Source organism: Bdellovibrio bacteriovorus (assembly GCF_002208115.1).
Lineage (GTDB): Bacteria > Bdellovibrionota > Bdellovibrionia > Bdellovibrionales > Bdellovibrionaceae > Bdellovibrio > Bdellovibrio bacteriovorus_C.
Genome location: NZ_CP020946.1, coordinates 2,176,573 through 2,233,886 on the forward strand (window position 1 = coordinate 2,176,573; position 57,314 = coordinate 2,233,886).

A 57,314-nucleotide genomic window follows, 5' to 3' on the forward strand; every position below is an offset into this window, starting at 1 on the left:
GTCTCATGGAAGGCAATCGATCGAACATCATTTTTTATGCTATCTGCTTCTTTATTGCATACCTTACTTCATCCAAAGTTCACTACTTAAAAATTTCCTTGGCAGTCACCGCATTTATCGTCCTGTTTTCGATTTCAAATCCTATTTTCCGCCTAAATATGTCATTGAGCTGGGAAGCATTTGTCATTGGACTAAAATATTTCGGTGTGTACGCGTTTGGTACAATTCTATCATTTCCGCACTACTGGTCCTACGACATCAGCCAATACTGGGGTGCCTTCGATATTATCGTTAGTAAATTTCTAGGACCTAATGCACATTTACTTGGAGCAAAGGAATTCTTCATTATCGACTACGTAAAAATATTCGAAAATCTAGATACTAATGTCTACTCAGGTTATGCCGTATTAGACAATTACCTTGGGGCAGGAGCCCTTCTCTACCTCTTTATAAAAGCCATGTTTTTTGGTGTATTTTATAGACTAAAGGATCTTCATAGCTTCTTTGGGGCAAGCTACATCATTCTATTATCAGGGTTAGCCCTGACAATTTACCACGACTTTTTTATTACTTCTCTCTATTTGATCTTTAACTTAGGTTTGTTCTGGATACTGAGTGCAGTTTGCAAAAAAGCTGCGCTTGCATTCCACTGCTTTTATAATTGGCTCGCTCGAATTTGATCTAATAGATAGCCAGACTGAAATACTAAATCACGTTCTCGAATATACTCTTTAGAGGCACCTTTATTTTGCCTGCTGTACTCTTCCAAAAAGACCTCAATAAGTCTCGCCGCCTCGTCAACAGAGGCATCATGTCTAATGTTCAAACAGCGATCTGCACTTAGACTTCTCAACAAAGGCGTGCTTCCTAAGTCCGCCATGATGTTGATAATAGGCTTACCTGTCGCCACATACTCCACTACTTTACTAGGAGTCATAACACAATTAGTGTTCTCGACGTTCACAAGGATATCTGCCAGTTTCACGGCACTAATCGCCCCCTCTCTCGACAAAGGCCCATGATACTTGCTTATGTCTCCATCCACCTCAAAGTGAAAACCATTCGGGGGGCCATAAACATTAAACTCATAAGGAATTTTATTCATCTTTCCCAGTTTTGCGAAAATAGCGAGCATACGGTCTGGCTCACGAATGCCTTTATGAAAATTACCAACGTAAACGACATTAATTTTCTTTCTAGATTCTTTAGCTGAAGATGCCGAATTGAAAAGTTCAAAATTTACTAAGTGAGGTAGGATCTTTTATCCTCCATAAACCCATCACAATGGATAAATGCTGTAGCCGACTATCTTGACCAATTCGATTTATCAGTTGGAAGGGCAAAGTATACAAATTTGAAGTCCAAATAAGTTCGCCGCACCAATGCCATCAATCCAAATCCACCAATTATTTTTAACATCAAACGATTTTTCCGTGACAATACCAAACTCAAATAAACGGGGTTCACTCCAAGAATTTGCACACAGAAGAATATTGCAACAGACCGTTAAAATGCTGCGATGATTCTCACAAAGTCTTAGGATCATTCGGTGGGGATAGGGCAAAATACGTCGAGACTCAAAAATCCCTCTTCCAGATAAAGGGGTGAATTCACCGGTAGATAATATTAATTGGGACCAATAAAGAAACAACGTCACCTCAAGTAACAAAGATATCCCACCACCCCTTGTCTACTCAAATAGGCGATTAGAATAGATCTCTTCAGGAAAAAACTTTCTTATGAAGTCCGGGTCAACCAGCTCCTCCGGTTCGTAGCGACACACATCCACCAGATAGTTATAAAATGTATTTTGAATCCCAATTCTCTCAGACAAAACACCAGGCAGGCAGAAAATCGGACGCTCTTCATTGGCCTTAGCAATAGCCTCAGCCACGCCATCTACTTTCAGACCATACCCCTTCACATACATCGGCACCTTGCCATACACAATCTGCTGTGAGGGATTCAGAGTCGAAAACAGAAAGGACTGGTTTCTTGGCCCGGTCGTGCTGAAATAGTCCTCGGTAAACTCATGTCGGCGATAAAATGACAGTGTCATCGCAGGCTTATGATCACCGAAAATCACAAACATCACAGGACGTTTGCTTTTCTTCGCCAACTCTGCGGCCGCAGACTGGAACTCTAAAAACTGTTTTACAGTTTTATCAAGTTTTTCTTTATAAACCGCCTCGCCACCGTCACCATCTGTGTCAGCATAGGGTCCGTGGGTATAAACAGTGATAAGAAAAGCAAAAGTCTTTTTTCCAGCTTCAAGATTTTCTTGGTACTTTGCAAGGGCCAAATCAAAAAGCACTTTATCTTCTGGATATTTGCCTTTTTCTGGCAGGTTCATATCCTCTGCAAAGAAAGATCTTTGAAATCCGAATTTCGGGTGAACGATATCACGCTTCCAAAAGAAGCCGTCATTGGTATGGGCTGACCAAGTGTCATAGCCATTTTCAGCAAATATTCGAGGAACCGCCATGGCCTCCTTGGAATACCGCTCAGCAAAGTACTGAAAATCAATGCCCTTATAGCGGCGGCTTGGCAAGCCCGTCAAAACCTCGAACTCGGCCTCGGCCGTCATCCCACCATACACCGGAGAAATCACCGTCGAATGGGCAAAGCCCTCTTTTTCAAGGTCTGCAATCGGGGTCACAAAGCTGTCATTACTGCTGGTGTAACAAGATTCACAAAGCACCAGGAACACATCGGGTTCTTCCTTCGGTCTTTTTACATCCACCAAAGACTTTACATCGTCATATGGAAGCTTGCCTTTGGTCGGGATCTGGCCCGTTGGTAAAGTCAGGAAAATATGATTCAAAATGCCATTTTCTTTGACGTTGGTAGTGAAACTCCAATCCACATAGTTCACCCGGGTCACCTTAAACAAGGTACCCACCAAACTGTCTTGAGTTTCAGTTGGCTGCCGCTCCTGCACAAAAGATGTCGCAACAACAAAAAACACCGGCAAGAACAAGAGTTGCTTCTTCGAGAAGGACAACCCCCTCCATAGAGTTACCAGAATTCCGATCACAATCGCTGGCAGAACATAGTCTGCATAACTTTTTAGGAACAACGCCTGCTTCCATGCAAAGATGTCTGAAGCCTCAAACGGAGAGTTCGTCAATGCCATCTTCATTAGATGGATTCGCAGAAAAAAACATTCGACGAAAAACACCAACAAGGCTGCAGAGAAAGGCCTTAAAAACAACAAACAAGAGAAATACAGCAACCAGGGCATCAAAAGTTTGCCGGGCAAGCTGATCTTAAAAACAGCAACTTGCAACGATATACTTAGAAGACTTAGGAGCAACAAACCCCATAAGACTAGATTTCTATTTGGCACTTTCAAACGCATCAGCTGGATATCCTACATAAATTTCGTCCCCCCACACCAGCATTAACGCGTGTGAGCGCAAAAACTCAGTGACAGATTAGCGTTCAAAAAATAAAGTTCTTCAATGTCCATCAATACATCCAAGTTTACTTCCACCTTGATTTTAGCTTTTTTTCCTCTGTCGCTTGCCATCAATCTTGTGAACTTTTTCTGGATGGATACTGTCTTTATTTTGAGCACTATCGGAGCATTGTTTTGGGCAAAAAGGAGCCACTCGGACCTCAAAGAGGTTTTCGGTTTAAAAAGTAAGACTTTGCTTGTACTACTTCTTATTTACTTCTTTTCTGGAATTACTGGATATGTCCTGCATAGCCCCATGCAGACCAACGAGTGGGTTAAAATCTCAAACCTACGCTGGATCTGGGGATTATTTGCATGCTACTCCATCGGGCACATTCTTGCTGCACAAGGCAAAAAAATGCTTGATCACCGGCACTTTATAGCATTGCTGACAGTCCTACTTGCGATAGTTTTCAACCATCTGAATGTGACGTCGGGAGCTTTCTTCAGCCCAGCGGTCAGACTTCAGGGATTTTATAGCAATCCCGCCTTTTTTGCCATGGCCGCAGTGGTACTTTGGGCATCCTTGATACCTTACTTAATTTACAACCATTCCAAAGCATCGGGACTTGGGGCGACAGCTCTTCTCACCTGCCTTACTGTCATTCTTATCGCGACCTACACAAGATCATCGTGGATTGCCATGGTTGCCGTTTTAATTTTTACTTTATTCTACACCAAAAACAAAAAGGCAATTTTGGTAGCTGGTTTAACACTGGCAGCAGCCACAACAGCAGTACTATTTAATCTGTTCCAAATGAAGGATAGGATTTTACAAACCCTTGATTTTTCCGGTGTCTCTCAGGGAGCTCGCATCGAGATCTGGAACGCCACATGGCACATCTTCCTGGATCACCCTGTCTTTGGCGTTGGCTTTGAGTATGCTGTAAAACTTTACAAAGACTATTACATCAAGTTAGGTCAATCTACGGTCTACATCCCTGGCCACGCTCACAACCAATTCTTGGACGTTTTATCCGGATCTGGGATTGTCGGCTTGATCGGATACCTGGGTGTATTTGGGGCGGGCTTTGTCTTCTTCCACAAAAAATTCAAATCCGCGACAGACATCCTATCAAAACAGCTTTCCTTAGGCTCCTTACTTTGCATCGTCGCCTTGTTCGGCTGCTCCTTTACAGAAACCCCGATCATCCAACAGGAAACCCGCAATTACGTGCTTATAGTGCTGGGCTTTTCCTATGGATACCTGTCTCGCGGCGCGGGCACTAGTCAAACAACCGATCCCCGTAAATCTCATCTGTAAAGTAATTCTTTAAGACGTCCGGATCGACCAACTCTTCCGGATCTTTGCGGCAGGTGTCCACCAGATAGGTGAAATATGCCGTGTGGACACCCAGTTGCTCAAACATAAGGCCCGGCAGACAAAACAAAGGCCGATTGCTGTTGGCTTTAGTAATTTCCGCCGCCACCGCTGAATCATCCATCCCATAGCTTTTCACGTACAATGGCACCTTGCCGAACACGATCTGTTGCGCTGGATTCAAGGTCGAAAACTGAAAAGACTCGTTTTTAGCACCTTTAGAGCTAAAAAAGTCTTCATTGAATTCATGACGTTTATAGAAAGAGATCGTCATGGCGGGTTTGTGATCCCCAAATATCACGAACATCACCGGGCGGTTATTCTCCCGAGCTAATCTTACCGCTTCGTTCTTAAATTCCAAGTACTGACGTACGGTGATTGCAAGCCTTTGCTTGTAGTCGGCCTCACCACCATCACCGTCAGTTTCTGTATAGGGACCGTGTGTGTAAAGGGACAGAAGGAATGCAAAAGTCTTCTTCCCCGCCTTCAGGTTTTCTTTATATTCTGAAAGTGCCAGATCAAAAAGAATCTTGTCTTCGGGATAAGTGCCTTTTTTCCCTTCCAGATTCATCGAATCAGAGAAAAAAGTCCTTTTAAATCCAAATTTCGGGTGGACGATTTCCCTTTTCCAGAAAAAACCCGGCAGAGGGTGTGACGAAAAAGTGTCGTAACCACTGTCTGCAAAAATACGAGGAATCGCATCGGGCTTTTCGGAGTACCTTTCTGCAAAGTACATATAGTCGATCCCCTTGTAACGACGACTTGGAAGGCCGGTCAGGACCTCAAACTCCGCCTCGGCCGTCATCCCCCCATATACTGGCGAAATGACTGTCGCATGTGCAAAACCGTCCTTTTCGAGATCCATAATCGGCGTCTCAAAGCTGTCGTTGCTGCTGGTATAGCAGGATTCGCACAACACTAAAAACACGTCGGGCTGATTCTTTGCTTTCTTAGGATCGATCATCGTCTTAAGATTGTCGTAGGGAAGCTTCCCCTTGGCCGGCACCTGCCCCGTCGACATGGTTAAAAAAATATGATTCAGAATTCCGTTTTCTTTGACGTTGGTGGCAAAGTTCCAATCCACATAAACCACACGGGCAAGCTTAAATAAGGAACTGACCGGATTTGCCTTAGCCTCAGTGGGATGGCGCTCCTGCACAAAGGACATCGCAACCATGAAAAAGACCGGTAAGAATAGCAATTGCTTTTTATTAAAAGACAGTCCTTTCCAAAGGGAAATCAGGATCCCTATAATGATCGCTGGGACCACATAGTCAACGTAGCTTTTTAAAAAGAAGGCCTGCTTCCAAGCAAAAAGATCTGATGCCTCAAACGGCGAATTCGTTAAGGCTAACTTCATCAGATGAATACGCGCCCCAAGACATTCAAGTAGGAAAACGAAAAATGCAGCTGGATAGGGCCTTAAAAAGACCAAGACCGAGAAATACAGCAGCCAGGGCATCAAGAGTTTAACAATCAGAAGATACTTAAAGGCAAATACCTGCAGAAGTACGCTAAGCACACTTAGCAGCAACAAACCCCATAGCACCTGATTTTTTTCCGGCCATCTGATTCGCATCGTTGAACCTTACAACAAAAGCAATTTAGAGTACTTGGCCTGGTATTCTTGCACGTACCTTGGCAGGCGCTCCACCCCAACCGGTTTAAATTTCATCGGGCGATTGAAGATGTCCTTCCCGGATCGCACCTGGGTTTCTACCCACTGGGGGTTGAACATATCTTCGGTCATGTATTCTGTATGACTGTAGGCGCGCATTTTTTTAAGAATCATCTCGGTTCCACCCATGAACGAGAAATGCCATCCCCCGTCCATCACCATGGTGTGTTCGCTGTCTTTTTTACTGCGATAGGTGCGCATGTTGTTACAGCCGTATTTCTTGAAATAGGAATAGTTCGCCATCACCGTTCCATGCCAAGGGATATAGTCCTTGTACATTTCGTTGGGCTCGGTGTGCTCATACGCCAAGTTGTTCAGGTAATAGTAGTAAAGCTCCTGATAAAAGGTCTTAATCCCCGGCTTATGCAGGTATTCGGTGACCTTTTCCGGAGTCGGGATTTCGTCCACGTCAGAGAAGATGATCACATCCTCAGGAGCACAATTCACCAGTGCTTTCGCCAGGGCGTTACGTTGATAGTCTTCACGGTCCCAGTTGCTGAAGGGTCTTAGCTTCTTCCAATTCACTTTCGGGAAGTCTTCGACCACCACATGAATGATCTTGGATTCAAACTGGGCGTAGCGTTGCTTGTTTTCGATATAAAAAAGCGGCTTGTCAGTCCCGCGGAAGGTCTTTTTGGATTCGATAATAACAAATTTATCGACGACCTTATCCAGTACGTTCAGGCGAATATCCAACAGATCCAGCTCATCATAAAACACAAAGCAATCGTATACCATGGGCCCAAAATACCGAATATGCTGGCAAAAATGTACCAGTAAGTCTTCAAAGGGTTTGCGTCAATTCATAAGACACAGCCTGTCGAAATGGATGTACAGCCCCAAGCCCTCGTAGTATGAAAAAACCATGAGCTTCCTGTTTTCATCCCTGGGCTTCCTTCTTCGCATCACCGTCATTGGCGCAGTCTTTCGCGCCATTGTGGCCATTTACCTGCAAATCTGGGATTTGATGGACTTTGCCTCCATCAAAAACACCTTTCCGGCCTTCCTGCACGGCTGGCACTTTGATCTGGCGATTGGTTCCGTTGTTTACCTTTTGCTGTACTGGATGATTCTTCTGTTTAAGCTTTCGCCGAAAGCCGCCAAACGCTGGAACTTCCTGTTTCTGTGGTTCTACATCGTCATGATCGTCACCGACTCTCTGTACGCCAAAGAGACCGGACGTCATTTGTCTTACGAAATTTACTCGCTCTTCACGATCGAAGGATCGATGCTGAGTCTTTTTGGTCGTTACTGGATCGCAGTGCTCGTCTCCTTGGCGGCGGCGGCCAGCTTGAATCTTTGGGTGTCCCCCAACTATAAAACCACGTCGGGCCCCGCGGGTCGCATCTTTGCCATGCTGGTGGCAGCCGTGATGGCGGTCATGGGATTCCGAGGCTTTGAAGGCATCCCACAGGACCCATCTTGGGCTTATCGCGCAGGCGGAGGCCCCCAAGGGGCCTTCTTGGCCCTGAACGGAGCCTATGGAATCTTCTGGGCCGCGGTGGGTGAAAAGAAATCCAGTAAAGAAAACATCGCCCTCCCCAAAGACATCAACACCGAGAAAGTTTTTGCCGCATGGAAAGCCCAGCGTGGCATCCATACACCCATCGGCGGCTTTGATGGCAACATCGTGATTGTCTTTCTGGAAAGTTGGTGGGGGTCCGAGGTCGACCGTATTCAAGACGGCGTTGAGATCCTGCCGTTCTTCAACAAACTTCGCCGCGAGTCCCTGCACACAGATCTGTTCCTGGCCGGCGGTCATCGCACCACCGAAGGGATTTTCTCAAGCATGTGCAGCCTTCCCAACCCACTGGGAAAAAGCATCATGTACTCGGAAATTGAAAACAAAGACTTTGTCTGCCTTCCCCGTTTGCTCAGCGAAAAAGGCTATAGCTCGGCCTTCTTCCAAGGATCTGATCAATACACCAGCGGCACGGGATTGTTGGTGCTAAAGACCGGCTTCCAAAGCTCGTATGGAAAACGCGACATTCCTGATTACGAGAAGCTTGAGCAAAACGCCTGGGGTGTTTACGACACGGATTTGTATAAATTTGCACTGGATAAAATGAACGGCCTGCGTGAGCCGTTCCTGGTGGGAATCAACACCAACACCACCCATGACAACTTGTTCCCGGCCAGAGCCGATCGCCAGAAGTATAAAACCATCCGCCAGTGGGCTGATACGGAACTTCAAGATTTCCATAAGCTGCTAGCCAGTCGCAAGTGGGAAAAAGACTGGCTGCTGGTCTTGGTTGCTGATCACACCACTTATGGTGGATCCAGCATCTTCGATCACTATGCGATTCCGTTCCTGATGAAACACTACACCAAAGACGGCAAAGAAAGCCGCGTGCTACCGAACAAACTTTTACCGGGAGCTTTCTCTCAGCCCGACATCGCGGCCACCTTGGCTGACATCACAGGCGTGAAAGCTCCGACGTTTTTGGGTCGCTCCTTGGCTCGCCCCGAATCATTCAGCCCGGGCGCCAGCATTTTCCATCTGGGTCAGTCGGCTTGGTTTGATGGTGATTGGGCCGTGGTCTTTAACATCCGCAAACCGGGTGAAGAAAGATGCTTTAAGTGGAAAGAGGACATGAGCTTCACCAAAGAATCCCCATGTCCCACCCAAGGAAAAAAAATGCACGAAGAAGGCTTAAGCTATATCAAAGAGTCGCAGGAGCTTTTGTTTAAGTGACAATCCGCATGTTATCAAAGAGTCCTGGATGCCAGTGGCTTGGGGACTCTTTTGATCATCGGATTTCGACGTTTTCTTTCCAACGTACTGCAATTCTCTGCCGTAGACAGCAAAATCCAAAGGTCGTTCCATGCACAAATGTGCTCGGCAATCTGAAAGACAGAATCATTCTTCAGATTACGAAATAACAGGATGCCATCCTCATGAGTCAAATTTGAAAGAACCTTTGGCATATCTTCAGAATCAAACATCACAGGCACCCGGTCCCAGTACCAAGCCACATACGAACTGGTCATTTCACCGCGAACCCGGTCTTCTTCCGTCGCTTCAAAATAAATATTCTTTATCGGAGTCCGCTTCACATCGTCAGAAAGAGCGAAAATTCCAGCACTCCCCACATTGTGAACCGTGACGGGCAAAAAGCTGACCAAGAAGAAATAGGCCACCCCAACATAGAAAAGCCCGCGACTCCAGTTTAATGTGTTCAATTTGACTCTTTGAGAAATCAGAAAAGCGGCCCCCAGAGCGATCCAAGGGAAAATAGGCACCAAATACTGCCGATTGTGGCGATGACTGAAACCATACACCGCAAAGTGGATAATAAATTCAAGGGCCACTGCACAGGCGAGCAACCGATGGTTTCGTTTCCACATCAACACCAGTCCGGGAATAAAGAGAAGAGCCACCAAATGAGCATGCGTCAATGCATCCCTAATATACCAAATAGCCCCCACCGGATCAGTCGCCGCCTCCTGAATATCGTTATGAACTACGAACTGGCGATACCAGTACGACTTCCAGAAAAGAAATCCTTGTGAGGAATAGTGACCCCAGGTAAACAGCCCCAGCGGAGCCAAGAAACCAATCAACGCGAGGCTCACCGCTCTGAGTTTCCAGCCACTTCTCATCAGGAAAAAAATCGCCACCGGAAATATCCCGACAGCGGCAGCTCCTTTAACAAGCACTGCCAAGCTTAGAAAGAATCCTGTCGCCAAACTATCCAGGGCCGAGCCATCAGGAACAACCCTGCTGGAAAAGTAAAACGCCACCAGCATAAAGGAAACCATCGGCATATCGAGCCAACCGCTGGACATAAAGTTCATATAAACATTAATAGACAAAAGACACAGCGTCGCCACCAAGGCCGTATTTTCATCAACCAAACGGCGAATAGCCGAGAAGAAAGCCAGCACCCCTACAATTCCCAAAATGGATGCTGAGAAATGTATTCCTTGGGCAGTCGCACCGAGCAACTTGATAGAAATCGCATTAAGCCAGAGGCCCAAATAAGGATGCTCTACAAAGGGATCAAAGATACCAGGGGCCAGCTTGGGGCGAAACCAATCCCCGCTCTCTAACAGTCCACGCGCTATTGCGCCATAGGTGGCCGTGTCTAATCCAACCCCAGGTTCCCAGCTGTTAGCAAAGACAAAAAAAACAAAAGAAAGTCCAATCCAAAGGACACTAGTCCCACGCATGTTGTCGCCTCATTGTAATGTAAACAAACATTACATCATCACAATAAAACAAACAACTGTTGGTTTTTTAAAAGAATTGCGAGCTTTAGCTCACCACTATGCCTGGACCTCCACCCAGCTCTTACTTGCCGATCCCTGCATTTCCAACAAGCACCGGCTTCAGCATTAACATCATCGCCTTGCACGTCGCGTGAGATCCATCATCCCAGAAAGAAGGTCCGGCATCATCCCCGGGCACTCCGTCCCAGTAAGACTGCACGTGAACCTTGTCGGACTCGAGGCCCTTGATCATCTCTAGCCAATTTTGGTGAGACTTCGCCGCTTCCGGGTGGTCTTTCGCGTGTCTGCGAACGAATTCAGGATGGAACGGCGGAACCAGAACCAGGACTTCCACACCCTGTTCAGCCGTGGCTTTGATCTGCTTTTTGAATAAATCGACAAATTTGGCATTCAGTGGCGCCTTCATCGGACCACCGAAAGTGGAATAGCTGACGTCGATTTCTTTGGCTAAAACATCCGGAGTGGTTTTTCCGGCATAGTCAGCCGCCGCGCACTTTTGATAATCAATGCCACTGCCGCTGCCTTTGGGCGCAAACATGCCGTCAGCTTTTTTCTGATTCAACTGATGAATAGCCGCTTCCAACGTGTTGTGACTGATCAGACTTTGCAGGTGCTCTAGATAGTACTTCATCCCATCAAGGCCTTCGACGTCTGCCAAAAGCTTTTCACGCAACACTGGCGTCTGACGAACCTTCACGTCCGTCACTTCCCCCGCAAGTTCGAAATAGTCGGCAATCCAGATGACTTTTTTCAAAGGCAGCTTTTGATCCAAAGCGGTTCTTAACAGCGACACTTTCAAAAGAAGGCCTGCGCCGCCCTTGGAAAGATTGATCGTTTTTAGCCCGGTGACTTCTTCCACCCACAAAGCGGAAGTCGTTTCACCACGGGAAGACCCCAAAATCACAACTTCAGCATTGGGATTAGCCCCCACAATCTGGGCCGCCTGATAATAGACGTTCTGGCTTTGTCTGTTGGTATCAATAACGTCACAGCGATAATAACACATCGGATCCACAGCAAAGTTAAACCCCGCCACCAGCCCCATAAGTCCGATGATGAAAGCCGCAAGAAAAAGAATCATTTTCAAAGTATTGCTTTTCATACGCCCCACCTAGAATTGGAAGTAAAGGAATGGAGATTCCTCACCCATGTACATCAGACACACTACAAACATCAGGGCCATCAAAGCCGCTCGCCACAATGTGGGCTTAAATTCGCGCTCCCAGGTGTTCTTGGCCAGGAAGGCCACCAAGATCCCGACACCCAAAGCTGCAAAGAAACGGTCCTTGTGTTTCAGCGGAATCAACGTGATGTCCCAGTTGATGTCGCCATTTAACATAAACACCTTCTGCAACCAGAACAGCGCCTGATCAACTGAATGCGCGCGGAAGAACACCCAACCCACACAGACCAGGAAGAACGTGAAAGTCCATTTGACGTACTTGTTACCAACACCCTTCCAACCACGGTCCTTAAACAGTCTTTCAATCGCCAAGATCCCGCCGTGGAAACAACCCCAGACCAGATATGTCCAGTTCGCCCCGTGCCACAGGCCCCCGATCGCCATGGTCAAAAACAGATTGCGGTAGGTTTTCAAAACCCCGGCGCGATTTCCCCCCAGGGAGATATAAAGGTAATCCTTTAACCACGAAGACAGCGTGATGTGCCAACGTTGCCAGAACTCTGTGATCGACAACGACTTGTACGGAGAATTAAAGTTCTGCGGGAACTGAATGTTCATCATCAGTCCCAACCCCACGGCCATGTCGGAATAACCGCTGAAATCGAAATACAACTGCATGGTGTAGCCGATCATGGCAATCCAAGCCTCAGCCGTAGAAGCCCCGGCCATATTCATCACCAGCGGATCCACCACCGCCGCGATACGATCAGCAATCATCATCTTTTTCGCCAGACCGAACACGAAGAAATAACAACCCTTCCAGAAGTTCTCTGGATTGAAGAAGTAGGTTTTGGAATCTTCCAGCTGGGGAACGATATAGTTATGGCGAACCAGTGGACCAGAGATCTGGTGCGGAAACAAAGTCACATAACCCGCAAACTCCAAAAGGTGCGCATGCGCATTGGAGGTCCTGCGGTAAACGTCAATCACGTAAGATAAGGACTGGAACGTGTAAAAGGAAATACCGATGGGCAGTACGAGATTTAAAATCGGCAGCGGCGGAGCAAGCCCCGTCACCTGCAGGGCTCCGTTCAAAGAGTCGGCAAAGAAGTTGTAATATTTAAAGAATCCAAGAATGCCGAGATTGGCGATCACCGAAATCAGCAGGAAGGTCTTTCGGCGAGCCTGTGAGGTCGTCATTGAAATGGCTTTTGCTAAATAGAAATCCAGCACCACCGTGAACAACAGCAGGAACACATACACCGTGCTCCAGTAACAATAGAAAAACACACTTGAAAGGAACAAGAACCACAGTTGCAGGTTCTTTTTCGTGATCCAGTAATAGCCCAGCAAAGTGAACGGCAGGAACAGGAATAAAAAGGCGTAGGAATTAAATAGCATGGGCAAACACTACCCAAAAAATGACTCAGAAAAAAGGTTCTGCTGCTGTTTTTGGGTCACAGTGCGTCTAAGTCACTCTCCCCCAAAGAAACAGGCAATTTCAGATCCGAACCTGGGACTCGGTCGCCTTCAGAAGCAGGTATTGCGCAATTTATTAACTCCCGCTTCTTGCTCTCAAACCCCATATTGACAATTTCACCAGAATACGGTATTTTACCGTACTGAAAGGTTCTATGGAAAGTCGAACACAGGTTCGAATATCCAGATTCGCAGAGAAACAGTTAAAAAGAATCCCTTCACACATTAAAGAGGCCCTACGTTATTGGGCAGAATCCATCGAGCTGATCGGTTTGAGTCAGACAAGAAAGCTCCCTGGCTACCATGACGAGCCTCTAAAGGGAGACCGCAAGGGACAACGATCCATACGACTAAATCGTTCTTATAGAGCAATCTACGTCGAAACAGTCAAAGAGATTGAAATCATCGTCATTGAGGTGAACAAGCATGAGTTCTAAGAGCCTGACAAAGATTTTAGAGAAAGAACTGGGCCCGATGTCCTTTGGTGGCTTCCTGCGCGCGGCAAGGACCGCCAAGTCCCTTTCCCAAAAAGAAATGGCGGAGCTGTTAGATATCTCCAAAAGCACTCTCTGCGACATCGAAAAGGGCCGGCAAAATGTAAGCATTGATCTTGCCGCAAAGATTGCAAGGAGATGCGGCTTGTCCGAAGTATTGGCTGTCGAACGTGCCATTCACGATTATTTGCGAAAAGCCGGACTAAAAATGACTGTCCAGATTCGGAAGTCCTCTTAAAAATCGGCGCGCCAGTTTTGACGCGCCATGAGCCCTAAAAAGAACCAGGAACCTTTTACTTAAGACCCAACAAGAAGTCGAAGTCCTCTTTGGTCAGGGCGCCACCGGCGCCGGTCAGGTCCGTGCTGGCTTCCGCTTCCGAGAACAGGCTTTGGAACTTGCGGTTTTTGCGCTCTTTCAACAGCTCCATCTTTTCTTCCAGGGATTCATGCATGATATAGCGGAAGACCTGAACGGCCTTACGCTGCCCCAAACGGTGCGCACGGTCTGTGGCCTGATTTTCCACTGACGGATTCCACCATGGCTCCAAGTGGAAGACATAGCTGGCCTTGGTCAAATTCAAACCCACCCCGCCCGTTTTCAGAGTCATCACCAGAACGGCTCCGCCCTTGGTTTCGTTGAAGTCCTTTAGGATCTTCTGACGTTGTTTGGTCGGAATCGCCCCGTGCAGGACAAAGACCGGGATGCCGACTGCTTTCAGAAGCTTTTCGGTGCGCTCCAGAGTCTGCAGGAACTGAGTAAAGACCAGCGCACTTTCACCGGACTCGATGATCTCTTGCAAAGAGTCCATCAGGGCCTCAAGCTTCGGCGGAGTCTTTTCGTACTTCACTTCCGGCAAGGCCCCCGGATCAGAACAAGCCTGACGAAGGCGCAGAAGCGCGGTTAACATCTGCAACTGGGACTGAGCCTCCCCCGCCTCGCGGATGGTGTCTTGAATGCGCTGATTATACGCAATCGCAATGTCGCGATAGATCTGCTTTTGCTTGTCTTCAAAGGCGATGCTGACCTTGGTTTCCTGTTTTTCAGGAAGTTGATCCAGGATTTCTTTTTTAGTTCTGCGCATGATCAAAGGCTTGGTTTTAAGCTTCAGATCCTCGACGTCTTCAAGTAACACCACTTCAGTGTTCACGAAGTGACGGCGGAAATCATCGTACTTACCAAGACATCCCGGCACCACCAGATCCAACAACGAATAGAACTCACCAAAGTGATTTTCCATCGGCGTACCGGTCAGACACATTTTAAATCGGGCGTTTAACATACGCGCCGAGCTGGTTCTTTTCGCCGTAATGTTTTTCAAATTCTGGGCCTCGTCAAAGATCAGCACATTCCAGTTGTACTGACTTAGGAACTCGTCGTTTTCCATCAAAAGACCATAGGTCGTAACCACCACCAACGGTTCTTTGGCCTCAAGCCTTTTGCCGATGCGATCATGGTCTTTACTGGTAAAGATCTCAAATGGCAGCTCTGGAGTGAACTTTGCCACTTCGCTTTCCCAGTTGTACACCAGACTTGAAGGCACGACGACCAACACCTGCCCCAGTTGCTCGCGCGTGCGAAGCAGATCCAGGAAGGACAGCGCTTGCAGAGTTTTCCCCAGACCCATGTCATCCGCCAGCAGTGCGCCCATGCGCAGAGTGAAGAGATCCAGCAACCACTGCACGCCTTCGTGCTGATAAGTCTTTAGCTCCGCTTTCACAGAACCCGGCAGCTTCACCAAATCCGTGCGTGATCCCAAACCATCATAGAATGCACAGATGCGCTTCCATTCATCATCCCCGCGGAAGGCATAACCTGACGCCCGCAAGGCCAGCAATTCAAGCGCTTGATGCTTTGGCAGTTGATAGTACTTGTCAGTCCAGGCTTTTTTCGACGAATCTTTTTTACCCGCCTGAAGCTTTTGCCAGAAACCTTCCAAACGGCGCAGTGAAGGGATTTCCTTGCGCGGCACCAGGAAGAACTTTCCGTCGTATTCAACCACGCCACCGCTTCCCATGCTTTTTAACTGGGTGGCATCGATTTCTTTGCCTTGCAGGAAGAAACGAGGATTCAATTCAAACCAGTTCAGCATGCCTTCATCAAGTTTGCTGACGATCTGGAAGTCGACAACGAATTCGTTCTGCCCCAGCTCTTGCAACAACTGACCACGCACGTAAAGGCGAATGCCATGATCTACCAGGGGCTGCAACAACCCCAAAGACTGCGTCGGCGTAACGTCTTCTTTGCCCCATGACGGCATAAAGAAATGACCTTGCTCCAACATTGGATCTTCTTCGATCTTTCCATCCCAGGTCTTGGTCAGAAGACCGGTGCGGGCCCGCTTAAAGGCACTGCCTTGAGTGGAAAGAGCCATGTATTTTAGAATTTCATAAAGAACGCGGAACTCCCGTTCAACAGATCCCGAGAACAGGTATTCACCCTTGGAACTGTAAATGGCTTCACGCTCACCCACCGATTTCAGGACCTTGGCGACATAGTCGGCAAAGATACCTAAAACGCCTTTAGAACACAGTTCATCCAACGGCTGAGTCTTGGTAAGACTAGTTCCGTCACCAGTCACTAAAAGGCTGTGGACCCGGGTGTGCAACGCCGGGAAGATATTCGCCGGATCACAAGTCGTTCCGTCAGTCAGTTGACCTTCAAAGTGATAAGTCAGGGCTTCCAAAGTCAGATACTGCAAGACGCCCAGATGCTTTAGGATCTTCAAATCCCATTCGCGCTTTTTAAAACTGCTGGAGGCCAGAGTTTTAACCTCCGTTTGCAGCAAAAAGCCCAGGCCCTCTTGCAAAGTGCGCATGATCAACACAACCGGAGTGCTGAAGCCCCTTTTGCTGACGGATTCTTTTTCGTTTAGCGTGAAGACTTTTTCCGGAACAAAGCCCGCATCGTCCTGATGGTGCAGATTCAGGACACTCGCAATCGCCCCCATGTCATGACTGCCACCTTGAACCCGCACCGGAAGTGAGCGACCGCGCAGGAACTTCATAAAGGCCGCGGTTTCGCCTTTACCTTCCACATGCAGGTGCGAAAACGTCCTTGGACGGTCCACCTTCAACTGGCGGGAATAAAACTGATCTAGAGCTTCGCTTTCTTTCTTCCACGCAAAAGCGACCACCGCTCCGCTTGAAAAATCCACGGCGAAGTTATCAAAGAAAATGTATTTTTGACGGTCTTTTTGCGCCGTCAGCAGTGCCGAGGTCTTTACTTCCTCAGAACCGCTGAATTCAACCTTCCATTCAAAGGCGTATTCGGCTTCAACGCTGATATTGGAAACCTGGAAGGCCTTGCCAAGATCCTTTTGATCCTGCAAATAAAACTTCAGGTCCCCTTTGTTCACCCGACGCGTGATACGAGAAAGAAGCTCCTGCATGACGGATTCAATATCCAAAAGATCCCGGCTAAAGAAGCGATGTGGATCGCTTGGCAACAGCGGCCAGTAAACCTCAAAGGTCTCTTTGCGCGCCGGGCCTGGCAATAGATCGCGGGGCACAACAGAACGATAAGCATGACGAAGAATATCTCGGCTGCTGATCTGCACACCGTCACTGAAATTATATCTTAAGAGCCCGGCCAACTGATCCTGATGGCGCACATCCGCCCAATAAACGGTTTCTTTTTGCAAAGAGCCGCGGAAGGCCTGGGGAAGACCCCATACCGCCCCCGTGCTGGCATCATCCCCTTCAGGAACGCGGGTCAGCTCATAGACCTTATTCCAATCTGGCAGATATTCTTCCAAGGCACGATCGTCGTCCAAAGACAGGGTTTCAGAAACCAGACTGATGGATTCAAGTTTTAAGTTGTCAGGCAGGCCTTTGCCATCCCCTTCACCGCGACGGGCTTTTTGGGTTTCCGTCAGATCCCAGAAATCCTCACAGAAGTTACTGACTTGAAAACTGTGATTGCGCAGGAATCCGCGATCCACCGACAGGGCCCACCAAATCAGAATCAACGACGCCCACTCATGAACACAGATGTCTTCTTTGTCCTTGCGGCTTTCAGCACACTGGGCACAGTGGAATGTCAGATCCCCGCCCTCGCCGTCTTCTTCGACCTGCACATAGGATTTGCGCAAAGAGGATTCTTCCGCATAAACGAACTGAATTTCCAGTCCGCCGTCTTCCTTCTTTTGGATGTTGTGACCATCCAGGGACATTTTTTTAAGAATGCGAAATGCATTTTCAGCAACAGGCATTTGCTCCAGGGTCGCAAGATCCTTGGGGCTGACTAAATGAGAAATTTTTTGAAGACTTAATCCGGAAAAGGCCATCCCTACAAGGTAGCAGAAGTCCTTGAAGAATAAAATTCTTTATACCAGTGAATTGTTTCTTTCAGAGCATCTGTGAGATTTCTTTGAACTTTCCAGTTCAGATCGCTCTGAGCGAGCTTTGAATCCAAATTCGCATGAACTGACAAAGAGGACTTCGACCCCTCGCCCAAATTCACCCGGGCATTTTCTCCCCAAGCCACAGCCAAAGCTTGCGCAACTTCGCCGACTGTGCTAGTATCTTTCGCCGCAAAATTATAGGTGGGCGCCAGCTTCGGCCCGCGCTCATACAAGGCTTCGGCAAGACACATCAACCCCGCCACCTGATCCTGCACATGAATCCACGGACGCACGGACTGCGGGTTCTTTAAATCAAAACTGTTCCCCGCAACGAAGGCCTGCACGGCCTGCGGAACCAACGCGTGCTCGGTAAAATCCCCACCGCCGATAGCAGAACCCATGCGGGCTGTGGCAACGGCGATTTTATGTTTGTTGTATTTTTCAGGAGCAAAAAAACTCTGACGATAAGAAAGCGCAATCATCTCGGCGCACAACTTGGCTGTCGGCAAAATCGCGGACGGGGCCACGGCGTCTGTTTCAGCCAGATCCTCTCCGGAACTTTTCCGTGCATAGACCTTATCTGAACTGACCACCACCAACGAGCGAACCGACGCTGTTTCCCGCATCAGCTCCATCAGGGTGGCTGTCCCTAATGCCGCTTTGGCAAAAGTTTCCAAAGGTCTTTTGCCAAGATCTGAAATCAGACCGCTTTCACCTAAATGCAGAACCACGTCGGCTTGCGCAAACTGCAAAGCTTCGCGCAAAGCGGACTCATCCCGCAGGTCCCCGTAGGTCATCGAGATTTTCTGTCCAAGATTTTTCAGGTCAAAAAGATTGGGAGAAGTGCTGGCTGGCTCACCAAAGCCAAACACCTGAGACCCGGAATCCAGCAGCGTTTGCACCAACCACGCCCCCAGAAAACCCGTGGGGCAGGTGATGAAAACTCTTTTGCCGTTCCAAAAATGAGTCACGGCTTAAGCGCCGCCAAGAAGGTTTTGCTCAACACCCTGACCGCGATGATCCGGATGCACCCAGTGCGCCAGAACCTTGCCTTCATAGTTCCAGTAAAAGCCCACAGGATCGGTTTCAAAGATCGCCACACGCAGTTGGCCGTTCTTTTCAGTCGCTTTCATTTTCAAAAGGGTCTGAGCCAGGGATTCAGGGCTGATTTTCCCGCTGGATGCTGATGGCGTGCAGTGAGCCTCATAAAGGCGGGCCAGCAAAGAAAGCTCAACAAGGTTGAACATGCTTTCACGAATAAAGTACTTATCAGTCTGAAGTGATGTCATCCCAATAGCCTAACTATAGTGACGCTTACAGGCTAACGAAAATAATACATCTGACGCACAGCCCACACTAACGTCGCTTTCGACCCCACGAAAGGTCTGGTTTGATTTTTTTTGAAACGCAATCTCTAAGATAGAGATTTATCAAAGTCTGATATGGTATCTCAGTGTCTCCGGACAAGCCCTGGAAATAGACAATAACATCATCATCAAGACGAATTGTCGTACGTGTTTTGAGCTTTTTAGCGTAAGGATTCTTTTCGGCTTGGGAAAAATCATAGTTCTTTTTCATAAAAGCTCACCTTGCAAAATACTGATTGGCTTCTGTTTTAGTAGCCCGTCTAGCTGATATGATCCGGATCATATTCTGATCTTCCCAATAAAGATGAACCACGATCAGGACTGCACCTTTTAAACTTCGCCCCAAAAGAACAAATCGCTCTTCTCCGACGGAATGAATATCGTCTCTGATTAACAAAGCTCTTTCATCATGAAAAACGCTTGATGCCTCATCAAAGGAAACTCCGTGCTTTTTCTTATTGGAGTCGGCTTTCTTTTGGCTCCAGACAAACTCTATACTCATAGTACAACAGACTCCGTATTTTGTACATATCCATTATGTACAAATATTAACTGTCTGTTTTTACTGCAATAAACGAACGAACCACCCGAGGCGCAACACCTTAGGGATGGCTCTTTAAGTTGTCGAAATTCGGATTAATGTCGCTTGGATTCGCTAGCCGCGATAAGCTTTCCCTGCTTTGAACTTGGTTCTGAGACCCTTCCCTCCATGAAGCGGGCCAACACCTCAGTAAACATCAAGCTAATATGATTTGGGGCTTCGCCTAAAGTGGGAACATCAGCCACATAGAAGCGGTTCTTGGATTGGACAATGTAAGGCACGATTTCCCGAGTGACCGAATTGCGGGATTCAGCCAGCATCGAGAACTTGCTCATATCCGAAGGCAATAGCTCCACTTGTTCAGCCAGGGTTTTGCCGGTCTTTTTAAAGAAGCCACCCTCGTACAGGACTTCATCAAAAAAGCCTGTGAATTCCTGCCTTGCCATGCGCAGGAATCTTAGGCCCATCTCGTTTTCAAGACGCGGCCCCATCTGCCAGATGTTATAACCAAACCACGCGACACTCCCCTTGGAGTTCATAAAGTCTTCAACAAACACCCGGGGAACGCGGTGGTCAAAATGAGTTCCTACATAAATATTTTTATCGCAGCGATGAACCTCGCCAGACTGATAATCAGCAATGCGTGAAGAATGAATGGCATAGCCGATGTACGGAGCCAAAAGCCCGCGCAACTGTTGGGCAAAGGCTTTCCCTGAGGCCAATTGGTCCCGGGATTCTGAATCAAAATAAATCTGCACACAGTTCATGGGTGCCGTCTGCGACAGTCCGCGAAAGGCCGCGATGCCAAGACTGCCGAAAATCACCAGCCCCAAAAGAACCATGGAGCGAAACCATGCGCCTTTTTGAAGTCTCATTCTTCACCTACTTGAAAGGGATAACCAAGGCTATCGAGGTCTTTTAAAAAACTCGAGTTAAGATGATGTAAGATCGTGAAGAAGCATTTACTTCGAACCCCTGACTAAATAGCTGTTGTCCGTGAGCAAAGAGACTTCTATGCTGTGAGATATGACAAAGCTATTGATTACAGTATTAGCAGTTATCAGCTCCTCCATCTCCGTTTCAGCCTTTGAATTGTCCCAAGGACTGACTCCGCCGGGCCGCCAGCGTCCGACGTTCAACTATATTGGATTTTTTTATGACAAAGCCGAGTTCCCGCAAGAAAGCGCTAACATGCGCTATCAACTGGTGGACTTAAGCTCCCCGGTTTACAAAACTGAAACCCAGGCAGTGAGCTTGAGTTTTTCCGGCAGCCAGATGACCGTGGACCCGGCTCAGAACGGTCATTCCGAACTTTACGACATTGATTTTGGTGTCAGCTACACAGAAGTGCTGGGTGAAAAGCGCATGTGGTCCGTTATGCTGAACTATGGCTCTGCCAGCGACAAGCCCTTCTATGACCCGACAGTTTCCACCTTGGGTATCACCGCTTTTTATTCCTACCCGAGCGATGAAAAAAGCAGCTGGCTGTTGCTGGCGAACTATTCCAACAACCGCCCGATCCTGAATAACATCCCGCTGCCGGGCTTTGCGTGGTTCTATTATCCGTCACGTGAACTGCAGATGGTTTTAGGGGCTCCGTTTGCCTCGATCAACTGGCAGTTTGCTGACAAGTTCGGCCTGACTTTCTTCACCCTGGTTCCGTGGGTGGTCAAAAGCACCGTGTACTATAAGCTGAATGACTTTGCGCAAGTGTATGCCGGAATGGACTTCAGTCAGGTGACTTACCTGCCTTATGGCCGCGAAAACCGCGACGACCGTTTGTTCTATGATGAAAAGAAATTCCTGATGGGCATCAAGTCGCCGCTTTCAAAATCTGTCTTTGCCGACTTTGAAGTGGGTCACGCCTTTGACCGAAGATTCTTCATGGCCGAAAACTACGAAATCAACCCAGGTAACCAAGTCGACATCGGCAACGCCTACTACGCCAAAATGGCCCTGAAAGTCGCTTTCCAATAAAAGAAAACGGCGCACTTTCGATGCGCCGTAGCCAGAAAAAACAACCAGGCACCTTTTAACGGTTTTACCCGAAGCGGCCTGTGATGTAGTTTTCGGTGCGCTGATCTTTGGGGTTGGTGAAGATTTGATCGCTGGCGCCGAATTCGATCAGGTCGCCCAGATACATGAACGCCGTGAAGTCAGACACGCGGGCTGCCTGGTGCAGGCTGTGCGTGACGATCGCGATGGTGACGTCTTTACGAAGTTCCTGAATCAGTTCTTCGATGTGACGAGTGGAGATCGGATCCAATGCAGAAGTGGGTTCATCGAGCAGCAGGATTTCTGGTTCCGTCGCCAAAGCACGCGCGATGCACAGACGCTGCTGCTGCCCGCCGGAAAGTGCGGTTGCTGAAGAATGCAAACGGTCTTTGACTTCATTCCACAGGCTGGCTTGCTGCAGGGACTTTTCAACTTGTTCTTCGATGAAGCTTTTCTTTTTCACCCCGCGCACCGTCAGACCGTACGCGACGTTGTCATAGATGCTTTTTGGGAAGGGATTCGGTTTTTGGAAAACCATCCCGATACGCATGCGCACTTCCATCGGGTCGATTTCTTTACCCAGAATGTTGCTTTGATTTGGATAAAGCAGAATTTCGCCCTGGTACTGGGCATTGGCGTAAAGGTCATGCATGCGGTTGAAACAACGCAAAAGCGTGGTCTTACCGCAACCGGATGGACCGATCAAAGCGGTGACACGATTTTCATAGATCGGCAGCGTGATGCCGTTCAGAACCTTTTTATCACCGTAAGAAAAAACCAGATTTTTAACTTCAGCGCGCAAATTCAACTGCATAAATTACCACTTCATCTTTTTACGGAAACGGGAGCGCAGGTAAATCGCCCCACCGTTCATAATCAAAGTCATCACAAGCAACACCACACCGGTGGCCGCCGCGTTCACGTGGAACTCCGGCTGAGGTCGTGACAACCAGTTAAACATCTGAATCGGCATCACGGTGAATGGATCCATGAGCCAGTTAAAGTTCAAGTAAGGGAACTGCCCGTCAATCGGCGGAGTCGGCAAAAACGCAATAAACGTCAACGCCCCGATCGTGATCAGCGGAGCCGTTTCACCGATCGCGCGAGAAAGTGAAATGATCACGCCCGTCAGGATGCCGCCGGAAGAATAAGGCAGAATATGATAGCGGATGGTCTGCCACTTGCTGGCCCCCATGGCGTAGCTCGCTTCGCGGATTGTGTTTGGGATCGCACGGATGGCTTCCCGTGTGGTCACGATGATGATGGGTAAAACCAAAAGACCCAAAGTCAGACCGGCCGTCAGAATGCTCTGACCCAGTTTCAGCTTGTAAACAAAAAGACCCAGCGCCATCAAACCGTAAGTGATTGATGGAATCCCCGCCAGATTAATGATGTTCAATTCAATGATCTGTGACACCCAGTTTTTCTTGGAGTATTCTTCAAGGTAAACCCCGGCGGCCACCCCTAAAGGAATCGCACAAAATGCGGTGGTCACCATGATCAGGAAAGACCCCACCCACGCCGACAAAATCCCCGCTTTTTCAGCAAAGCGCGACGGGAAGTTCACAAAAAATTCAGCATTGATGCGCGGGATCCCGGTCATACCCAGATCCACAATCAAAGCCAGCAAAGTCACCAGCGCAAAAAGCAGTGATAACAGCCCCATCATGGCAAAAGCAAAATCCCACATCTGACGGCGCTTGATATTCGCCAAAAGTTCCTGACGTGAATCCATTTACTCTTTCTCCTGGAACTTTTTACGCAGCCACAGGCCCACGATATTGAAACACAAGGTCAGAACCAAAAGACTCAACCCCGCCACGTAAATACTCTGATACCCGATCGAACCGTGAGGCAAATCACCCAGGCTGACCTGAACGATAAAGGCCGTGATGGTCGCCGCGGGTTCCGTAGGATTGATGGTCAGGTTTGGTTGCATGCCGGCCGCAATCGCCACAACCATGGTTTCACCCAAAGCACGGGAAATACCCAGGATGTAAGCAGAGGTAATCCCGGAGAAAGCCGCCGGAATCACCACGCGGAAGGCCGTCTGCATGCGCGACGCCCCCACAGCAAAGGACGCCTCGCGCAGGTGATTAGGCACTGAGCGCATGGCATCTTCACTAAGACTGGACACATAAGGAACGATCATCACCCCGATCACAATCCCCGCACTCAGGACATTAAAGCCACCAAGATTAGGAATGATTTTTTGCAAAAGAGGCGTCACAAATAACAAAGCAAAATAGCCGTACACGACGGTTGGTACAGCGGCGAGAAGCTCTAGGACGGGTTTTAAAATTTCGCGCGCCGACGGACGAACGTATTCACTTAAGAACGCTGCCGCAACCGTCCCCAGTGGAATCGCTACCGACAAAGCAATAACGGTGGAAAGCAAAGTTCCACTGAGCAGAGGCAAAATACCATAGCGGGCATTTTCAAAAAGCGGAGTCCACTGCGTGTCGGTTAAAAAGTCTTTCAAGGATACATGCGCAAAGAACGGCATGCTTTCCGTCACCAGAATACCGACAATGCCGATAGTGACCAGAACTGAGGAAGCCGCTGCCAGAAACAGAACCGTTTCAATGGCGCGTTCCCTTAAACGACGCATCCGCCGGACCGGGTGGTCGGCGGATGTGAATTCAGAAAGTTTTCTAAGTTGGCTTTTACTCACAAGGCTAAACTACAACGAACCTTCACGTTTCATCAACTCTTCAATTTTCAAACCCACTTCAGAGTGGCCGCCAAACACGGTGCCAAGCTTGTTCTTTTTGATGTGTTCTTTAACCAGGTCATAAGCTTTGGCTGGAAGTGGAACGTACTTCACCTGTGGAACGATTTCGAAAGACTTGCTGATATAGAAGTTCACGAAATCTTTTACTTCCGCTTTCGCCATGGATTTTTCGCTGACATAGATAAAGATCGGACGAGACAGAGGGAAGTAAGAACCGTTCTCAACGGTTTCACGACCTGGAAGCACCGCTTCGTTTTTCTTAGGGGCTTTGTCGCCGCCAATGATAGCTACGACTTTCAGCTTACCTTTGTTTTCTTCATAGTACGCCAATGGCACATAACCCAAAGCGTAAAGATCGTTGGAAACACCCGTCACCAGTGTGTTGTCATCTTCAGAAGCCGTATAATCACCACGGGAAGACTTGGACTTACCCACAACCGCTTCAGTGAAGTAGTCAAAGGTACCAGAGTCAGAACCTGCACCATAAAGTTTCAGCTTTTCTTTTGGCCAAGCTGGATTGACGTCAGCCCAGGTGCTGATTTTACCTTGAGCGCTTGGTTCCCACATTTTCTTAAGGTCTGCCACAGTGACGGACTTCAACCATGTGTTTTTAGGATTTACCACCACAGCAGTAGCGTCATAAGCAACTGGAAGCTCTAGGAACTTGATCCCCGCTTTACGGCAAGCTTCGATTTCAGAGGCCTGAATAGGACGGGAGGCATTTTGAACGTCCGTTTCACCACGGCAGAATTTTTTGAAGCCGCCACCTGTTCCGGAGATACCCACGGTCACACGAACTTTGCCACGCTGGGATGTCTGGAATTCTTCTGCCATCGCCTCAGTGATCGGGAACACAGTGGAAGAACCATCAATCTTGATAACTGGAGCCTGAGCGTGCGCAAAAGCCGCGCCCATAACAACGGACAAAGACACTACAAAGTTGGTCAACATAAAATCTCCCTATGGATTTATGAGCCAAACTCTAGCACTATGATATTGCGCTGTATTGTTAAGGTTTTATTATGATTTTAGCCGTTTCGCGTTACCAAAACCTAGGATAGACTAAATAAATCTATGATTACAGATCTTCTGAAAGACCAAAGTACTCTGCTCGAAAAGATCAATAAAACGATCCCCAACAGCGTCTATATTTTCGACCTGAACGAGGTCAATATGGTGTGGTTCAACGACCGGGTAAAAGATCTGTACGGCTATACACTGGCAGAACTTCGTGCTCTGGGCGCGGAATATTATGCCAGGTCCATGCACCCGGATGATATTCCCGTTTTAAACGCTGCGATCGAAAAGTCCCGCACCCTGAAAGAGGGCGAGGTTATTTCCATCGAGTACCGTTTTAAGGATCACAACGGCCAATACCATTGGATCAATGACCGCATCACCCCCTTTTCCCGTGATGAAAACGGCAATGTCGCCACTATTTTAGGCATTGCCACCGACGTGGATGACCGCAAGAGCTATGAAGAGACATTAAAAAAGACCATCGAAAAAATGAATCTGTCCCTGTCTGCCGCCAACATGGGAACCTGGGAATGGGACATCGAAAAAAACCGTCTGCAATGGGACACGAAAATGTACGAAATGCATGACGTGCCGGTGCTGCCGGGGCTGAACCCCATGGACGAAATCTGGAAACGTGCCATTCGCGAGGACATGGAAAACGTCAATCGCCGCATCCAAGAGGCCGTTGAAAACCGCCAGGATTTCTATGTCACTTACCGGGTGACCCATTCAAACCAGCAAATCCATCACATCAAGTGTTATGGCAAATTCATGACCAACACCGGAAGCCCGCGCATGTACGGCGTGGCCTGGGATTCCACCGAAGAATTCCAGACCGAACGGGAAATGGCCGAAGCCAAGGCCAAGCTTATCTCTTCCACCAAGATGGCGGCCCTGGGCGAAATGTCGGGTGGTATCGCGCATGAAATCAACAATCCCCTGACAGTTATTCAGGCCCGCGCGTTTCAATTGCAGCAAATGGTCGACGCCGGCAAAATGGACCCGACAAAAATCAAACAGGCCGCAGAAAGCATCAGCCGCACCGCCGACAAGATTGCCCGTATCATCAAATCCCTGCGCTCTTTTGCCCGGGAAGGAACTTACGATCCGTTTGAAGTGGTGCCTGTAAAACAAATCATCGAAGAAACTTTGGAATTCTGCCGCACGCGGTTTTACAACCACGGTGTGGAAGTCGAAGTCGGTGAAATTGATCCGGAACTTGAAGTCGAATGCCGCCTGATTCAGATCGAACAGGTTCTGCTGAATCTTTTGAACAACTCTTTTGATGCGATCAGTGATTTGCAGGAAAAATGGATTCGCATCAAAGTTGTCGAGCTTGTCGACAGCATTGAAATCCACGTGATTGATTCCGGCGATGGCATTCCGGAAAAGGTTGCCGAACAGATCATGCTGCCATTCTTTACCACCAAGGAAGTCGGCAAAGGCACTGGTTTGGGTCTAAGTATTTCTGCAGGGATTATGAAAAGCCATAAAGGCGAACTGCTGCTGGACTCTCAGGCGGCGAACACAACATTTGTGGTGCGTCTGCCGCGCTGGCAGGAAGACGAAGCGCTGAGCTATTGACAGCGGGAGCACACACCGAAGAAATCCAGGCGGTGGGCCACTTGTTTGTACCCCATCGCCTCAACCATCTTGATGTGCTGATCCAGATCACAAATATGCAAAGGCTCCACCCGCTGACAATGGCGGCAGATCACATGGTGATGATGGTGGCCGGATTCCAAGGTCAGTTCAAAACGCGCCACCCCATCACCGAATTCCAAACGGGAAACCAGGCCGGCTTCTTCAAACTTTTTCAAGATGCGATAGATGGTCACCAGGTCCATGCCGTCGGATTTATCGTCGATCTTTTTAAAGATCTCGTCGGCGGAAATAGGTTCTGGATGATGCAGAAGGATCCCCAGCAATTGACTGCGCTGCTGGGTCAGTTTCATCCCGGCTTTGCGCACTCTCTCGTTCAGAGAGTCGATATCAATGTTTTTACGATCGTGGCTGCACTTTGTCATACCCTAGGAGATACACCAAATGCCGCCCAAAATCCACTTTCCGGGCAGGAAAATTCACTTTCTACGGTCTTCCAGGGCATTGAGGCCGTAATAGGTATAGCTCAAAGCCGATATAATGGGGACGAAGAAGAAAGCCAGCGGAATATATGAGAGGAGTCCTAATAAAAGCCCCATCAGATACAGGGACCCGGATTCTTCAGATTCAATGCTTTTACGCTCTTCTTTGGAGGCATAATCCTGAAGGACATCGTACAAAAAGACCTTTTTATTCAGCCAGGCCGTCAGAACCAGCGGCACCACCAGCTGACAGCCCGGAATCAGCCACAGTGGCAAAGTCACCATAAAGCCTACCACAAACAGGATCGTGGCCTTGAGTGTATTCCAGACACTTCCCACCACCGTCCCGCCCCGGCGTTTTTCAAGATTGCGGAAATCCTGATCCCCAACCCACTTCAGCACGATCGGCATCACAAACACCGACACAATCAACACCGAAATCACATAGGCCAAAGGAATGAAGATCATCACCAAAAACAGCATTGCCAGCCACAGCGACAAGTCCGTCAAACCCGTGACCTGCTGCACCCACTGAAAGCCCCACAGATTGCCAATGAGGCCGGCAACCCCCGCGGTCCATGCGCTCCAGTAAACAATGAACAGCACCAGCAGCACAAAAACCGTGGCCACCGGAGGTCCCAAAATCAAAAGAAACATCCGCAGTCGCAAGAGTGATTCAAAGGCCTGTTTCAGAGCGCGAAAAATGTTTTTCATATTCTGATTTTTTCTCTTTCCGATGCCACTGGCAAGTGCTTCAATAGAGCCACTATGCGAAAAACCATTCATCTCTTCCGTCATGGGCTTACCGACTGGAACTCGCAGCTTCGCCTGCAGGGACACACAGATATTCCTCTTAATGAAGAGGGCCGCCAGCAGGCCTTGAGTCTGCAACTGTTCTTCCGCGACAACCCGGTGGAATTCTTTGTCAGCAGTGACCTGACCCGCGCCCAACAAACAGCGCATATCGCCAATCATCATCTGGCAAAACCAATGCTGCTTCAGCCCGGCTTCCGTGAAGTCAATATGGGTAAAATCGAAGGCATGACCCGTGAAGCCGTAGCCCAGGAGTACGGGCCCCAGGCCTGGGAAAAATGGGTGTCTGTGGATCGCGAGCATTTTGATTTTGCATTCCCGGATGCAGAAAACACCTGGGCGACGGTAGAGCGTTTTTCCGCGGCGCTCAGCGCTTTGTGTGAACAGCACGATTTTGACAGCATCGGCCTTTGCACACATGGACTGGCGATGCGCCGGTTCCTGCATTCATTGCGACCGGACATCACCGAAAGCCTGCCCACTCCGAACTGCGTGGTTTACACAATCGAGTGGGATTCAGAAAGCAAAGAGTTCTACTTTAATTCATAGCGGGTCAGATCCAGGTAACCGAAATTCACCGGATCTGATTTTCTCATCGCGGCGTGCATTTCATCATAGAAAGACCAGAACCTGGCATTGCTGCGGCGAAGACCATAGCGAGTGACCAGGTTTTGATAGTCCTCTGCGGACTTCATGGCGCGAACCTGGATAACGAACGCGGGCAGTTCATTTTCCTTCACGTTAAAGATCATGTTCGGGTAAGAACCCCACACCCCTTCACGCACCGTCAGCGTGTCGCTCTTGGGATCCATGCGCAAAGACTCACCCAGAATCCAAGAGATGTTTTCATGCTCTTTGTTGTGAATGAGTGAATAGATCTTCAATCCCTTGGGCGTTTTGATATTCAGTAACGCCAGATCCGGGAAGAACTGGGAAAACGGCGAAGAGGCTTCGGCCTTTACCGCCGCGATTTTGCGCAGTTCTTTGTCCAGTCCCTGCACTTTCCATTGAGCCTGCATGCTGTCGGGGACTTCCAGATTCTTCCAGTTGATAAAGTCCCAGTCGCCACGCACGGTTGCGTTCTGATGGAAGAACAGCACCTTTTGCACAAACTGCTTTTTGGTGTGGTTGTCTTCGTTGAATTTGATGCCGGTCGGTTCGCCAGAGCCCAAGGTCGGGAAAACATAGGACATTTTCGCCTGAGTCAGCAAACCGCGATACCACTCGCGGCGATAGATTAAACGCTCTTCCGCTGGCAGGAAGGCCAGGAACAGCTCTTCTGCCTCCATCCGGATCATATCCATGTAAACACGAGTCAGCAATTGGTGCGACACATTGCCGAAGACATCAAAGTTCACCACCAGGTTATAAACCAATCGCTCGAACAAAGGATAATCCAGCATAAAGACGGTCTTGGAAAGATCACCCACAGCACCCTTCATAACCACCGCATTGTCATCGTGACGAAGCACCGTCAAAGTGGCATTGGAATTAAAGCCCCCGCCGTCCCAGACATCTTTCAGGGTGTACCCCTCAGGACGAAGTTTGGAGAGTTCTTCCGTGCGAAGCTTGCGATAGTTTTCGCGATGATCGACCAGTTTCTTATAGAATAGCGGTGTTTCTTTCACATCCACATCACTGCCCCACACCCCCGGCATCATCAATAGGCCCGCCGCTTTGTCTGCATACTTTTGCGAAAGCACCATGTTGTCAGAAGAAGGATTCAGGAAAAAGACATAGAACTGTTCTTGAATGGAGTTCACCGCCATGCTGCCGTTACAAACCGGGCCTTTGATAAAGGTGCTGACCTGATACTGGGCATCGTCCAGCAGGAACTGATAGCGGGCCTTCACCGGAATGTCTTTAAATGCCACGAAGGGATTTTCAGCCACCCCTGGCTCATAACTTGGCAAAGAAGAAACCTTCCAGGATTCAGCCAGGAAAAGTTCTTTATAGCGTTCCAGTTTTGCCGGGCTCCAAGGATATGGGATGTGGGTCTTTTTAACGACCGTACCCGGGAATTTTTGCAAGCAGTACCAGAATTTCGCTGTCCCGGGATTGTCATTCGGGCGACGAGTGGCGATCTCTTGAACCCCCAGAGCACAGGCTTGTTTTGAGCGCACCAGTCTGAAAAATTCCTCTGACTTTTCCGGGAAATGAATGTGCGCCAGGAAAAGATGTTCATAGATATAGCGACTGACCAGTTTTTGGCGAAGGTTTTCCTGATTCAGGAATTCCTCCCATTGGCGCACCTGTTTTTGCAATTCAGCAGACGGCGTGTTCTGGCGTTTTAATTCTTCAGCGTCCGGTCCGGGGCTCCCCGCCGCCACCCAGCTTTTCAGAGTTGAAAGTTCGGTGGCATTCAGGGCCGGAAAGCCATAAGGCATGCCCAGCTCGGGTGAGTTTTTTGCCAGAAGCTGATAGTCAGTCATGGTCTGAGCACAGACCTGAGAATCAGAGACCTGCTTGGTGATCTTTGCGTTTTTCGCTGTGGCGCGTAGCTGGGTTATCTGGAAAAACAGATTTTGGGCAGGATCTTTGCTGGTGCTGACCTCATAGAAACCGCGCTTGCGCCACTCTTCCGCATGGGCATCAATCCAAATACGTGAGGGCTCAACACTTTTAAGGCGAGTGCCGTCATAGACGTTTAATTTGTTCGCGCCCCTCTGAAATCCCTCGAAATTCTGCAAATTCAGCTGGCAGGGAGCATTAAAACAGCTGTGGCAGGCCAGACAGCGATTGTCAAAAAGCGGTTGGATTTTACGGGAGTAAAGAGTTGCTTCCGTTAGAGGAGCAGGAGCTGCTCCAGTCTGCGTGCCTGGCGGCACTCCGACACTGCCGGCCGGGGCCGAGGCACTGCCGGCGGGGGCCGCTGCTCCAGCTTGCGTGCCTGGCGGCACTTCAGCACTGCCGGCTGAGGCCGACATGAAAAAACAAAGTAGCAAAGGTAGAATGAATTGCATTAAATGGGGCTCCCTGTGTATTCTGCAAATATAAAACTCTTTCTTGCTTAAAGGAAAGATAAAGACGAGGTCGCTTATGCAAAAAATTCCGTTCCAGACAGTGCAAAATTCCATCGATAAAATCTGCAGTATCACGGAAGAAAGCGACCTGGAAAAAGCGTCCCAGCATCTTTTTGAGGTTCAGCCGGATCTTGCGGGCTTCTTTATGGAGTTTATTGAAGACATGAGCGAAGGTGCTCAGGATCTGGGCTTCATGATGGCATTGATCCTGAACCGTTCATTTGAAGAACAGTATCAGAATCTGCGTGCAATGAACGAAGATGAAGTGATCGAGCGCTTTGAGAAGAACGAAGCAGAATTTGAAAAATATCTGCAAATCAACGATGACATGATCGCAGACCTTCAGGACAAAGCCGCGCAAGCAGGCCAGCCGGAAATTCTGAATTACATCATCGAAGAGCTGTTCATGTCCCCGGAACTGGAGCCGGCTTTGGAAGCCAATGAGCAGGTTCACCTGTTCATCGTGTGCAAGTTCTTCGTGGACTGCCTGAATGACCTGGCCAACGAAACGGCCCCGGAAATGATCCGCCACTAAGGCTTTGAATTTTCAAAGGCGTCTCACTCTGAGACGCCTTTTTTTTGGCTTGTGGCTTGCACCACCAAGCTGCATGAAGCTGCTCTATTCCCTGCTATTGATTTTCAGCCTTTGGAGCCTGCCTGTTCAGGCTGGCGGTGCCCCTTTGTGCGCCGACGTCTTCCAAATACAGGCACCCGCGGAAATCATCTGGGGAACACTGCGCGCCGACTTCAAACACCACACACGCTATACCGTGGACCTGAAACAAAGCACCCAGATCAAAAACCAATGCAACCTTGGCACCTGTCACCTGCATTCGTGGATGTCACACCTTGAACGAAGTTACGAACAAAAGACCGGTCAGACCCTGACCTTGTCCAACGAATATCTAAGCGCCCGCCACTGGCTGGAGCGCAGCCTGCAACGCCTGGAAAAAACCTCTAAAGACGTCGAAGTCAAACTGGGCGCGGGCCCCCTGTTTTCACGGGAAAGTATTCTGGAATACGGCCTTTTGCCCGAAGGCGCGTGGAAACCAAAATCTGATTTCATGCTAAATCCACAGGCCAAGAAAATGTCAGAATTCATTGAAAACATTCTGGTGCGAACCCAGTGGCAGGCCGAAAGAACACCAGAAGGCCCTGGCAGAGATGCAGTCCTTGCGCAGGGACGAAATCAAATCAAAAATCTTTTCCGTCAGATGGTGGGCGAAATGCCGACACAGTTTGAATTCCAAGGACAGACCTGGACACCGAAAGACTTTGCCAAAGCCTATTTCGAATCTTTTGAAGGTCCGAAGACTCAGGTCGCAATTCACAATGATCGCAAGGCCAAGCCGGAACTAACCAAAACCTCACAGGGCCGAAAACTTACGACCTCTATCGATGCGGTCGAAAACACCGCCCGCCGAATGTTAGACAAGGGCGAAGCCGTGTATCTGTCCTATGACCACCATGCGGAATACGTCGACGCCGCCACCGGCATCATGTCCATTCGTGCTTTCCATATTCCCACCTATGCCCGCCCGGCCACTCGCCAGATGCGTGAGGCATTTGACACAAACAGTGGCGGACACGCGGTGCAGATCGTGGGCTATGAACTGGATCCGCGCACCGGGCGCGTTGCGAAGTGGAAAATTCGCAACAGCTGGGGCACGAAAAAGGGCGATGAGGGCCATTATCACATGTACGATGATTATTTCCGCGCCTTTGCTAAATCCATCACGGTGCCATCCTCAGCACTGCCATTTGTGCCCATGTAAATAAACCTGCAGAGCCCACTCCGCCGCCGGAGATCAGTCACTGATCTCCAACAACGAAGCCTATTTGAATTAGATACGAGCGGACATCTGAGAAGGCTTTACCCGCACGGTCATTCCAGCCATGCCCCGACAGTGCTCTGCACACTTACGACAAATATCGGCGCATTTGATCACCATCGGATCTTCAGGGAACTTTTCACATTCCATGGCAGTGCGCGCGCAAGTCTGAAAGCACAGTTCGGCCGCCTGGGGGGCAAAATCGGCTTCAGCGATTTCCATTCGCGCATGCAAATCGCAGGTGTCGGCACAAAGCTGCAGCAACGACATCAGGTCCGTCTGCGCAAAGCGCATTCCCTGTTCCTGCACGTGGTTCAGCGTTTCCAGACACACACGGTACGTTGTGAAGCAAAAGTTGATACACTTCGCCGTATCACTGTCCTGCAAAGGATTCATTCTCATAATGCCCTCCTAGGCTCGTGGATTCTTTTTGGATGAAGACACGTTCTGAGATTCACGGCTTTCAGATTCTTCCTCGCGGTGATCGGCAGAGTGATCCATCTGTTTGCTGCGACTGCGCTGATGTTGTGCCTTTAAAGCCCCGTCGAAGCGCTTGCTTGTTTGACTGAAACCTTTGTTTTTATGATGACCAGACATGCTAGCCTCCTTTGTTCAAAAGTTCCCCCTTAGGATAACAAATTCGCTTGGACACCGTGTAGCTCAACTCAAAAGAGGCCCCGCATTCGTGGTAAGAATCATTCGCTCCTCTTTTGACTATGCTGGCTGACAGTTTAATTTTTACACCCTTCCAGGACAAAATACCCGTTGTCCAAAAACGACCAGGACAAGATCAGGCTTGTCCGGGAATCTTCCGAACGCCTTCCAATTCCATTTGAAACATCACGGAAACTGGTGGAATCAGTGCCCATCAAACAAACCAAAAGGAGAATTTATGAAAAACGTATTCGCTATGATCGCTTTGTTGATTTCTGCTTCCGTGGCATCTGCTCACACTGCTGACACTTCCTGGGAAGTTCTTATGGCTGACACCAACCTGAAAATTGATGCTCCGGTTGTATTCATGGGTCACGCGGTGGACTACACATTCGTGTGTGCTGATGGCAACATGCTAAGAACTAAAAAGGCCGTTGCTCAGCGTGAAACTATCTTTATCGGCAAAAACCGTTCTAAAGAAGTCATCACTGGCTACAAGTACCTTTACACTCCGATCAAATACACTCGCACAGTTTCTGATTGCAAATACATCGGTAAAAACCGTGAAGTTTGCACAGACAAAGTGGTTTCCGGCACTTACCCACTGACTGTAAACGTGAAGGTTTCCAAAAAAATGAGCTCTCGCAACGACACTTACAAATTCTTGTTCAACAAGGCTTTGACTGTTCCTTCTTGCCACTAGTCTGCATTTTTCACCCGGGGCTTGCATAGCAAGCCCCGGGTTTCAATTTTGAAACTTGCCAAACTCGGGCGCCGCCAATAGGTCCTCTGGAAACAAGTGAGGTCGTCCATGCAGGAATCCACCGCATCGATTCAGGATCAAGTCAGCCAGGACATTGGCCGATTTTTGCAGCGTCATAAAGACCCGCGTAAAGGGCTGCTGCAATTGTCCGCCAAGACCCGCATTCACACCAAGACCCTGAGACGACTGGTCTTAAAAGAGCACAACCCGACGTATCAGACCCTGTACAAGCTTTATTCCTGCCTTATCGGAACTGCCGACTTGGGACAAATGCTAAACTCTGCGCCGGTTCTGATTCAGGAAAAACTCAAGCGCACCGATCCGCAATTGAAGTCCTCCCCACTGCACAAATACAATGTCAGTATCGAACAGGAACTGATCAAGGACCCCTGTTTTTCAGAGCTCTATGTTCTTGCCGATACAAGACCTTTTGATCTGAAGTTTGTTCGCAGCCGGTTTGGTGAATATGGCATCGAGATTCTTCACAAGATGCTGCAGTTAAACGTCCTGCGTCTGCTGGAAAACGGTCGCTATGCCTTAGGCAGCAACCGTTCAACTTTTTCTGCCGAGGCCATCAAAGCCGTTGGTCTTCGTCTGACCGAAAAGTATGCAAAGCCTTCTCGTACCGACGAAAACTATGCCAACTATATGAATTTGTTTTTTGAATCCATCAACGAAGTCACTTATCGAAAGTGGCTGGATATCGATGTCCAGGCTTTCCAGGACAAAATGCGCCTGCTGGAAGACCCGTCATCCCGCGGGTCCTTACCGATATTCATGTTCAATGTGATCGACACCCTTCAGGAGCCATCATGAAGTTCATTATCTGCGTTCTTTTACTGACTCTTTTAACTGCCTCTGACGGTTCTGCACGTGGTGGCGGGGCCGCTGGTGGTTCTGGAAATTCCTCGCCGAAAAACGGTAACAACAAATAAGTCATCCCCCGCAGAGGCCAGGTGTTTTCAACTGGAAAAAGAGTTCTCATGTTTATCAAAATTGCGCATTTGAGAAAGGCTCTTTTTAGGCGCTCTTCGGTCCGGATTTCACCACTAAATAGGTAATCCGGTGAATAAATATTTTAACAATTCGGCTCTTGGACCGACAAGTTTTCCATGCTTAAGAATGCTGTCGCCATGTGGCCCGTTTTGTTTTTCTCAATTGTTGCACAAGCTGCCCCCAACACACTGACTTATCAAGGGCGCATCGTTAAATCCGACGGTATGCCTTTGGAATACAACAACGTCAGCTTCCTATTTGAGATCAAATCCGAAGACGGCCTGTGCGTTTACTATCGTGAACAAAAAAACGGTGTGAACATGACGAACTCCAAAGGGGTTTTTGATGTGCCGCTGGGGACCGGGACGAAACTTTTTCCCACTTCCGGCAGCGTGGGCCTTAAAGAGGTCTTTGATAACTCCACCACTTTGGACTGCGCTGATGTGAACAACAATGTCGCCAGCAGCAAAGGTCCGATCGCCACTCAAGCTCGCAGACTGAGCGTGCAGTTTCATGACGGTGTTGGCTGGAATCTAATCACTCCCGACAACGAAATCCGCTCGGTGCCTTATGCGCACTTTGCCTCTTCGGCGTTGAAACTTGGAAACTATTCCGCCACCGATTTCGTGCGCACCAATGCCTTGCCCGCCGCCGCTTGCAGCGCAGGACAGGTGGTGTTTTTTGACGGCAGCGATTTCACCTGTGTCACCGACGCGGGCGGGACCGGTGTCATTTCTGATGTATTGGCTGGAACCGGCGTCACTGTCACCGGCACCACCAGCAAAACCGTGAACGTCACCTACGGCACGACAACTGGCACTGCGGCTCAAGGCAATGACAGCCGTATCACGGGTGCGTTCCAGTCAGCCACGAACCTGGGGGGCGATCTCAGCGGAACTCTTCCTAATCCGACTGTGGCAAAAATCCAGGGCATTGCCGTGGCGACAACAACTCCCCAAACAGGACAGGTTTATCGCTATGGAGCAACGGAACTTGAGCCAGTGTACTTTGGCGTTGATGATTTGCGTACGTCAACTGGGCTTGCGCAATTCGCAACCTCCTGTACGGCTTCTCAGACTCTGACCTGGTCGGCAGTCACAGATGCTTTTACTTGCTCGAACATCACGGGTCTTGATGCCGATGTGATTACGGCCGGCACGATTGACGCCGCCCGATTGCCTTCATCGGTGACTTTGCCACAGATCGCAGCACCGGCAATCTCAGCAGCCGAAGAAGGCCGTATCTATTTTGATTCCACCGAGAAAAAATTCAAAGTTTCTCAAGGCGGTTCGGCCTATACGGATCTGGTTTCTGCCGTCACCTTCCCGCTACGAGGTGCCAGTGGAAGTGCGGGGCAACCTAGCTATTCCTTCACCACCGACACCGACACCGGAATGTTCAACCTCGGTTCCAATTCAATTGCCCTCAGTACAGGTGGCACGTCCCGCTATCAGATCTCAGACAAGATGCATAGAATGGGTGATATGGGATCAGGAACCAACAACCCTTCGGGTTTTGCGTTTGATTCCCGGTACTACGGAGGCGGCAGCAGCTATCACACCGGCCGCTTTACCGTCACTGGCAGCAACACTTTCACAGCAAATGCCGGGATCTCCGGACCTGCGGCAGGCTTCTCCAACTCCGTTTCCGGCACGGTTGCCGTCAGCGGTGATCAGGGCGCAATGGAAGGAACCAGCCTCATGAGCGTTTCAGGAGGCTTCACAGGAACCGCCTACGGTGTTCGTGGAACAACCACACTCAGCACACCCAGCTCTGTCCCGTCAACGACCGTTGTCGGTCTGCAAACAGGCCTTTGGGGTCTGGCGAAAATGGGTAACACTGCCAACCTACCGACAGCTCTTAAAGTCAACGCCATCACCTCGGACTTTCTGCTTGATGGCACCACAGGCAACGGAGTCACTGTCGATCAAGGCGCCGGACTTGAAATCAGATCCAGCATTTCTTCCTTCGACACTTTAAATCAATTTACGGGTGTGATGATTCGCGCTCCTACGGGCACAGGCACGATCACCAGTAAATACGCGATTCTGACTGAAGCCAATGCCGGTTCAGTCGGCATCGGCACCCTGACGCCCGCCTACATGCTGCATGTGAATGGAACCGCGGGTGGCACTTCGTGGGCCAACACTTCAGACCGCCGTTTCAAACGCAATATCGCCACCATTGATTCCAGTCTTGAAAAAGTTCTGCAACTGCGTGGTGTGACCTATGACTGGCGAACCGAAGAATTCCCGCAAAAGAATTTTGAAAAAGGCCAGCAAGTGGGCTTGATCGCGCAAGAGGTTCAAGCCGTGTTCCCGGATGTCGTTACGAAAGACAACGACGGTTTCTTGGCTGTTCAATACGCCAACCTTGTTGCTCCTTTGATAGAGGCGATGAAAGAATTCCACGCAAAATGGAACTCTGAAAATGAAGCTTTGAAAGCGGAAAACGCCATTCTGAAGCAGCAGGTTCAGGCCCTGCAAAAGTGGGCTTGCCAGCAGGACCCAACGGCGGACTTCTGCCGCTAACCGAACGTTCTCAACGTATTCCGCCGCCGTAGCCGAGGCGGAATGCGTCAGTTGCCTTTGAGCAAGAAAACATAAAAAAAAGGACAAAGGGCCTGAGTTAGCAAAAACTCATGAATGTTTAGTATTCTTCGTTACAATATTTTCCACGGAGGATAAATGAAACACCTAATTGCAGCCCTTGTTCTTACAACATCAGCCAACGCCTTTGCTCAGGAAACCCCTGCTCAAGAGTCCCGTCAGGACCTGAGAAAGCGCACTCACGGTATGACTTGGGAAATGTCCAGTTCCAACACCAAGCTCAAAAACAAAGACACCAACGCTGAATCAGAAACCACATCCACTGAGACAAAATTCGGCTATCTGTACAACTTCGGCCGTTTTGAACTGGGTGGCGCATTTAGCTCTGCAACAGACAAGAACGAAGACACTGGTGACAAAACCACTGCGGGAACTTTTGAGCTTATCGGTCAGGTTAACATCATCAAAAATGAACCGGGCGAAGACCTGATCCCCTACGCTGCTTTGAGTTTGGGAAGTCTGGTCATGGAATCCGGAACAGTCGAAGCCAAAGGCAGCACCGCAAGTCTTGGCTTTGGTTTGAAATGGTTCCCGCTATCAGAGATCTTTGCTTTGAAGGCAGAGCTTGGCGCGGGATCAGCAACCATTAAAGACGACAACTCTGATGTGGAATTGGAAGTTAAAGCTTCCTACTTCAACGTCGGCTGGGCGTTTTACTTCTAATTTCAAATATCAAGATACAGAAATAAAAAAGGCCTCTTGCGAGGCCTTTTTTATTGAAACTATTTGAAAATCTGACGGACTCTGCGGATATCCAGGATCAAGTCCTCCACCGCTTCGTTGATGCCCTCAAGTTTATGGTAAACTTGGGTCATGTCTTTTTCTTTCTTCACGTGCGCTTTCAGCTCTTTCATCGCGTTACGTGCGCCCTCGATAGAGAAGCGGTCACGGTGCAAAAGCTTGCGGATCAGAAGAGCGTTTTCAACATCCTTGCGCGTATACATACGCTGGTTGTTGGACGCCTTTTTCGGGCGAAGAACTTCAAACTCTGTTTCCCAGTAGCGCAAAACATATTGTTTGATGCCCAGGATTTCGGCCACGTCGCCGATTTTGAAACCCATCTTGTCCGGGATCGCGTTGATCTCTTCCAGAAGTTTTTCATCACACAGCATGGCTGGGATGGAAATCGGAGAGGTCGCCGTCACCGGGACTGAAGTGGCAACTTCAGCCTGCTCGATGAAATCAATATGATGGTCCCCTAGTGAAAGTTCAGAACTTTCGACCTCCAGGGACGGATTACTCATTGTCGTCGTAGTCGTCATCATCGTCCTCATCTTTCAAGTGAGCGTATTCCTCACCATTCAGCATCGCCTTCAAAACTTGAGACGGACGGAAGGTAAGAACACGGCGTGCAGAGATCTTGATCTGCTCCCCTGTCTGAGGGTTGCGACCAATGCGCTCGTTTTTGCCACGAACAACGAAATTACCGAAACCAGAAATCTTAACTTTTTCGCCATCTTGAAGAACAGTCTTCAAGGTGTCGAAAACAAGTTCCACCAATTCAGAAGCCTCTTTTTTGGAGAAACCAATCTTCTGATATACGTTCTCGACGATATCGGCCTTAGTCACAGTTGATTTACCTAAGTTCTGGCCTGCCATAATAGTCATTCACTCCAATTAAATATCTTCAAGCGCTGCTTCAGCTTTCGCCCTGCGGGCTACAGCACTGCGGCTATGCCTTAAGCCTAACAACTAACTGAAAACAATCAAGAATTTATCTCACAGAAAGATCAAAATTCTTCTTCAAACTCTCTAGAATCTTGGTTGTTGTCTCGTTAATCTGGGTTTCTTGCAGTGTGGCATTCTTATCCTGCAGCCAGATACGGATGGCGACGGATTTTTTGCCCGCTTCCATCTTATCGCCTTCATACAAGTCAAAGACGTCCACATTCAAAAGAAGACCTGCTCCCGCCTTGCGGATGTCTTTTAGGACATCGCCGACTTTCAGGGTTTTTGGCATCACAAAGGCAAAGTCACGCTCCACTACCGGGAACTTGGACACGCTTTGGATACGGTATGGACGAGGCTGGCCTTTATAAAGCTGATCCAGATCCAATTCAGCCAAAGCCGCAGGAACACGGATCTTATTGTCTTCCAAAAGCAACGGATGCACGGTCCCGATGAAGCCCACTTTCTTACCTTCCACCAACAACTGAGCGAACTGCCCTTGGTGCAAGAACCCCGGAACCTCAGACTTATTCGCCGGAGTCACCCAAGTGTAAGAAGAGATATTCAAAGACTTCAACAGCACTTCAACTGCCGCTTTAAGTTCATAAACAACCGGATAATCCAGAGATTTGTTCCAAAGGTTGCTGGCGCGACCCCAGATCGCCATCCCCACACGGCTGCCTTCAGCAAAACCGCCGTCCTCTTTCACATGGAAGGTGCTGCCCATTTCAAACAGACGCCCCTGCATGTTGCCAGAGTGGAAGTTGTTGTTCAGGTTTCTGAACAGACCAAAGCTCAAAGAACCACGCATCACGTCCATTTCCTCGTTCAGAGGATTCAGGATGCGGATCTCTTTTTCAGTCACCGTCAGGCCCGCTGCTTTCATGGATTCCAAAGAACCCAGGAAAGCTTTCTGAGCTTTGGAGCCGACAAAGGCAAAGTTCACTGCCTGCTGGAAGCCCTCACCACGCAAAAGTTCGCTGGTGGTACGGTTCAACATAAAGGTCTTGTCCTGGAAGCTCGGAGCTGCCGCCAAAGCAGGCAACGCCTCTGGAATATGCTCATACCCATTCAGGCGAGCGTATTCTTCGACCAGGTCCATGTCTTGTTCGATATCAAAGCGGAAGGTCGGAGGAAGCACGGTGAAGGTCTCACCATTTTTAGTGATCTCACACCCCAGCCGTTTCATGAAATCGACGAATTTGTGTTCTTCCGCTTCATAACCCAAACGTTCAGACACCGTTTTAATGGTGATCGTCACTGGCGCTTTTTTCACCGGGTTTGGATAGAAGTCATGATGGTCAGCATACGCTTCGCCACCCGCCACTTCCAGAATCAAAGCCGCTGCACGGTTCAAACCGCGCAAAGTTCCATCCGGATCCACACCCCGGGCAAAGCGGTAAGAGGAATCCGTGTCGATACCGTGCGAACGTGAAGTTTTACGCGCACTCATCGGCAGGAAGTAAGCAGCTTCCAGGAACACTTCGGTCGTGGAATCAGAAACGCCAGAGTTTTTACCACCCACAACGCCCGCCAGACACACCGGATGATTGGCATCACGAATGGTCAGTTCAGCGCCGCTCAGGGCGATTTCGGTTCCGTCCAAAGTGATGAATTTTTCACCCGCTGTTGCACGGTCCACGATGATTTTTTTGCCGTTGATGAAAGCCGCATCAAAAGCGTGCAACGGCTGACCCAGCTCCAACATCACGTAGTTTGTCACGTCCACGATGTTGTTGATGGAATTCATGCCCACGCTTTCAAGGCGGGATTTCAACCAAGCCGGGCTTGGGCCCACTTTCACACCCTTCAAGAAACGGCCCGCGTAACGCGGGCACAGATCGAAGGCTTTAACGTCCAAAGCAATTTCAGACTTGGTGGATTTGCCGTTGGTTTTGACTTCTGTGGAAGGAACTTTCAGTTCTTTCCCGAACAATGTCGAAACTTCGCGTGCCAGACCAAAGTGAGACAGACAGTCCGCACGGTTCGCCGTGACTTTCAATTCGAAAGTCACGTCATCATAACCGCCGTATTCAGCGTACGCTTTACCCACCGGAGCATCCGCTGGCAAAATCGCGATGCCTTCCGATTCCGTCGCCAGGCCCAGCTCTTTCAAAGAGCACAGCATCCCGGCAGAATCCACGCCACGAACTGCGGATTTTTTAATCGCAAAGTTCCCCGGCAAAACCGCACCCGGCAAAGCCACGATCACACGGTCGCCAGCTTTGTGGTTTTGTGCGCCACACACGATCTGATGAACAACGCCCTCGCCCGTAGAAACACGGCACAAAGAAAGCTTGTCAGCATTCGGGTGTTTGTCTTTTTCAAGGATGTGACCAATCACCACGTGATTGAAGTCTTTCGCACGATTGGTGATTTCTTCAACCTCCAAACCGCCACGGGTCAATGCTTCCGCCAGGACTTCTGGCTTTTGGAAGAATTCGGTCACGTCTACATAATCATGGAGCCATTTTAAGCTGATCTTCATTTTACAAACTGCCTTAAGAATCTTACGTCGTTTTCAGGGAACAAGCGGATGTCTTCGATGCCGTACTTGATGATGGCCATGCGCTCAACACCAAAGCCGAAAGCAAAGCCCTGCCATTTAGGATATTCAATTTTAGCTGCCTGGAACACTTTCGGGTTCACCAGACCGCAACCGCCGATTTCAATCCAGCCGCTTTGTTTGCACAAAGAACAGCCTTTGCCCTTGCAGATCGGGCAAGAACAGTCGACTTCCGCCGAAGGTTCGGTGAAAGGGAAATAGCTGGGACGGAAACGGGTTTTCAGACCCGGGCCGAAAAATTCACGCACGAAGAAGCTGATGGTCCCTTTCAGGTCCGCCATGGAGATTTTCTCATCCACGCACAAAGCTTCAATCTGGTGGAAATTCGGAAGATGTGAAATATCACTGTCGCAACGGAACACCGGACCCGTGCCGATCACACGCAGTGGAAGTTCTTCATTTTCCAAAGAATGGATTTGAATCGGAGACGTGTGAGTTCTTAGAACGTGGGTTTTGTCGACGAAGAAGGTATCCGCCATGTCTCGCGCCGGGTGGTCCGCCGGGATGTTCAGGGCTTCAAAGTTATAGTAATCCTTTTCGATCATCGGACCGGTGCGGATGCTGTAACCCAGGCGGGACATCACAGTGAAGATTTCTTCCACCACGATGTTCACCGGGTGCGCAGTCCCTTTTGGTTGAGAGAACGCCGGCAAGGTCATGTCGATTTCCTCAGCCGCCATTTTTGCAGAGATCTCTTGTTTTTTAAGAGCATCTTCGGCCTCGGTGTAAGCGGCTTCTAGAAGCTGCTTCACTTCGTTCACTTTTTTACCAAAAAGAGGTTTTTCCTCTTTCGGCAAAGAAGCCATTTCTTTCATGATTTCAGTCAGGGACCCGCTTTTACCCAGGTACTGAACTTTCAGATCATAGAGGTCTTTGGAGCTGGGGGCCGCTTTAAAGGCCGCCAGGGCGTTATCTTTGATGGAATCAAGTTTGGTCGTCGACATAGGTTCTCAATATCCCTCTGGAGGCCCGTATTTTCAAGCATTTAGCTTTTACACACGGCGCAGAAAAGACTTGAGGTTTAAGGGCTTTAGACCTATGTTCCCCCGACTGCTATGGCCCATAAGAACAAGACCAACTACAGCCCGTATAAAGCCCGCCAAGAAGCCCGTCATGGGTCCAAAGGCGCTGGCGCACCTCCTGCGACCTCCAACATGGGCCGCCATAAGAAACCAGAGACGATCTATGACATCCATGAGGCCAATGATCGCCTTGCTGATGTCTTCCGCAATCACGGATTTGATCTGGTCAGCCACAGCCAAAGGCAGCAACTGGCGCACTTTTACCGCCTTTTGATGCTGAATCAGGAAAAAGAGAACTTCACGCGCCTGTTGAAACTGCGCGATGTCGCGATCAAACACTTTATCGACAGCATCATCATCATGAAATACACGGACCTTCAGTTCCCATTGCTGGACGTGGGCACCGGGCCGGGCTTCCCGGGAATTCCGCTTAAAATCATGTACCCGGATCAGCAGATCCTTTTGGGTGAAGGCGTTCAGCGCCGTGTGGAATTCTTAAAACATGTCCGCAGCGAGATGAAGCTACAAAAGCTTGACATCCTGGGCCGCAACATCAACAAGCACTGTGTTTACCCTGTCCGCGGCGCCATCACCCGCGCAGTTGAAGATATTGGCAACACCCTTGGGAACGTGATCAGCTGCCTTGAAATCGGCGGCCGCGTTTATTTCATGAAAGGCCCCGGCGTGGGTCCTGAGATTGAAGCTGCGAAAAAAGACTGGGCCGAGTACTACAAACTGGTTCAGGACGTGGCGTATTCCCTGCCGCAGACCCCACATGAACGTCGCTTGGTCGTTTATGAAAAAATCAAGAACATGCCTTTGCCGGAAGAAGACGAAGGCGAAGAGCTTTTGATGGACGAACTTTCCAACGAAGAAAAAAGACGCTGGGCTAAATACTGATGTCTGACTCCACCCAGAACACCTCATTGCAACTGGCACGTTTGCAGCACCGTAAAGGGGCGCTGCACGAGGCCCGTTTATTGAGCGAAGAGGCCATGGTGGAAGCCTCGGCCCGCGGACAGTCCCAAGACTGGATTGAATCCGCCCGTCTTTACTTCCAGTGTTGTCATGAGTTGGAAGAGCTTTCTGAAGCTCAATCCGTTATTGATCAAACGATCAATTTAAGCCGAAACACTTCGGATGAGCGCTTGCAGGGCATGGCTGAAAACCTGATCGGCTCCTGGCTTTTGGCCAACGGCAAATTGCAGGAATCTCAAGACTACATCAACTCAGCCATTGAGAAAGCCACACAATCTGGCGATCTCGACACCTTGGTGCGCGCGCTGTTCACCAATGCAATGTCCCGCGCCTTTGAACCCGCTCAATTTGCTCAAAGCCTGCTGCAACTGAACAAACTCGACACCATTCTGGCAGAGATGGACAACGCTGAAATGCAGCTGACGTCGCGTCTGTTGCGCACCCATATCTTCACCCAAACCGGGAAGCTGGAAGCTGCGAATGATCTTTTGTGGGACTGCTATGAACAGGCCAAACTGCACGGCTTCCACCTGCTGATTTCCCGTATTCTGGCGCAGATGGCCTTTGTAAACCGCGAACTGGGCAACAAAGAAGCCTATCGCATTTACGCCGAACTGGCTTTGCGTGGAACCGACAAAACCCGTCTGCCGCGCGTTTATAAATTCATCCGTCAAATGTGCCCTGAAGATATTGTTCGCAATGCACCTCAGTTTGATTTCCAGATCGACGAGGCGGCGCGCAGTGTTCAGGAGCGCACCAAGGGCCTGATTGACTTCCGCAATCAGCATATTCTTTTTGACCTGGCTTTATTGTTCATCAAAAAAGCCGGCACCCGTTATTCCAAGGAAGATCTGATAGAAATCATCTGGCAGCAGGCTTATGACCCTGAACTGCATGACAATCTGATTTACGTTTCGATCAAACGTCTGCGCGCCCTGCTTGAGCCTGACATGGAAAGCCCAAGATACATCCTGCGCGACCGCAAAGGTTATTACTTTAATCCGCAATCATCTGTGCACTTCAGACAATCGGAGGAAGCTACTTTATGAAAACACTCCTGTTAGTAATTCTCGCTGTTTTCAGTATTTCAGCCCATGCCCGCGGCCCGGGTGGTGACCCCGTCATTCCATGGCCAACGTTTGTTTCACTGACTCCGGTCACTTGCGAACAGCTCCAGGGCGACTGGGTGGCTTATGATCACAACTCCATCTGGTTTGTGAATCTGGAAATGCGTGAAGGCGACGCTCTGTCCACATTGCGCATCAAGTCCCATGCCCTGTTCACACACAAAGCCACCGGTTGGCTGGAGGCGGACGGTCCGTTGTTCTATGGTAAGATCGCCATGGATCCGACCCACTTCTATGACGTGATTGTCTTCAGAGACCTGGACGGAACCAAGATTCGTATCATCAAAGGTCCGCAGAAATACTTCGACCTGAAACTTTACCGCCGCGAGTAGGAACAGCCGTGATTGAAATCAGCTCTAAAACCAACGACCATTTCCGCCGCTGGAGCGACCTCAGCTCTGCGCGCGGAATTAAAAAGCATTCTGAATTTATTCTGATGGGCGAAAAGCTGATCGAAGAGTTTTTGGAAAACCCGAACTTCCGCATCAAGGGTGAAATCGTGCACGAGGACCTGAAGTCCGTGACGATGACCGCGCCTAAGCTTAAAGGCCAGCGCATCCCGGTTTTCAAACTGCCCAAAGCACTGTTTAACGAAATTGACGTCGTGGGCACGCACTACAATCTTCTGGTTCTGGAACCGAAAGAGATCGCTCCGCTTACAGCTGCAAAAGCTGAAGGCCTGGAAGTGATCTCCCCCTTGGGCGATCCTTCCAACCTGGGCGCTTTGGCGCGTTCCTCTTTGGCATTTGGTGCGAGCAAAATGATTCTGACCGAAGAAAGCTGTTCCCCGTACCATCCCAAAGCGATCAAGGCTTCCGCGGGGGCTTTGCTGAAACTGCCGTTGTTTAAGATCGGTAAATTTGCAGACTTTGTTTCCAACAATGATCAGATCTATGCTTTGGACATGAAGGGCGAAAGTGTCGCGAATTTCAAATGGCCGAAAAATGTGCGTATTGCCTTGGGCGAAGAAGGTCCTGGCTTCAGTGGGATTAAGAACCTGCAGCGCCTGTCTGTAGCTACCCAGAGCGTGGAATCCCTGAATGCCACCGTCGCTGGCAGTATTGCGCTGTACAGCTACTCTTGTCAGCACCGCTAACCCGTTCAGTCTTGGCGCAGGCGTGAACTGCGCCTGTTTATTTATTCATGTAATGCCTGCGTTTTTCTGCAGGCAGCTTTTCCAAAGAATAGCGCAGCATCGTTCTTGGCATCTTGGCCGCATATTGATCCAGAAACTTCAGCAGTTTTTCTTCGCTGACTCTTTTACCCATTTCCCGCAACATCCAGCCCACCGCCTTGTGAATCAGGTCGTGCTCGTCCTTCAACAGAAGCTTTGCGATCTTAAGCGTGTCGGCGGACTCGCCATTATAGATAAAATGAAAAGTCGCCAGCATGGCAATCCGGCGCTGCCACAGGTTCTTGGATGTCGCAAGTTCCTGCAAAACAGAACGATCTCGATTCAGCAGATAGCCACCAACAATGGCTGGTGCGGAGGTGTCCACCAGGTCCCAGTTGTTCACGTACTTTGAATTCTTGATATAAAGCTTAAAGATACGGGCTTGTTCTTTTTCAGTGGCCTCTTGAAACTGCGACACCAAAATCAGCAGAGCTATCAGACGCTCTTCGTGATTCGCGGACTTCACCAGACTATCAAGCTCTTTCAAACTAAGAGCGGAAGCATACTTTTTGGCGATTTTACGGCTTTGCGGAACGGTCAGACCTAAAAAGACATCGCCCTCAGCATACTCGCCTTTTCCGGTTTTGAAGAATCTTTGCAAGACGACGGCGCGACTGGCATCCGCATGACTTTGAACGTCCTTTTGCAGCTGCGATACCGCTGACAATGCTTGCGAAATGCCTGACTTTTTCTTCATGCTCGCCGCCTTCAACCAGGCACCTTTTAGCAGGGGATTAATTGAGATTGGATTTCTGCCGGGGGCAGTGAGGTCCACAGGGACAAGACGTAGCCGCCACCGCCAGAACCGGTTGGTTTTACGGCCAGGGCGCCTTGTTCTTTGAGCCAGGCGATGTGTTTTGCGGGTTCGCCTTCGTTCAGGTCCCACTTTTCAAAGCAGTCACCTGCCAGGGTCAGGGCTTTTGCCAAAACTGGCAGGCCTGTTTTTTCATCCATCTTCAGGGCTGTTTCCAAGATGCCCACGGCTTCAGCCATCTGCTGATCGATCTTTTCACCCACTGTGGGATTTTTCAGAAGCAGGTCTTTCACCTTGTTCACAGCATCCACGGTGACACCGCGTTTGCCAGAATAAGAGATGTACCAGTGCGGTTTCCACGCCGGGGTCAGAGGCTTCTTTTCGCCATTACGTACAAAACGCAGACCTTCACCACTTAAGGCAACGGCAATATCAACGCCGCTGGATTCACCATGGAACAGGTTTTCCAAATTGCGGGCGAATTCATAGTAGTCCTCTTCAACAACATACCCCAGATATCCCAACCAACGGGTCAGGGCCACACAAAGCGCGGCGGAAGCGCCCATGCCCGCCCCCACAGGAATGGAGGATTCCAGCAACAAGGTGCCTTTTAAATCGGAGCGTTTAATGCCTTTAAGCTCGCACGCCTTTTCAAGCACGCCCCACACCAGCAATTGCAATTCTTTGCCGTGATCCCCGACCAGACGCAGTTCCAACGGCTGCTCGCCGCGGGAATAACTTAAATCCAGATTGCGGGACTGGATGGGAAACACCACCGCCGGCACACCACGCAAAACCGCGTGCTCACCAGCTATGATACATTTACCAAAGGCTTTGCAGGTGAAATCAATGGACATTGTCTTTCACACCTTCAAAGGCCATGACCTTGAAGTCCTTTTCAAAATGCTCACGATACTGCGCGAACTGTTTTTTCTGATCATGACGGAACAACAAGTGCACGTTGGCACCCGCATCCATGGTCACCAAAGGGCCATCTTGCCATTTGTTCCAAAACGCCTGGCAATCTTCCAGAACCTTTTTGGATCCATCGTTCATATAAGTGAAAGACGGCGTGCTGGTTTCAAACAAACGGTGCATATCGATGAACTCATCCCAGACGATCTGACGCGCGATATGCCAGTCATTGAACTGCAAGGCCATGCTTAGGTCTTTCAGGCGCAATTCCGCACGCTCTGGACGACCGGTGAAACGCGGGCTTGTGGTCACAAGTTTGTGCGCCTCAGAACTGGAAACCTCTTTTTTAGAGTCTTCGACAATCACCACCATGTGGTGCAGGTTTTTGACTTCAAACGCCATCGGCTCGGCGTATTCATGCTGCCACAGCGCCCACGGTGTGAACAAGGAACGGCAGGAAGAACCCGAACCCTGACGGGAAAGCTCGGAAAGATATTTTTTATCCGTCCCCCATGGCTGTGGGTTGATCTGCTGGAACATTTCTGCCGCCGCCAAAGTCAGGGCCGCAAAACTGGAAGCCGAGCTGGCCAGACCGCAGTCTGATGGGAAATTGTTCGCAGACTCAATCAGGAAACTTTGTTTTACGCCCCACTTGTCCTTTAGATTTTGCAGGTGCTTGATAAAGCGCTGCTGGCCTTTTTCAGACAATTCGATTTTTTGCAGGTCTTCACGAACCAAGGGTTTCCACTGATCTTGTGCGCCGTCGATTTCAGTCAGGCGAACATAGGTGCGCAGGTTTTCCAAAGTATAGGACAACGAACCGTTGGTCGGTTTATTGCCAGAGCCCTCAATTTTACCCATGTACTTGATAAGGGCGATATTGGATGGAGCAGATACAGTCACTTGTTTCATAGGCTACCTCGGACCTGAAGTCCGGACGAGATTTTATCAGAGGAAGAAAGCACGGACAGGCCCTTGCTTTCACAGTAGGCTTTAACACCTGCAGTTTCACCTTTGGCCGTCACAATCGCCATCACATCCACCCCCAAAGCGCCACAACCTTTGGCGGCTTTGACTCCAGGGATTTGATTGATGTCCGCCAATAGTTTCAGTGTCGGTTCGCAGGTAAAGTTCAGTTTTAATAATTCCTGGGCATAGGCTTTCACACCTTCAACAAAACGAGCACTGTCAATCTTGTCAAAAGCATCCCGGATCGTCAGCATGGCGCTTTCAAGCCCCGCCGTCGGGAAGACTGGCAAAGTGCGCAGGTGTTCGTGGGTCGCAAGTTTGTTACCAGTATGCACCAGCAACAATTCCAGATCATCAAACGGCCAGCTGGCCACCGAAATCATCCCACGACGTTTTTCAAAGAAGGTCATGGAACCCTTCAACTGCGCCACCAGGTCGGCGCCACTTGGACGCTGACCCTGCCCGTTCCAGGCGACATGATAGTACACTTCAAGCATGTGTTTGAAGTCGAGATACTTTTCCATGTCCATTTGGTGGGCCTCTTTATAAAGCCACATCGCATAGACTGAAAGGAACTGCGCTGTTGAGGCGCCAAAGCCGCCTTTGCCGGAATAAGCATCACGGAAAGTGATATCAAAATTTCTGAAATAACCCCGGTGTTTGCTCATGAAAACGCCGGCTGGGCTTTCCGGGTGAATGCCCAGAACGTCGCCTTTGCCGCGGGAAATTTCCGTTTCAAAGCATGGCTGCGAAAGGAAGAACAGCGTCGGTCCTTCCGCCAAAGCCAGGTATTCACCAGCAATAAATGTTTTTCCGGGAACGGAGAAGACCAAAGACAAGGTCTGCTCCTAGGAATGATGTTGAGTCGTGGACGCCGGGGTTTTCTGAGCCGCACGAAGTTCTTTCAGAACGTCGATGGCATTGCTCAGGGAAATACGCTTGCGAATCGCCAGAATTTCTTCCAGTTTTTTCTGAACCAGAGGAATTTCTTTTTCCTCGGCCCCCGCACCCAGAGCCAGATTTTTGGTGTGAAGTTTCATATGACCTTCGATGATACCCACCGTGGTCAAAGCCTTCAAAGCACCCAGATTCTGCACCAGGCCCACGGCCGCGATGATACGCGACAATTCGTTGGCAGATTTAGTGTCCAGCATTTTCATGGAAAGCATCGCGGTCGGATGCAAAGTCGTCACACCACCCACGGTGCCCACAACCAGCGGCGCTTCAAACACGCCCACCAGGCTTTTACCTTCACGGTACCAGCGGGTGATGGAACGGTACTGACCATCACGGCAGGCGTAAGCATGAATGCCCGCTTCCACCGCGCGCCAGTCGTTACCAGTCGCAATCAAAATCGGATCAATGCCGTTCAGGACACCTTTGTTGTTGGTGGCTGCACGGTACGGATCCATTTGCGCGAACAAAGAGGCTTCTTCAATTTTTTCAGCCAATTCAGGATCAATGTCATCAATACGCACAACCGCGCGAGTGACTTTGGAATCCACCAGATTAGACAGAATGCACATGGTGACTTTTTCACCCGTGAACTGTTCAATCGGCTCTTTCAGGTATTCACACACCTGATTGACGATGTTAGCCCCCATGGCATCACAAGGATCCATCAGGATGTGAATCACCGCCATGTCAGATCCGTCACCACGAGGCACACGGCGCACGTGAAGATCACGCACCCCGCCTCCACGACGAACCAGACCAAAGGCCACTTCGCGATTGGCCGCTTCAATCAGATAGTTTTTCTGAGCCAGAATTTGTTTTTCAAAGTCCGCAAAGCTGCGGATTTTCGCCAACTGGATCTGACCGATGATTTCGTTCCCCACGACCTCTGTTGTGATAGAGCCGGATTCACGAATCCATTTGGCTGTTTTAGAGCAAGCCGCCACGATGGAGGTTTCTTCCACCGCCATAGGAACTACAAAGTCTTTGCCGTCCACGCGCATGTTGGTAACAACCCCCAGCGGAAGCTGGAAGTAACCAATCACGTTTTCAATAAACTTTTCACCCAAGGAAGTGTCTTTCAAACCGCCTTTGGCAAGGTAGTCCGCTTCGGCTTCGTTCAATGCACCGACTTCTTTAAGTGCTTTCAGACGCTCTTCACGAGACAGTTTGGAGAAACCTTTAAAGATATCCTGAAGTTGTTTTGTCATTGAATCACCTTCTTGCTTTGGAGGTCTTTCAGATTGCGGCAGCCCGTGCAGAACAGAGTGGTTTTTAGTTCCAGCTCCAAGCGGGTCAGCAAATTCTCAAGAGCCTCATCGCCCTGAAGAGCCGCTTCCAGGAAAGGTTTTGCAACCCCCACCTTTGAAGCTCCCAACGCCATAAGTTTACCAATTTCCAAACCATTTCTCACGCCGCCCGATGCCCAGAGCTGATACTCTACCCGGGCTTCGATGGCATTCAGCATGCTTTGCTTCGTGCTGATGCCCCAGTTGGCGAAAGTTTGGGCTACGTGATAAAGCATGTCGGATTCTTCCGAACGATAGCCTTCCACACGACCCCAGTGTGTCCCACCCTTACCGCTAACATCCACGCCGTAAATGCCGGTGCTGGAAAGACGCTTTAAAGTGTCCACGGAAAAACCGCAGCCCGTTTCCTTCACAATCACCGGCACACCGGCCAGTTTCACCAGATTTTCAATCGCGGAAAGACCGTTTTTGAAATCTGTCGTGCCTTCGGGCTGCAAAGCCTCTTGCAAAGGATTCAGGTGGACGAACAAAGCCACCGCTTCGGTGGAATCAATCAGTCGGCGGATTTTATCAATCGGCGACTTGATGAGCTGAGCGATTCCAATATTGCCAAGCAAGCGGGCTTTCGGCGCCTGTTTGCGCACGCGCGCCCATTCTTCGGCAGCATTGGAATCTTCCAGTTCACGACGTTGCGAACCAACCCCCATCAGAATCTGACGGCGGTCACTCAGACGCGCCAATGCCTCATTGATCTCGCGGCCCTTTTCGTGGCCCGCAGTCATTGAAGAGATAAAGATTGGAGATGAAAGTGGGATGGACTCCCCGGAAAAAAAGAAAGAGGTCGAAACATCGACCTCTTTAAAGTTCAGATCAGGCAAAGCCTCATGAATTAAAGTGATCGAGTCCAATCCGTTTTGTCCATCGGTCTGGGACCTTGGATCCAGCGCAATCCTGATATGATCGCGCTTTCTTTTTTCAAACTGACTATTGGACTCGTCCATGGGGCTAAGGCTCCTTTAACAGAGCTTTGCTGTACTTTTTAGCTTTGGCTTATGCCAAAGCGTGTTTGCAAAGTGCAGTGAATGCTGCTGCGTCGTTGATAGCAAGGTCAGCCAAGATTTTACGGTCAACTTGGATGCCAGCTTTAATCAAGCCACCGATCAAACGAGAGTATGTAGTCCCGTTCAAACGAGCTGCTGCATTGATACGCTGATTCCACAAAGTGCGGAAGTTACGTTTGTTAACTTTGCGATCGCGGTAAGCGAAAGCCATACCACGGTCATTTTTCTCTACCGCGTGGATGTACGCGCGAGAACCTGCGCTGTAGTAACCTTTTGCTCTTTTAAGAACTTTTTTGTGACGAGCACGATTTGTTTTACCAGATTTTACACGAGCCATTTTGAACCTCTATTACGCCTCTATTACGCCACGGACTTTGCCGGGCACCGAAAGACAATTTTTAAATTAAAAAACTAGAATACCAAGCAACGACGAACTTGAAGCATGTTCGCGTCTTCTACATATGATGTTTTACCTAGTTGTCTTTTCGTCTTAGAGCTCATGTGAGAGTTCAGGTGACGCATGCGAGTGCTTTTTTTCTTAACTTTACCGCTTGAAAGAACTTTCAAACGCTTCTTAGCGCCAGAGTGAGTGCGCATTTTCATATAGATACCTTCCACCGATAAGGCGTTCTTCCCGAAAGGGAGGACTCTTAACCATTGCCTTAGACAGTCGTAAATACGGACTCACTGTTTTAGGGTGAAAGGTGTGGGAAATCAAGCTTTTTGAGGACTTAGTGGTTTTGATGCTAATTGAGAGGTCCTCTCATATTTAAGAGCTCCCGAGAGCGGTCATTGCAGGATCTTAATTGCCCCCATAAAAGCCCCTGTTTCCGCGGAAAACCAGTGGAAAGGCTGGTGTTTCCAGCTGTTTATAGAACATTTTCCCCCAAACTGGGGATTTAGATCTGTTCATAGAAATCCGAAGAGGTTTCCATGAATTGTACGTTTCTTAACACCACCTATCTGATCCGCCGGGCGCAAAGGCTGCTTATTTGCTTTGGCCTGCTGATTTTGACCGGATGTTCACTGGAACTGCAAATCGCGGCTGAAGACTCCACCCCGACGACCCTGAAGTGGAACAGCGATTCCCTGGGACAGCAAGGCCTGCTGAAGGCCGAATGGAACCTTCCTGAAAAAGCCGACATCAAAGAACAGCAGGTTCTTTATTTCCGCGGTGATTCCTGCGCCACCCCGATCCTGCCAGTAGCCAACGTCGGCCCGGCTGAAACATCTCACCTGCCCACGTTCACCCCGGAAGACGGCGTCGAGTACACGTTCAAGGTCTTCGTCCTGTCCAAAGACGGCAGTGTGGCTTCTTCTTCGTGCTCTAACCCGATCACCTATTTTGGTGCGTTTTCCATCGAAAGTCTTTCCCAGTCCATCATCAATGAAAGCAACGTGACGGCCGCCCCGTTCAAGGGTACTTGCCTGCTGGGGTCTTCGATCGAGTTTACTGCCGCAGCAACACCTTTGCTGACCTTCACCTGCAGCGCGCGCCAGTGGACCCAGAATCTGGATTTCAGTTCTTTACCGACACTTTTCAGCGGTGACCTGATCGCCACCGTCACCGCCCCCGGGGCCGCCGCCAAGGAATACCGCCTGGCTATCACCAAAGATGTGGTGCCTCCGACAATCACCTTAAATGCTCTGGCGACGATCACTTCTGCCAATCAAGGTGCCTATTCTGTTAGTGGGACTTGTTCAGAGGCGACGCGAGTCGTTTCTGTGACTGCCGGATCTGTAAATGCCGAATTCACCTGCACGGGCGGAACTTTTTCCGGGTCACTAAACCTTGCTTCGCTGTCCGGCACATCCGTCGCTGTCTCTGCAACCCACACTGACGCGGTCGGAAACACACGCACAGCCACATCGACTGCGAACCGCGATGTCACAGCCCCTGTGGTGAATTCTCTGGCCCTGAATAACGGCGATGCGGCGACAAACTCGCTGAGTGCGACCTTGAACAGTTCTGTCACTGATGCCGCAGAGATGTATTTAAGCTCTGTGGCGACTTGTACCGGCGGAAGCTGGGTCGCTTACAATGCCGCAGCCCCTTGGACCCTGACCAACAGCAATGCCACGAACACCGTCTATGCAAAATTCCGCGACAGCGTGGGGAACGAATCCCCTTGTGTCAGTGATGATATTCTTCATGACAACGTGGTCCCGACCCTGGCGTTCACCCTTCCCGTTGCTGGCACCATCGTCAATTCTGCCAATGTGACTGCCTTCACCGTCAGTGGTACTTGTTCTGAAAACAACCGATCTGTGAATTTTTCCGGTCCTGGCGGATTCACCGGGACGACCATCTGTACGGGGTCGGCCTTTTCAGCCATCCTGGATTTGAGCGACCTGCCGCAAGGCACCTTCCAACTGACAGCGTCTTTGAATGATGCTGCGGGGAATTCCAATACGGCGAATTCTCCGACCTATAATAAAGACACCCAAGCTCCGACCGGAACTTTGAGCATTAATTCCGGAGCGGCTTCGACGAATGATCTTGCGGTTTCACTTGGACTGACCAGTGCAGATGCCGCAGACATGTATATCACCAACACCGCGGGCTGCACCACAGGTGGAGCGTGGGAAGCTTTTGCCACTGGCAAAGCGTGGACTCTGACCACGGCGGATGCCGTGAACACGGTGTATGTTAAATTCAGAGACGCCGCCGGAAACTCTTCCAGTTGCTATGACGACAGCATCACTCACAACAGCACGGTGCCGTCACTGTCACTGGCCTCTCCGGCCGATGGAAGTTACGTCAATCTTTCCAATGTGTCCGCTTTTGTGATTTCCGGAGCGTGTTCTGAAGACGGCCGTCCGGTGCAGATCTCTGTCACAGGCCAAGCTGCCACAACGGCCACATGCTCTGGCAGCTCTTGGACAAAAACTCTGGATCTGAGTGCAGCAGCCCAAGGCAATCTGACCTTCACCCTGGATCATTCACGCGCCAGTGGTGCGGTAGCGCCGACAGTCACAAAGGTCTTTGCCAAAGACACTGTTGTTCCGACTGTGAACAGCTTTGTTATTAACAACAATGATGCCTACACCACTAGCTTAAGCGCCAACTTAAGCAGCACGACCACGGACGGCGTACAGATGTATGTTACCAACACCGCGCTTTGTCTGAGTGGTGGCGCATGGGAAACTTTCAATGCCAGCAAAGCCTGGACACTGCCGACGGCCAACAACACCAATACGGTCTATTTCAAAGTTCGTGATGTTGCCGGAAATGAATCCGACTGCGCTTTTGATTCGATCATTCATGATTCCGTTTCCCCGACTGTCACCCTGACATCACCAGTGGCCGGAACATTCATCAATTCATTGAATCAGACGGCCTTTAATCTTTCCGGCGCTTGCTCTGAAAACGGTCAAGCTGTCAATTTGACCGTCACCGGTCACGCCGGGATCACTGGTACTGCGACCTGTACAACCGGTGCCTGGAGCAGTTCTTTGGATCTGAGCTCTTTGGCCGACACGGCTGGCACACCCTACACCGTGGTGGCTTCTCACAGTCGCGTCAGCGGAAACAATGCCACAGCGTCATCAACCTATCCGAAAGACTCCCAATCCCCGGGTGCCGCGACTATTACAGGCGCACCGACAGGAACCAACACCACAGGCACTCTGAATGTGACTGTCGGTGGTACGGACATCACGCACTATCGTTACTTTATTGTGGCTCCGGGTGGCACTGAGGTCTGCACAAACAGTGCGGCCTACACCGGAAGTGACATCGTCGTTGCGACTAAAATCACGGACTCTCTGGCAGCGCAAGGAGCTTACAAGCTTTGCGTTTTCGGCCGCGATTCTGCCGGCAACTGGTCCACAGCAAGCTCTCAGGCGACATGGACACGGGACTCGCAAGGTCCGGTGATTCTAACGGTGGATGCGACAACGGCGGATGGCACGTATGGCCCAGGCCAGTCCGTACAGGTTCGTGTGACGTTTGACGAAAATGTGACTGTCACCGGAACTCCGCAACTGACTCTTGAAACCGGCGCCACCGACCGTGTGGTCAACTATACAAGTGGCTCGGGCTCGGCTCAGCTATTGTTTAACTACACCATTCAAACCGGCGATGAAAATCCGGATCTGGATTACACCAGCACAACAGCCCTTGCTTTGAACGGCGGGACCATCCGGGATATTCTTAGCAACAATGCCACGCTGACACTTCCCGCCCCGGGAACTGCGAATTCTTTGGCTGGAACAAAGAATATCGTGGTGGAGGCTTATTCAAGCCCGCTGGCGAAAGCCATCTTGAGCAATACTCCGATGGGAGCTGATTCAAGCAATGTTCTTGATATC

54 protein-coding genes (2 of these 54 only partly in view) are annotated in these 57,314 nt (G+C 49.6%); 20 read left to right on the top strand and 34 right to left on the bottom strand.

Features of this window, described 5'->3' with window-relative positions; all coding sequences use genetic code 11:
- On the top strand, positions 1–680 hold the 3' portion of the coding sequence (locus B9G79_RS10515; RefSeq protein ID WP_088565470.1) for an O-antigen polymerase. 556 nt of this gene lie to the left of the window's left edge; 680 of the gene's 1,236 nt are visible here — the last part of the coding sequence; the start codon falls outside the window, past its left edge; its stop codon occupies positions 678–680.
- On the opposite strand, the gene B9G79_RS10520 is transcribed toward B9G79_RS10515, so the two are convergent.
- Complete coding sequence (locus B9G79_RS10520) at positions 656–1,135, bottom strand: hypothetical protein (protein ID WP_088565471.1); 480 nt, start codon at positions 1,133–1,135, stop codon at positions 656–658. The genes B9G79_RS10515 and B9G79_RS10520 overlap by 25 nt on opposite strands.
- Positions 1,136–1,690: 555 nt before the next feature.
- The gene (locus tag B9G79_RS10525) at positions 1,691–3,142 is read right to left on the bottom strand and encodes an LTA synthase family protein (RefSeq protein ID WP_232468563.1); all 1,452 of its coding nucleotides are present in this window, start codon (positions 3,140–3,142) and stop codon (positions 1,691–1,693) included.
- A 322-nt stretch (positions 3,143–3,464) separates the two neighbouring features.
- Here B9G79_RS10525 and B9G79_RS10530 point away from each other — a divergent pair, with 322 nt between their 5' ends.
- Positions 3,465–4,724 (top strand): O-antigen ligase family protein, encoded by a 1,260-nt coding sequence (locus tag B9G79_RS10530; RefSeq protein ID WP_088565473.1) that lies wholly within the window; start codon positions 3,465–3,467, stop codon positions 4,722–4,724.
- Here the strand turns inward: B9G79_RS10530 and B9G79_RS10535 are convergent.
- The gene (locus B9G79_RS10535; protein ID WP_088565474.1) at positions 4,687–6,360 is read right to left on the bottom strand and encodes an LTA synthase family protein; all 1,674 of its coding nucleotides are present in this window, start codon (positions 6,358–6,360) and stop codon (positions 4,687–4,689) included. The two genes, B9G79_RS10530 and B9G79_RS10535, sit on opposite strands and share 38 nt — an antisense overlap.
- 9 nt (positions 6,361–6,369) lie before the next feature.
- Positions 6,370–7,197: an N-acetylglucosaminyltransferase gene (locus tag B9G79_RS10540; protein ID WP_088565475.1), complete on the bottom strand. Its 828-nt coding sequence runs from the start codon at positions 7,195–7,197 to the stop codon at positions 6,370–6,372.
- 127 nt (positions 7,198–7,324) lie between these two features.
- On the opposite strand from B9G79_RS10540, the gene B9G79_RS10545 reads away from it, so the two are divergent.
- Entirely contained in the window at positions 7,325–9,154 is a 1,830-nt protein-coding gene (locus B9G79_RS10545; RefSeq protein ID WP_088565476.1) for an LTA synthase family protein, read from the top strand.
- A 14-nt stretch (positions 9,155–9,168) separates the two neighbouring features.
- Here B9G79_RS10545 and B9G79_RS10550 read toward each other — a convergent pair whose 3' ends face one another.
- From B9G79_RS10550 to B9G79_RS10560, 3 genes are all read right to left on the bottom strand, one after another.
- Positions 9,169–10,632 (bottom strand): ArnT family glycosyltransferase, encoded by a 1,464-nt coding sequence (locus B9G79_RS10550; protein WP_088565477.1) that lies wholly within the window; start codon positions 10,630–10,632, stop codon positions 9,169–9,171.
- A 121-nt stretch (positions 10,633–10,753) separates the two neighbouring features.
- Positions 10,754–11,794, bottom strand: coding sequence for a hypothetical protein (locus tag B9G79_RS10555; protein WP_088565478.1), 1,041 nt, complete (start codon positions 11,792–11,794; stop codon positions 10,754–10,756).
- 9 nt (positions 11,795–11,803) lie between these two features.
- Positions 11,804–13,216, bottom strand: coding sequence for an MBOAT family O-acyltransferase (locus B9G79_RS10560; protein WP_088565479.1), 1,413 nt, complete (start codon positions 13,214–13,216; stop codon positions 11,804–11,806).
- Between the two features lie 233 nt (positions 13,217–13,449).
- Between B9G79_RS10560 and B9G79_RS10565 the strand changes: the two genes are divergently transcribed.
- Both B9G79_RS10565 and B9G79_RS10570 read left to right on the top strand, forming a co-directional pair.
- Positions 13,450–13,731: a type II toxin-antitoxin system mRNA interferase toxin, RelE/StbE family gene (locus B9G79_RS10565; protein WP_088565480.1), complete on the top strand. Its 282-nt coding sequence runs from the start codon at positions 13,450–13,452 to the stop codon at positions 13,729–13,731.
- Positions 13,721–14,026 (top strand): helix-turn-helix transcriptional regulator, encoded by a 306-nt coding sequence (locus B9G79_RS10570; RefSeq protein ID WP_088565481.1) that lies wholly within the window; start codon positions 13,721–13,723, stop codon positions 14,024–14,026. The genes B9G79_RS10565 and B9G79_RS10570 overlap by 11 nt, the downstream gene beginning before the upstream one ends.
- A gap of 55 nt (positions 14,027–14,081) precedes the next feature.
- On the opposite strand, the gene B9G79_RS10575 is transcribed toward B9G79_RS10570, so the two are convergent.
- The 6 genes from B9G79_RS10575 to B9G79_RS10600 all read right to left on the bottom strand — a co-directional run bounded on the left by B9G79_RS10575 (position 14,082) and on the right by B9G79_RS10600 (position 20,914).
- Positions 14,082–17,999: a DEAD/DEAH box helicase gene (locus B9G79_RS10575; protein WP_232468564.1), complete on the bottom strand. Its 3,918-nt coding sequence runs from the start codon at positions 17,997–17,999 to the stop codon at positions 14,082–14,084.
- A gap of 77 nt (positions 18,000–18,076) precedes the next feature.
- On the bottom strand, positions 18,077–19,102 hold the full coding sequence (locus B9G79_RS10580; RefSeq protein ID WP_088565483.1) for an NAD-dependent epimerase/dehydratase family protein: 1,026 nt from the start codon (positions 19,100–19,102) through the stop codon (positions 18,077–18,079).
- A gap of 3 nt (positions 19,103–19,105) precedes the next feature.
- Positions 19,106–19,420: a hypothetical protein gene (locus tag B9G79_RS10585; RefSeq protein ID WP_088565484.1), complete on the bottom strand. Its 315-nt coding sequence runs from the start codon at positions 19,418–19,420 to the stop codon at positions 19,106–19,108.
- A gap of 67 nt (positions 19,421–19,487) precedes the next feature.
- Positions 19,488–19,709, bottom strand: a complete 222-nt coding sequence (locus tag B9G79_RS18580; protein ID WP_088565485.1) for a BrnA antitoxin family protein — start codon at positions 19,707–19,709, stop codon at positions 19,488–19,490.
- A 6-nt stretch (positions 19,710–19,715) separates the two neighbouring features.
- On the bottom strand, positions 19,716–20,000 hold the full coding sequence (locus tag B9G79_RS10595) for a BrnT family toxin (protein ID WP_088565486.1): 285 nt from the start codon (positions 19,998–20,000) through the stop codon (positions 19,716–19,718).
- 134 nt (positions 20,001–20,134) lie between these two features.
- Positions 20,135–20,914, bottom strand: a complete 780-nt coding sequence (locus B9G79_RS10600; protein ID WP_232468565.1) for a hypothetical protein — start codon at positions 20,912–20,914, stop codon at positions 20,135–20,137.
- A 151-nt stretch (positions 20,915–21,065) separates the two neighbouring features.
- Between B9G79_RS10600 and B9G79_RS10605 the strand changes: the two genes are divergently transcribed.
- On the top strand, positions 21,066–22,016 hold the full coding sequence (locus tag B9G79_RS10605) for a hypothetical protein (protein ID WP_232468567.1): 951 nt from the start codon (positions 21,066–21,068) through the stop codon (positions 22,014–22,016).
- A 64-nt stretch (positions 22,017–22,080) separates the two neighbouring features.
- On the opposite strand, the gene pstB is transcribed toward B9G79_RS10605, so the two are convergent.
- The 4 genes from pstB to B9G79_RS10625 form a co-directional block, all read right to left on the bottom strand.
- Complete coding sequence (gene pstB / locus B9G79_RS10610; protein ID WP_088565487.1) at positions 22,081–22,848, bottom strand: phosphate ABC transporter ATP-binding protein PstB; 768 nt, start codon at positions 22,846–22,848, stop codon at positions 22,081–22,083.
- Between the two features lie 3 nt (positions 22,849–22,851).
- Complete coding sequence (gene pstA / locus B9G79_RS10615) at positions 22,852–23,769, bottom strand: phosphate ABC transporter permease PstA (RefSeq protein WP_088565488.1); 918 nt, start codon at positions 23,767–23,769, stop codon at positions 22,852–22,854.
- Complete coding sequence (gene pstC, locus B9G79_RS10620; RefSeq protein ID WP_088565489.1) at positions 23,770–24,645, bottom strand: phosphate ABC transporter permease subunit PstC; 876 nt, start codon at positions 24,643–24,645, stop codon at positions 23,770–23,772.
- 72 nt (positions 24,646–24,717) lie between these two features.
- A complete protein-coding gene (locus B9G79_RS10625) occupies positions 24,718–25,719 on the bottom strand; it encodes a PstS family phosphate ABC transporter substrate-binding protein (protein ID WP_088565490.1) in 1,002 nt (333 codons plus the stop codon).
- Between the two features lie 123 nt (positions 25,720–25,842).
- Between B9G79_RS10625 and B9G79_RS10630 the strand changes: the two genes are divergently transcribed.
- Complete coding sequence (locus B9G79_RS10630; protein WP_088565491.1) at positions 25,843–27,372, top strand: PAS domain-containing sensor histidine kinase; 1,530 nt, start codon at positions 25,843–25,845, stop codon at positions 27,370–27,372.
- On the opposite strand, the gene B9G79_RS10635 is transcribed toward B9G79_RS10630, so the two are convergent.
- On the bottom strand, positions 27,366–27,815 hold the full coding sequence (locus B9G79_RS10635) for a Fur family transcriptional regulator (RefSeq protein ID WP_088565492.1): 450 nt from the start codon (positions 27,813–27,815) through the stop codon (positions 27,366–27,368). The two genes, B9G79_RS10630 and B9G79_RS10635, sit on opposite strands and share 7 nt — an antisense overlap.
- Positions 27,816–27,869: 54 nt before the next feature.
- Positions 27,870–28,586: an EI24 domain-containing protein gene (locus B9G79_RS10640; protein WP_232468569.1), complete on the bottom strand. Its 717-nt coding sequence runs from the start codon at positions 28,584–28,586 to the stop codon at positions 27,870–27,872.
- 54 nt (positions 28,587–28,640) lie between these two features.
- On the opposite strand from B9G79_RS10640, the gene B9G79_RS10645 reads away from it, so the two are divergent.
- Positions 28,641–29,234 carry a histidine phosphatase family protein gene (locus B9G79_RS10645; RefSeq protein WP_088565494.1) on the top strand — a complete coding sequence of 198 codons (594 nt, stop codon included), beginning with the start codon at positions 28,641–28,643 and terminating at the stop codon, positions 29,232–29,234.
- Here B9G79_RS10645 and B9G79_RS10650 read toward each other — a convergent pair.
- Positions 29,219–31,648 (bottom strand): fatty acid cis/trans isomerase, encoded by a 2,430-nt coding sequence (locus B9G79_RS10650; protein ID WP_232468570.1) that lies wholly within the window; start codon positions 31,646–31,648, stop codon positions 29,219–29,221. The two genes, B9G79_RS10645 and B9G79_RS10650, sit on opposite strands and share 16 nt — an antisense overlap.
- Positions 31,649–31,724: 76 nt before the next feature.
- Between B9G79_RS10650 and B9G79_RS10655 the strand changes: the two genes are divergently transcribed.
- Both B9G79_RS10655 and B9G79_RS10660 read left to right on the top strand, forming a co-directional pair.
- Positions 31,725–32,243, top strand: a complete 519-nt coding sequence (locus B9G79_RS10655) for a hypothetical protein (protein ID WP_011164127.1) — start codon at positions 31,725–31,727, stop codon at positions 32,241–32,243.
- A gap of 73 nt (positions 32,244–32,316) precedes the next feature.
- Entirely contained in the window at positions 32,317–33,483 is a 1,167-nt protein-coding gene (locus B9G79_RS10660; protein WP_232468572.1) for a C1 family peptidase, read from the top strand.
- A gap of 69 nt (positions 33,484–33,552) precedes the next feature.
- On the opposite strand, the gene B9G79_RS10665 is transcribed toward B9G79_RS10660, so the two are convergent.
- Positions 33,553–33,942: a four-helix bundle copper-binding protein gene (locus tag B9G79_RS10665; RefSeq protein WP_232468574.1), complete on the bottom strand. Its 390-nt coding sequence runs from the start codon at positions 33,940–33,942 to the stop codon at positions 33,553–33,555.
- 9 nt (positions 33,943–33,951) lie between these two features.
- Complete coding sequence (locus B9G79_RS10670) at positions 33,952–34,137, bottom strand: hypothetical protein (RefSeq protein ID WP_015090781.1); 186 nt, start codon at positions 34,135–34,137, stop codon at positions 33,952–33,954.
- A 295-nt stretch (positions 34,138–34,432) separates the two neighbouring features.
- Here B9G79_RS10670 and B9G79_RS10675 point away from each other — a divergent pair, with 295 nt between their 5' ends.
- The 5 genes from B9G79_RS10675 (at position 34,433) to B9G79_RS10690 (ending at position 39,225) form a co-directional block, all read left to right on the top strand.
- The gene (locus B9G79_RS10675) at positions 34,433–34,897 is read left to right on the top strand and encodes a hypothetical protein (protein ID WP_088565495.1); all 465 of its coding nucleotides are present in this window, start codon (positions 34,433–34,435) and stop codon (positions 34,895–34,897) included.
- Between the two features lie 108 nt (positions 34,898–35,005).
- Positions 35,006–35,773 (top strand): hypothetical protein, encoded by a 768-nt coding sequence (locus B9G79_RS10680; protein WP_088565496.1) that lies wholly within the window; start codon positions 35,006–35,008, stop codon positions 35,771–35,773.
- A complete protein-coding gene (locus B9G79_RS18495; protein ID WP_269768112.1) occupies positions 35,770–35,892 on the top strand; it encodes a hypothetical protein in 123 nt (40 codons plus the stop codon). Before B9G79_RS10680 ends, B9G79_RS18495 begins: the two co-directional genes overlap by 4 nt.
- A 177-nt stretch (positions 35,893–36,069) precedes the next feature.
- On the top strand, positions 36,070–38,484 hold the full coding sequence (locus B9G79_RS10685) for a tail fiber domain-containing protein (protein ID WP_232468575.1): 2,415 nt from the start codon (positions 36,070–36,072) through the stop codon (positions 38,482–38,484).
- 156 nt (positions 38,485–38,640) lie between these two features.
- Entirely contained in the window at positions 38,641–39,225 is a 585-nt protein-coding gene (locus B9G79_RS10690; RefSeq protein WP_088565497.1) for a hypothetical protein, read from the top strand.
- Between the two features lie 59 nt (positions 39,226–39,284).
- On the opposite strand, the gene B9G79_RS10695 is transcribed toward B9G79_RS10690, so the two are convergent.
- From B9G79_RS10695 to pheS, 4 genes are all read right to left on the bottom strand, one after another.
- Positions 39,285–39,827 carry a MerR family transcriptional regulator gene (locus B9G79_RS10695; RefSeq protein WP_232468576.1) on the bottom strand — a complete coding sequence of 181 codons (543 nt, stop codon included), beginning with the start codon at positions 39,825–39,827 and terminating at the stop codon, positions 39,285–39,287.
- Complete coding sequence (locus B9G79_RS10700; protein ID WP_038451770.1) at positions 39,799–40,131, bottom strand: integration host factor subunit alpha; 333 nt, start codon at positions 40,129–40,131, stop codon at positions 39,799–39,801. The genes B9G79_RS10695 and B9G79_RS10700 overlap by 29 nt, the downstream gene beginning before the upstream one ends.
- Before the next feature lie 145 nt (positions 40,132–40,276).
- A complete protein-coding gene (gene pheT, locus B9G79_RS10705; RefSeq protein ID WP_088565499.1) occupies positions 40,277–42,718 on the bottom strand; it encodes a phenylalanine--tRNA ligase subunit beta in 2,442 nt (813 codons plus the stop codon).
- Entirely contained in the window at positions 42,715–43,740 is a 1,026-nt protein-coding gene (pheS, locus tag B9G79_RS10710; RefSeq protein WP_088565500.1) for a phenylalanine--tRNA ligase subunit alpha, read from the bottom strand. The genes pheT and pheS overlap by 4 nt, the downstream gene beginning before the upstream one ends.
- Positions 43,741–43,851: 111 nt before the next feature.
- Here pheS and B9G79_RS10715 point away from each other — a divergent pair, with 111 nt between their 5' ends.
- Genes B9G79_RS10715 through B9G79_RS10730 form a run of 4 tightly spaced genes read left to right on the top strand, consistent with a single transcriptional unit; the run spans position 43,852 to position 47,019 of the window.
- Positions 43,852–44,718 carry a 16S rRNA (guanine(527)-N(7))-methyltransferase RsmG gene (locus B9G79_RS10715; protein ID WP_088565501.1) on the top strand — a complete coding sequence of 289 codons (867 nt, stop codon included), beginning with the start codon at positions 43,852–43,854 and terminating at the stop codon, positions 44,716–44,718.
- A complete protein-coding gene (locus tag B9G79_RS10720; protein WP_088565502.1) occupies positions 44,718–45,845 on the top strand; it encodes a winged helix-turn-helix domain-containing protein in 1,128 nt (375 codons plus the stop codon). Before B9G79_RS10715 ends, B9G79_RS10720 begins: the two co-directional genes overlap by 1 nt.
- Positions 45,842–46,255 carry a hypothetical protein gene (locus tag B9G79_RS10725; protein WP_011164111.1) on the top strand — a complete coding sequence of 138 codons (414 nt, stop codon included), beginning with the start codon at positions 45,842–45,844 and terminating at the stop codon, positions 46,253–46,255. The genes B9G79_RS10720 and B9G79_RS10725 overlap by 4 nt, the downstream gene beginning before the upstream one ends.
- An 8-nt stretch (positions 46,256–46,263) precedes the next feature.
- Positions 46,264–47,019 (top strand): TrmH family RNA methyltransferase, encoded by a 756-nt coding sequence (locus tag B9G79_RS10730; RefSeq protein ID WP_088565503.1) that lies wholly within the window; start codon positions 46,264–46,266, stop codon positions 47,017–47,019.
- Positions 47,020–47,056: 37 nt separating this feature from the next.
- Here B9G79_RS10730 and B9G79_RS10735 read toward each other — a convergent pair whose 3' ends face one another.
- The 8 genes from B9G79_RS10735 to rpmI form a co-directional block, all read right to left on the bottom strand.
- Entirely contained in the window at positions 47,057–47,794 is a 738-nt protein-coding gene (locus tag B9G79_RS10735) for a DNA alkylation repair protein (protein WP_088565504.1), read from the bottom strand.
- 26 nt (positions 47,795–47,820) lie between these two features.
- A complete protein-coding gene (locus B9G79_RS10740) occupies positions 47,821–48,708 on the bottom strand; it encodes a mevalonate kinase family protein (protein ID WP_011164108.1) in 888 nt (295 codons plus the stop codon).
- The gene (mvaD, locus tag B9G79_RS10745; RefSeq protein ID WP_038448931.1) at positions 48,698–49,678 is read right to left on the bottom strand and encodes a diphosphomevalonate decarboxylase; all 981 of its coding nucleotides are present in this window, start codon (positions 49,676–49,678) and stop codon (positions 48,698–48,700) included. Before mvaD ends, B9G79_RS10740 begins: the two co-directional genes overlap by 11 nt.
- On the bottom strand, positions 49,675–50,574 hold the full coding sequence (locus B9G79_RS10750) for a hypothetical protein (RefSeq protein ID WP_088565505.1): 900 nt from the start codon (positions 50,572–50,574) through the stop codon (positions 49,675–49,677). Before B9G79_RS10750 ends, mvaD begins: the two co-directional genes overlap by 4 nt.
- Before the next feature lie 9 nt (positions 50,575–50,583).
- Complete coding sequence (locus B9G79_RS10755) at positions 50,584–51,900, bottom strand: hydroxymethylglutaryl-CoA reductase, degradative (RefSeq protein WP_088565506.1); 1,317 nt, start codon at positions 51,898–51,900, stop codon at positions 50,584–50,586.
- On the bottom strand, positions 51,897–52,940 hold the full coding sequence (gene fni, locus B9G79_RS10760; protein ID WP_088565507.1) for a type 2 isopentenyl-diphosphate Delta-isomerase: 1,044 nt from the start codon (positions 52,938–52,940) through the stop codon (positions 51,897–51,899). Before fni ends, B9G79_RS10755 begins: the two co-directional genes overlap by 4 nt.
- A gap of 49 nt (positions 52,941–52,989) precedes the next feature.
- Positions 52,990–53,337, bottom strand: coding sequence for a 50S ribosomal protein L20 (gene rplT, locus B9G79_RS10765; RefSeq protein WP_011164103.1), 348 nt, complete (start codon positions 53,335–53,337; stop codon positions 52,990–52,992).
- A gap of 74 nt (positions 53,338–53,411) precedes the next feature.
- On the bottom strand, positions 53,412–53,603 hold the full coding sequence (gene rpmI, locus B9G79_RS10770; protein ID WP_011164102.1) for a 50S ribosomal protein L35: 192 nt from the start codon (positions 53,601–53,603) through the stop codon (positions 53,412–53,414).
- 330 nt (positions 53,604–53,933) lie between these two features.
- Between rpmI and B9G79_RS10775 the strand changes: the two genes are divergently transcribed.
- Positions 53,934–57,314, top strand: the start of a protein-coding gene (locus tag B9G79_RS10775) for an RCC1 domain-containing protein (protein WP_088565508.1). The gene runs 5,106 nt beyond the window's last position; the window shows 3,381 of its 8,487 coding nt (coding positions 1–3,381); the start codon lies at positions 53,934–53,936; its stop codon lies beyond the right edge, outside the window.

Coding starts and splice junctions, on each gene's coding strand:
- B9G79_RS10520 (WP_088565471.1), bottom strand. CDS start 1,135: ATGCTCGCTATTTTCGCAAAACTGGGAAAGATGAATAAAATTCCTTAT.
- B9G79_RS10525 (WP_232468563.1), bottom strand. CDS start 3,142: ATGAAGATGGCATTGACGAACTCTCCGTTTGAGGCTTCAGACATCTTT.
- B9G79_RS10530 (WP_088565473.1), top strand. CDS start 3,465: ATGTCCATCAATACATCCAAGTTTACTTCCACCTTGATTTTAGCTTTT.
- B9G79_RS10535 (WP_088565474.1), bottom strand. CDS start 6,360: ATGCGAATCAGATGGCCGGAAAAAAATCAGGTGCTATGGGGTTTGTTG.
- B9G79_RS10540 (WP_088565475.1), bottom strand. CDS start 7,197: ATGGTATACGATTGCTTTGTGTTTTATGATGAGCTGGATCTGTTGGAT.
- B9G79_RS10545 (WP_088565476.1), top strand. CDS start 7,325: ATGAGCTTCCTGTTTTCATCCCTGGGCTTCCTTCTTCGCATCACCGTC.
- B9G79_RS10550 (WP_088565477.1), bottom strand. CDS start 10,632: ATGCGTGGGACTAGTGTCCTTTGGATTGGACTTTCTTTTGTTTTTTTT.
- B9G79_RS10555 (WP_088565478.1), bottom strand. CDS start 11,794: ATGAAAAGCAATACTTTGAAAATGATTCTTTTTCTTGCGGCTTTCATC.
- B9G79_RS10560 (WP_088565479.1), bottom strand. CDS start 13,216: ATGCTATTTAATTCCTACGCCTTTTTATTCCTGTTCCTGCCGTTCACT.
- B9G79_RS10565 (WP_088565480.1), top strand. CDS start 13,450: ATGGAAAGTCGAACACAGGTTCGAATATCCAGATTCGCAGAGAAACAG.
- B9G79_RS10570 (WP_088565481.1), top strand. CDS start 13,721: ATGAGTTCTAAGAGCCTGACAAAGATTTTAGAGAAAGAACTGGGCCCG.
- B9G79_RS10575 (WP_232468564.1), bottom strand. CDS start 17,999: ATGCCTGTTGCTGAAAATGCATTTCGCATTCTTAAAAAAATGTCCCTG.
- B9G79_RS10585 (WP_088565484.1), bottom strand. CDS start 19,420: ATGACATCACTTCAGACTGATAAGTACTTTATTCGTGAAAGCATGTTC.
- B9G79_RS18580 (WP_088565485.1), bottom strand. CDS start 19,709: ATGAAAAAGAACTATGATTTTTCCCAAGCCGAAAAGAATCCTTACGCT.
- B9G79_RS10595 (WP_088565486.1), bottom strand. CDS start 20,000: ATGAGTATAGAGTTTGTCTGGAGCCAAAAGAAAGCCGACTCCAATAAG.
- B9G79_RS10600 (WP_232468565.1), bottom strand. CDS start 20,914: ATGAGACTTCAAAAAGGCGCATGGTTTCGCTCCATGGTTCTTTTGGGG.
- B9G79_RS10605 (WP_232468567.1), top strand. CDS start 21,066: ATGACAAAGCTATTGATTACAGTATTAGCAGTTATCAGCTCCTCCATC.
- pstB (WP_088565487.1), bottom strand. CDS start 22,848: ATGCAGTTGAATTTGCGCGCTGAAGTTAAAAATCTGGTTTTTTCTTAC.
- pstA (WP_088565488.1), bottom strand. CDS start 23,769: ATGGATTCACGTCAGGAACTTTTGGCGAATATCAAGCGCCGTCAGATG.
- pstC (WP_088565489.1), bottom strand. CDS start 24,645: ATGCGTCGTTTAAGGGAACGCGCCATTGAAACGGTTCTGTTTCTGGCA.
- B9G79_RS10625 (WP_088565490.1), bottom strand. CDS start 25,719: ATGTTGACCAACTTTGTAGTGTCTTTGTCCGTTGTTATGGGCGCGGCT.
- B9G79_RS10630 (WP_088565491.1), top strand. CDS start 25,843: ATGATTACAGATCTTCTGAAAGACCAAAGTACTCTGCTCGAAAAGATC.
- B9G79_RS10635 (WP_088565492.1), bottom strand. CDS start 27,815: ATGACAAAGTGCAGCCACGATCGTAAAAACATTGATATCGACTCTCTG.
- B9G79_RS10640 (WP_232468569.1), bottom strand. CDS start 28,586: ATGAAAAACATTTTTCGCGCTCTGAAACAGGCCTTTGAATCACTCTTG.
- B9G79_RS10645 (WP_088565494.1), top strand. CDS start 28,641: ATGCGAAAAACCATTCATCTCTTCCGTCATGGGCTTACCGACTGGAAC.
- B9G79_RS10650 (WP_232468570.1), bottom strand. CDS start 31,648: ATGCAATTCATTCTACCTTTGCTACTTTGTTTTTTCATGTCGGCCTCA.
- B9G79_RS10655 (WP_011164127.1), top strand. CDS start 31,725: ATGCAAAAAATTCCGTTCCAGACAGTGCAAAATTCCATCGATAAAATC.
- B9G79_RS10660 (WP_232468572.1), top strand. CDS start 32,317: ATGAAGCTGCTCTATTCCCTGCTATTGATTTTCAGCCTTTGGAGCCTG.
- B9G79_RS10665 (WP_232468574.1), bottom strand. CDS start 33,942: ATGAGAATGAATCCTTTGCAGGACAGTGATACGGCGAAGTGTATCAAC.
- B9G79_RS10670 (WP_015090781.1), bottom strand. CDS start 34,137: ATGTCTGGTCATCATAAAAACAAAGGTTTCAGTCAAACAAGCAAGCGC.
- B9G79_RS10675 (WP_088565495.1), top strand. CDS start 34,433: ATGAAAAACGTATTCGCTATGATCGCTTTGTTGATTTCTGCTTCCGTG.
- B9G79_RS10680 (WP_088565496.1), top strand. CDS start 35,006: ATGCAGGAATCCACCGCATCGATTCAGGATCAAGTCAGCCAGGACATT.
- B9G79_RS18495 (WP_269768112.1), top strand. CDS start 35,770: ATGAAGTTCATTATCTGCGTTCTTTTACTGACTCTTTTAACTGCCTCT.
- B9G79_RS10685 (WP_232468575.1), top strand. CDS start 36,070: ATGCTTAAGAATGCTGTCGCCATGTGGCCCGTTTTGTTTTTCTCAATT.
- B9G79_RS10690 (WP_088565497.1), top strand. CDS start 38,641: ATGAAACACCTAATTGCAGCCCTTGTTCTTACAACATCAGCCAACGCC.
- B9G79_RS10695 (WP_232468576.1), bottom strand. CDS start 39,827: ATGATGACGACTACGACGACAATGAGTAATCCGTCCCTGGAGGTCGAA.
- pheT (WP_088565499.1), bottom strand. CDS start 42,718: ATGAAGATCAGCTTAAAATGGCTCCATGATTATGTAGACGTGACCGAA.
- pheS (WP_088565500.1), bottom strand. CDS start 43,740: ATGTCGACGACCAAACTTGATTCCATCAAAGATAACGCCCTGGCGGCC.
- B9G79_RS10715 (WP_088565501.1), top strand. CDS start 43,852: ATGGCCCATAAGAACAAGACCAACTACAGCCCGTATAAAGCCCGCCAA.
- B9G79_RS10720 (WP_088565502.1), top strand. CDS start 44,718: ATGTCTGACTCCACCCAGAACACCTCATTGCAACTGGCACGTTTGCAG.
- B9G79_RS10725 (WP_011164111.1), top strand. CDS start 45,842: ATGAAAACACTCCTGTTAGTAATTCTCGCTGTTTTCAGTATTTCAGCC.
- B9G79_RS10735 (WP_088565504.1), bottom strand. CDS start 47,794: ATGAAGAAAAAGTCAGGCATTTCGCAAGCATTGTCAGCGGTATCGCAG.
- B9G79_RS10740 (WP_011164108.1), bottom strand. CDS start 48,708: ATGTCCATTGATTTCACCTGCAAAGCCTTTGGTAAATGTATCATAGCT.
- mvaD (WP_038448931.1), bottom strand. CDS start 49,678: ATGAAACAAGTGACTGTATCTGCTCCATCCAATATCGCCCTTATCAAG.
- B9G79_RS10755 (WP_088565506.1), bottom strand. CDS start 51,900: ATGACAAAACAACTTCAGGATATCTTTAAAGGTTTCTCCAAACTGTCT.
- fni (WP_088565507.1), bottom strand. CDS start 52,940: ATGGACGAGTCCAATAGTCAGTTTGAAAAAAGAAAGCGCGATCATATC.
- rplT (WP_011164103.1), bottom strand. CDS start 53,337: ATGGCTCGTGTAAAATCTGGTAAAACAAATCGTGCTCGTCACAAAAAA.
- rpmI (WP_011164102.1), bottom strand. CDS start 53,603: ATGAAAATGCGCACTCACTCTGGCGCTAAGAAGCGTTTGAAAGTTCTT.